This is a genomic window from uncultured Nostoc sp., from assembly GCF_937863485.1.
In the GTDB taxonomy this organism is placed as follows: domain Bacteria; phylum Cyanobacteriota; class Cyanobacteriia; order Cyanobacteriales; family Nostocaceae; genus Nostoc.
In genome coordinates this window covers 1-57,671 of record NZ_CALMFY010000133.1, presented here as the reverse complement: position 1 = coordinate 57,671, position 57,671 = coordinate 1, and the positions used below count along the sequence as shown (strand labels likewise).

General features: G+C 42.9%; 50 protein-coding genes and 1 tRNA gene (1 of these 51 running past the window's edge). 27 read left to right on the top strand and 24 right to left on the bottom strand.

Annotation, left to right across the window (positions count from 1 at the left end; genetic code table 11):
* Both Q0541_RS18035 and Q0541_RS18030 read left to right on the top strand, forming a co-directional pair.
* Positions 1–2,363, top strand: partial view of an endonuclease MutS2 gene (locus tag Q0541_RS18035; RefSeq protein WP_298912939.1) — the 3' portion only. 40 nt of this gene lie to the left of the window's left edge; the window shows 2,363 of its 2,403 coding nt (coding positions 41–2,403); its start codon lies off the left edge, out of view; its stop codon occupies positions 2,361–2,363.
* A 14-nt stretch (positions 2,364–2,377) separates the two neighbouring features.
* Positions 2,378–3,028 carry a Uma2 family endonuclease gene (locus Q0541_RS18030; RefSeq protein WP_273766396.1) on the top strand — a complete coding sequence of 217 codons (651 nt, stop codon included), beginning with the start codon at positions 2,378–2,380 and terminating at the stop codon, positions 3,026–3,028.
* A gap of 19 nt (positions 3,029–3,047) precedes the next feature.
* Here Q0541_RS18030 and Q0541_RS18025 read toward each other — a convergent pair whose 3' ends face one another.
* Positions 3,048–4,025 (bottom strand): molybdate ABC transporter substrate-binding protein, encoded by a 978-nt coding sequence (locus Q0541_RS18025; RefSeq protein WP_298912935.1) that lies wholly within the window; start codon positions 4,023–4,025, stop codon positions 3,048–3,050.
* Between the two features lie 921 nt (positions 4,026–4,946).
* Here Q0541_RS18025 and Q0541_RS18020 point away from each other — a divergent pair.
* The 3 genes from Q0541_RS18020 to Q0541_RS18010 all read left to right on the top strand — a co-directional run bounded on the left by Q0541_RS18020 (position 4,947) and on the right by Q0541_RS18010 (position 8,403).
* Positions 4,947–5,552, top strand: a complete 606-nt coding sequence (locus Q0541_RS18020) for a DUF3038 domain-containing protein (protein ID WP_273766392.1) — start codon at positions 4,947–4,949, stop codon at positions 5,550–5,552.
* 249 nt (positions 5,553–5,801) lie between these two features.
* Positions 5,802–7,415, top strand: a complete 1,614-nt coding sequence (locus Q0541_RS18015; protein WP_298912931.1) for a DUF4335 domain-containing protein — start codon at positions 5,802–5,804, stop codon at positions 7,413–7,415.
* A 703-nt stretch (positions 7,416–8,118) separates the two neighbouring features.
* On the top strand, positions 8,119–8,403 hold the full coding sequence (locus Q0541_RS18010; RefSeq protein ID WP_273766388.1) for a YiaA/YiaB family inner membrane protein: 285 nt from the start codon (positions 8,119–8,121) through the stop codon (positions 8,401–8,403).
* A 191-nt stretch (positions 8,404–8,594) separates the two neighbouring features.
* Here the strand turns inward: Q0541_RS18010 and Q0541_RS18005 are convergent, their stop codons facing one another.
* From Q0541_RS18005 to Q0541_RS17995, 3 genes are read right to left on the bottom strand one after another with little or no spacing between them, the layout of a single operon-like run.
* On the bottom strand, positions 8,595–9,056 hold the full coding sequence (locus Q0541_RS18005; RefSeq protein WP_298912923.1) for a ferredoxin: 462 nt from the start codon (positions 9,054–9,056) through the stop codon (positions 8,595–8,597).
* The gene (locus Q0541_RS18000; RefSeq protein WP_012406942.1) at positions 9,056–9,442 is read right to left on the bottom strand and encodes a DUF1257 domain-containing protein; all 387 of its coding nucleotides are present in this window, start codon (positions 9,440–9,442) and stop codon (positions 9,056–9,058) included. The genes Q0541_RS18005 and Q0541_RS18000 overlap by 1 nt, the downstream gene beginning before the upstream one ends.
* Before the next feature lie 39 nt (positions 9,443–9,481).
* Positions 9,482–9,691, bottom strand: a complete 210-nt coding sequence (locus tag Q0541_RS17995) for a DUF2997 domain-containing protein (RefSeq protein ID WP_179067273.1) — start codon at positions 9,689–9,691, stop codon at positions 9,482–9,484.
* Positions 9,692–10,400: 709 nt separating this feature from the next.
* Here Q0541_RS17995 and Q0541_RS17990 point away from each other — a divergent pair.
* From Q0541_RS17990 to Q0541_RS17975, 4 genes are all read left to right on the top strand, one after another.
* Entirely contained in the window at positions 10,401–12,311 is a 1,911-nt protein-coding gene (locus Q0541_RS17990) for a M12 family metallopeptidase (RefSeq protein ID WP_298912907.1), read from the top strand.
* Positions 12,312–12,714: 403 nt separating this feature from the next.
* The gene (locus Q0541_RS17985) at positions 12,715–12,960 is read left to right on the top strand and encodes a UPF0175 family protein (protein WP_298912904.1); all 246 of its coding nucleotides are present in this window, start codon (positions 12,715–12,717) and stop codon (positions 12,958–12,960) included.
* On the top strand, positions 12,957–13,322 hold the full coding sequence (locus Q0541_RS17980; RefSeq protein WP_298912901.1) for a DUF3368 domain-containing protein: 366 nt from the start codon (positions 12,957–12,959) through the stop codon (positions 13,320–13,322). Before Q0541_RS17985 ends, Q0541_RS17980 begins: the two co-directional genes overlap by 4 nt.
* Before the next feature lie 73 nt (positions 13,323–13,395).
* Entirely contained in the window at positions 13,396–14,400 is a 1,005-nt protein-coding gene (locus tag Q0541_RS17975) for a saccharopine dehydrogenase-like oxidoreductase (protein WP_298912899.1), read from the top strand.
* Between the two features lie 119 nt (positions 14,401–14,519).
* On the opposite strand, the gene Q0541_RS17970 is transcribed toward Q0541_RS17975, so the two are convergent.
* The 4 genes from Q0541_RS17970 to Q0541_RS17955 all read right to left on the bottom strand — a co-directional run bounded on the left by Q0541_RS17970 (position 14,520) and on the right by Q0541_RS17955 (position 19,821).
* Positions 14,520–15,080, bottom strand: coding sequence for a hypothetical protein (locus tag Q0541_RS17970; RefSeq protein ID WP_298912896.1), 561 nt, complete (start codon positions 15,078–15,080; stop codon positions 14,520–14,522).
* 121 nt (positions 15,081–15,201) lie between these two features.
* Positions 15,202–16,428, bottom strand: coding sequence for a type II secretion system F family protein (locus Q0541_RS17965; protein WP_298912894.1), 1,227 nt, complete (start codon positions 16,426–16,428; stop codon positions 15,202–15,204).
* 75 nt (positions 16,429–16,503) lie between these two features.
* Complete coding sequence (locus tag Q0541_RS17960; RefSeq protein ID WP_298912892.1) at positions 16,504–17,628, bottom strand: type IV pilus twitching motility protein PilT; 1,125 nt, start codon at positions 17,626–17,628, stop codon at positions 16,504–16,506.
* A gap of 180 nt (positions 17,629–17,808) precedes the next feature.
* On the bottom strand, positions 17,809–19,821 hold the full coding sequence (locus Q0541_RS17955) for a type II/IV secretion system protein (RefSeq protein ID WP_298912890.1): 2,013 nt from the start codon (positions 19,819–19,821) through the stop codon (positions 17,809–17,811).
* Between the two features lie 814 nt (positions 19,822–20,635).
* On the opposite strand from Q0541_RS17955, the gene grpE reads away from it, so the two are divergent.
* Positions 20,636–21,385: a nucleotide exchange factor GrpE gene (gene grpE, locus Q0541_RS17950; RefSeq protein ID WP_298912888.1), complete on the top strand. Its 750-nt coding sequence runs from the start codon at positions 20,636–20,638 to the stop codon at positions 21,383–21,385.
* Between the two features lie 246 nt (positions 21,386–21,631).
* Entirely contained in the window at positions 21,632–23,590 is a 1,959-nt protein-coding gene (dnaK, locus tag Q0541_RS17945; protein ID WP_298912885.1) for a molecular chaperone DnaK, read from the top strand.
* Positions 23,591–24,151: 561 nt separating this feature from the next.
* On the opposite strand, the gene Q0541_RS17940 is transcribed toward dnaK, so the two are convergent.
* Positions 24,152–24,412 (bottom strand): hypothetical protein, encoded by a 261-nt coding sequence (locus tag Q0541_RS17940; RefSeq protein WP_298912882.1) that lies wholly within the window; start codon positions 24,410–24,412, stop codon positions 24,152–24,154.
* A 166-nt stretch (positions 24,413–24,578) separates the two neighbouring features.
* Between Q0541_RS17940 and dnaJ the strand changes: the two genes are divergently transcribed.
* The 3 genes from dnaJ to rsgA are packed head-to-tail and all read left to right on the top strand — an operon-like array spanning position 24,579 to position 27,072.
* Complete coding sequence (gene dnaJ / locus Q0541_RS17935; protein ID WP_273766366.1) at positions 24,579–25,709, top strand: molecular chaperone DnaJ; 1,131 nt, start codon at positions 24,579–24,581, stop codon at positions 25,707–25,709.
* The gene (locus tag Q0541_RS17930) at positions 25,709–25,966 is read left to right on the top strand and encodes a sulfurtransferase TusA family protein (protein ID WP_298912942.1); all 258 of its coding nucleotides are present in this window, start codon (positions 25,709–25,711) and stop codon (positions 25,964–25,966) included. Before dnaJ ends, Q0541_RS17930 begins: the two co-directional genes overlap by 1 nt.
* Positions 25,963–27,072: a small ribosomal subunit biogenesis GTPase RsgA gene (gene rsgA / locus Q0541_RS17925; protein WP_298912874.1), complete on the top strand. Its 1,110-nt coding sequence runs from the start codon at positions 25,963–25,965 to the stop codon at positions 27,070–27,072. Before Q0541_RS17930 ends, rsgA begins: the two co-directional genes overlap by 4 nt.
* Positions 27,073–27,207: 135 nt before the next feature.
* Here the strand turns inward: rsgA and Q0541_RS17920 are convergent, their stop codons facing one another.
* Positions 27,208–27,723, bottom strand: a complete 516-nt coding sequence (locus tag Q0541_RS17920; RefSeq protein ID WP_298912871.1) for a hypothetical protein — start codon at positions 27,721–27,723, stop codon at positions 27,208–27,210.
* Positions 27,724–28,199: 476 nt separating this feature from the next.
* Between Q0541_RS17920 and Q0541_RS17915 the strand changes: the two genes are divergently transcribed.
* From Q0541_RS17915 to Q0541_RS17905, 3 genes are all read left to right on the top strand, one after another.
* Positions 28,200–29,789 (top strand): glycoside hydrolase family 57 protein, encoded by a 1,590-nt coding sequence (locus Q0541_RS17915; RefSeq protein ID WP_298912868.1) that lies wholly within the window; start codon positions 28,200–28,202, stop codon positions 29,787–29,789.
* Positions 29,790–29,906: 117 nt separating this feature from the next.
* Positions 29,907–30,041, top strand: coding sequence for a hypothetical protein (locus Q0541_RS17910; RefSeq protein ID WP_298912865.1), 135 nt, complete (start codon positions 29,907–29,909; stop codon positions 30,039–30,041).
* Positions 30,025–30,222 (top strand): hypothetical protein, encoded by a 198-nt coding sequence (locus Q0541_RS17905; protein ID WP_298912862.1) that lies wholly within the window; start codon positions 30,025–30,027, stop codon positions 30,220–30,222. The genes Q0541_RS17910 and Q0541_RS17905 overlap by 17 nt, the downstream gene beginning before the upstream one ends.
* Before the next feature lie 83 nt (positions 30,223–30,305).
* Here Q0541_RS17905 and Q0541_RS17900 read toward each other — a convergent pair whose 3' ends face one another.
* The 5 genes from Q0541_RS17900 to petC all read right to left on the bottom strand — a co-directional run bounded on the left by Q0541_RS17900 (position 30,306) and on the right by petC (position 34,420).
* Complete coding sequence (locus Q0541_RS17900; RefSeq protein ID WP_298912859.1) at positions 30,306–31,013, bottom strand: Uma2 family endonuclease; 708 nt, start codon at positions 31,011–31,013, stop codon at positions 30,306–30,308.
* A 225-nt stretch (positions 31,014–31,238) separates the two neighbouring features.
* Complete coding sequence (locus Q0541_RS17895; RefSeq protein ID WP_298912856.1) at positions 31,239–31,640, bottom strand: hypothetical protein; 402 nt, start codon at positions 31,638–31,640, stop codon at positions 31,239–31,241.
* Between the two features lie 427 nt (positions 31,641–32,067).
* Positions 32,068–32,475: an ATP-binding protein gene (locus Q0541_RS17890; RefSeq protein ID WP_298912853.1), complete on the bottom strand. Its 408-nt coding sequence runs from the start codon at positions 32,473–32,475 to the stop codon at positions 32,068–32,070.
* Between the two features lie 213 nt (positions 32,476–32,688).
* Positions 32,689–33,690 carry a cytochrome f gene (gene petA, locus Q0541_RS17885; protein WP_298912850.1) on the bottom strand — a complete coding sequence of 334 codons (1,002 nt, stop codon included), beginning with the start codon at positions 33,688–33,690 and terminating at the stop codon, positions 32,689–32,691.
* 190 nt (positions 33,691–33,880) lie between these two features.
* Positions 33,881–34,420, bottom strand: coding sequence for a cytochrome b6-f complex iron-sulfur subunit (gene petC / locus Q0541_RS17880; protein ID WP_298912846.1), 540 nt, complete (start codon positions 34,418–34,420; stop codon positions 33,881–33,883).
* A 229-nt stretch (positions 34,421–34,649) separates the two neighbouring features.
* On the opposite strand from petC, the gene Q0541_RS17875 reads away from it, so the two are divergent.
* The 3 genes from Q0541_RS17875 (at position 34,650) to Q0541_RS17870 (ending at position 36,149) form a co-directional block, all read left to right on the top strand.
* A complete protein-coding gene (locus Q0541_RS17875) occupies positions 34,650–34,958 on the top strand; it encodes a DUF3067 family protein (RefSeq protein ID WP_298912844.1) in 309 nt (102 codons plus the stop codon).
* Between the two features lie 580 nt (positions 34,959–35,538).
* The gene (locus Q0541_RS34500) at positions 35,539–35,736 is read left to right on the top strand and encodes a hypothetical protein (protein WP_366941895.1); all 198 of its coding nucleotides are present in this window, start codon (positions 35,539–35,541) and stop codon (positions 35,734–35,736) included.
* A 2-nt stretch (positions 35,737–35,738) separates the two neighbouring features.
* Complete coding sequence (locus Q0541_RS17870; RefSeq protein ID WP_366941894.1) at positions 35,739–36,149, top strand: hypothetical protein; 411 nt, start codon at positions 35,739–35,741, stop codon at positions 36,147–36,149.
* Positions 36,150–36,192: 43 nt separating this feature from the next.
* On the opposite strand, the gene tatC is transcribed toward Q0541_RS17870, so the two are convergent.
* Positions 36,193–36,987: a twin-arginine translocase subunit TatC gene (gene tatC, locus Q0541_RS17865; protein WP_298912842.1), complete on the bottom strand. Its 795-nt coding sequence runs from the start codon at positions 36,985–36,987 to the stop codon at positions 36,193–36,195.
* 502 nt (positions 36,988–37,489) lie between these two features.
* Between tatC and Q0541_RS17860 the strand changes: the two genes are divergently transcribed.
* From Q0541_RS17860 to Q0541_RS17845, 4 genes are all read left to right on the top strand, one after another.
* The gene (locus tag Q0541_RS17860) at positions 37,490–37,720 is read left to right on the top strand and encodes a hypothetical protein (RefSeq protein ID WP_298912840.1); all 231 of its coding nucleotides are present in this window, start codon (positions 37,490–37,492) and stop codon (positions 37,718–37,720) included.
* A gap of 106 nt (positions 37,721–37,826) precedes the next feature.
* A complete protein-coding gene (locus Q0541_RS17855; RefSeq protein ID WP_298912838.1) occupies positions 37,827–38,684 on the top strand; it encodes an SDR family oxidoreductase in 858 nt (285 codons plus the stop codon).
* A gap of 736 nt (positions 38,685–39,420) precedes the next feature.
* Entirely contained in the window at positions 39,421–40,758 is a 1,338-nt protein-coding gene (locus Q0541_RS17850; protein WP_298912836.1) for a P-loop NTPase fold protein, read from the top strand.
* Positions 40,728–45,980: a hypothetical protein gene (locus tag Q0541_RS17845; RefSeq protein ID WP_298912834.1), complete on the top strand. Its 5,253-nt coding sequence runs from the start codon at positions 40,728–40,730 to the stop codon at positions 45,978–45,980. Before Q0541_RS17850 ends, Q0541_RS17845 begins: the two co-directional genes overlap by 31 nt.
* Before the next feature lie 69 nt (positions 45,981–46,049).
* Here Q0541_RS17845 and Q0541_RS17840 read toward each other — a convergent pair whose 3' ends face one another.
* The 3 genes from Q0541_RS17840 to Q0541_RS17830 all read right to left on the bottom strand — a co-directional run bounded on the left by Q0541_RS17840 (position 46,050) and on the right by Q0541_RS17830 (position 47,947).
* Entirely contained in the window at positions 46,050–46,463 is a 414-nt protein-coding gene (locus Q0541_RS17840; RefSeq protein ID WP_298912832.1) for a type II toxin-antitoxin system VapC family toxin, read from the bottom strand.
* 255 nt (positions 46,464–46,718) lie between these two features.
* Positions 46,719–46,792 (bottom strand) — tRNA-Arg (locus tag Q0541_RS17835).
* Between the two features lie 33 nt (positions 46,793–46,825).
* Positions 46,826–47,947, bottom strand: a complete 1,122-nt coding sequence (locus Q0541_RS17830) for a tocopherol cyclase family protein (protein WP_298912830.1) — start codon at positions 47,945–47,947, stop codon at positions 46,826–46,828.
* Positions 47,948–47,976: 29 nt separating this feature from the next.
* Here Q0541_RS17830 and Q0541_RS17825 point away from each other — a divergent pair, with 29 nt between their 5' ends.
* The 3 genes from Q0541_RS17825 (at position 47,977) to Q0541_RS17815 (ending at position 51,266) form a co-directional block, all read left to right on the top strand.
* Complete coding sequence (locus Q0541_RS17825) at positions 47,977–48,588, top strand: DnaJ domain-containing protein (RefSeq protein WP_298912828.1); 612 nt, start codon at positions 47,977–47,979, stop codon at positions 48,586–48,588.
* 147 nt (positions 48,589–48,735) lie between these two features.
* Positions 48,736–50,202, top strand: coding sequence for a DnaJ domain-containing protein (locus Q0541_RS17820; RefSeq protein ID WP_298912826.1), 1,467 nt, complete (start codon positions 48,736–48,738; stop codon positions 50,200–50,202).
* 296 nt (positions 50,203–50,498) lie between these two features.
* Positions 50,499–51,266 (top strand): hypothetical protein, encoded by a 768-nt coding sequence (locus tag Q0541_RS17815; RefSeq protein ID WP_298912824.1) that lies wholly within the window; start codon positions 50,499–50,501, stop codon positions 51,264–51,266.
* Positions 51,267–51,786: 520 nt separating this feature from the next.
* Here Q0541_RS17815 and Q0541_RS17810 read toward each other — a convergent pair.
* From Q0541_RS17810 to Q0541_RS17790, 5 genes are all read right to left on the bottom strand, one after another.
* Positions 51,787–52,620, bottom strand: coding sequence for a metallophosphoesterase (locus Q0541_RS17810; protein WP_298912822.1), 834 nt, complete (start codon positions 52,618–52,620; stop codon positions 51,787–51,789).
* A 339-nt stretch (positions 52,621–52,959) separates the two neighbouring features.
* Positions 52,960–53,790, bottom strand: a complete 831-nt coding sequence (locus Q0541_RS17805; RefSeq protein WP_298912820.1) for a metallophosphoesterase — start codon at positions 53,788–53,790, stop codon at positions 52,960–52,962.
* Positions 53,791–54,182: 392 nt separating this feature from the next.
* Positions 54,183–54,797: an RNA-binding domain-containing protein gene (locus Q0541_RS17800; protein WP_298912818.1), complete on the bottom strand. Its 615-nt coding sequence runs from the start codon at positions 54,795–54,797 to the stop codon at positions 54,183–54,185.
* Between the two features lie 241 nt (positions 54,798–55,038).
* Positions 55,039–55,467 carry a hypothetical protein gene (locus Q0541_RS17795; protein WP_298912814.1) on the bottom strand — a complete coding sequence of 143 codons (429 nt, stop codon included), beginning with the start codon at positions 55,465–55,467 and terminating at the stop codon, positions 55,039–55,041.
* 38 nt (positions 55,468–55,505) lie between these two features.
* A complete protein-coding gene (locus Q0541_RS17790; protein ID WP_298912811.1) occupies positions 55,506–57,314 on the bottom strand; it encodes an ABC transporter ATP-binding protein in 1,809 nt (602 codons plus the stop codon).
* Positions 57,315–57,671: the final 357 nt, after the last annotated feature.

Sequence of the window (57,671 nt, the reverse complement as noted above, 5' to 3'; positions counted from 1 at the left end):
GCCTCTGCCAGCACCTTGCCACCTTTGCGGCAACTAAGCTGGGGGCGACAGCTGCGCGTCATCTGAAAATACCTGATTCTCAGTCCCAAAGCGAACAGTTGTTAGAGCAAACCAAAGAAATTTATCAACTGGAAACTCGCCTCACCACGGGACTGTCATTTGAGGGAATTCAAGATATTGGCGATTCCCTAGAACGGGCAGAACGCAGCGGAATTTTGACAGGGGATGAACTGTTAGCGATCGCCACCACCCTCGCTGGTGTCAGAAATTTACGCCGTGTCATTGACAATCAGGAAGATTTGCCGATACTGACTGAGTTAGTTGCCGATTTGCGGACTTATCCAGAACTAGAACAGGAAATTCACCGTTGTATTGATGAACGGGCCCAGGTAACTGACCGCGCTAGTCAAAAACTGGGAGAAATTCGCACAGACTTGCGGCGATTACGCAGCCAAATTACTCAAAAGCTGCAAAATATCTTACAAGCAAAATCTGGAGCCGTTCAAGAACAGCTAATTACGCAACGAAGCGATCGCTTTGTCATCCCGGTAAAAGCACCTCAAAAAGATGCCATCCCCGGTATTGTCCACGATACCTCTACCAGTGGTGCCACGCTCTATGTGGAACCAAATTCTATCGTGCCTCTGGGCAACCAACTGCGGCAGATCATCAGGAGAGAGCAAGCCGAAGAAGAAGCGGTTCGCCGTGTTTTGAGCGAACAAGTAGCCGCAGTCAAACCAGATTTGGAGAGGTTGTTAGCGATCGCTACCACCTTGGATTTGGCCACCGCTAGATCACGGTATAGTTTCTGGCTAGGAGCGAATCCCCCGCGATTTATCCAGCGGGAAGACAGTGAAATCATTACCTTACGGAATTTACGGCATCCTCTGTTAGTGTGGCAACAACAGCACGAACAAGGGCAACCAGTAGTTCCTGTAGACTTGTTGATTAGTCCGCAAATTCGGGTAGTTACGATTACCGGGCCAAATACTGGCGGTAAAACTGTAACCTTAAAAACTTTGGGATTAGCAGCATTAATGGCCAAAGTGGGTTTATTTGTCCCCGCCCGCGAACCAGTGGAAATACCTTGGTTTGATCAGGTGCTGGCAGATATCGGGGATGAACAATCCTTACAGCAAAGTTTATCCACATTCTCTGGACACATTCGCCGGATTAGTCGGATTTTAGAAGCATTGGGGAGTGGGGAAGCAGAGGGAGAAGTTCCTACTTCTAACTCAGCACTCGTTTTACTCGATGAAGTCGGCGCAGGAACCGATCCAGTTGAAGGTAGTGCTTTAGCGATCGCCTTGTTGCAATATCTAGCCAACCATTCCCAGCTAACGATCGCCACCACTCACTTCGGCGAACTAAAAGCCCTGAAATACGAAGACGATCGGTTTGAAAATGCCTCTGTAGAATTTGACGAAAGCACTCTGTCGCCTACTTACCGTCTGCTGTGGGGCATACCCGGACGTTCTAATGCCTTAACAATTGCCCTACGTTTGGGATTGAAGCCAGAAGTGGTAGAAGAGGCGAAAACTCAAGTGGGAGAGGCCACAGATGAAGTTAACCAGGTGATTGCTGGGTTAGAAGCGCAACGCCGCCGTCAGGAAACCAAAGCTGCGGAAGCCCAAAGTTTGTTGCAGCAAGCAGAACGTTTATACAAAGAAGTATCCGCAAAAGCCGCAAGTTTGGAGGAAAGGGAAAGCAGTTTGCGGGCTTCACAGGAAATAGCAGTAAAACAAGCGATCGCTCAGGCAAAAGGTGAAATTGCTCAAGTGATTCGCCGCTTACAGAAAGGTACGCCCACAGCCCAAGAAGCCCAACAAGCCACCAATGCTTTGAATCAAATTGGCCAGCTTTATCAGCCAGCAACGCCAGCAAAACCAAAAGCTGGGTTTATGCCTAAGGTAGGCGATCGCGTCCGTGTTCCAAAACTCGGACAGACAGCAGAAGTGATAACCGGTCCTAATGAAGATGGGGAGTTAAGCGTTCGGTTTGGGCTAATGAAGATGACTGTGAAGTTGCAAGACGTAGAATCTTTAGATGGTCAAAAAGCAGAACCAATCGTCAAACCCAAACCAGCCCCAGCAGTAGTAACGCCACCACCGCAAAGTGTTCCAGTTCGGACTTCCCAAAATACCATAGATTTGCGTGGTAAACGGGTGGCTGATGCCGAATACATTTTAGATAAAGCCATCTCGGAAGCTACAGGCCCAGTCTGGATTATTCACGGGTACGGCACTGGGAAACTGCGACAAGGAGTTCACGCCTTTTTGCAACAGCATTCCAGAGTGAACAACTACGAACCAGCAGAACAAGCAGATGGTGGCACTGGTGTTACCGTAGCTCACATCAAATAAAGAGCAGGAATGCTATGTTACTTGAACTCAATCAACTAATTGTTAAAGCCGGTCATCAGTTGTTGATTAAAGATGTCTCCTGGTCGGCATACAAACGTATTTTAGCGGAATTGGGAGACAATCGTAGTTCTCGCATAGGTTACAGTCAAGGGGTGTTGGAAATAATGGCTCCATTACCAGAGCATGAAGTAGCTAAAGTTATTATTGGCGACTTGGTAAAAGTTTTATTAGAAGAACTTGATCTGGAATTTTGGAGTTTGGGTTCTACGACTTTTGATAAGGAAAGTATGAATGCTGGGGTAGAACCCGATGATTGTTTCTATATCCAAAATGAAGCTAGAATTAGGGGCAAAGATAGAATCAATTTAGAAACCGACCCGCCTCCAGATTTGGCTATTGAAATTGATATTACCTCCCGGACTCGTTTTAATAATTATCAAGCTTTAAGAGTACCGGAACTGTGGCGATGGAATGGAAGTAAGTTAGAAATCAACGTGCTGTTCGATGGTAAATATATAGAATCAAATACCAGTTCTATTTTTCCCAATATCCCAATTTTCCAAGCGATTCCCGAATATTTGATGCAGAGTAAAAGCAATGGCAGAAATGCGACAATGAAAGCATTTCGTGCGTGGATAAGACAGAAAATTAGTAGCCCGATTTAGTTGAAATTGTCATAAATGGCTACTCAAAAAGGTTGTGACGCCCTTGTTCTGCATCTCCGTTAACAATTTTGATTAATTGCTTTTTGAGCAATACTTGTTTTTTATTCAGGATAAAAGCTACACCTACAGCCAGTAAAATTCCACCCGCACCCTGATGTTCGGGAACAGAAGTAGAGGGGGCGCTAAATCCATACTTTGTCAAAATTTGTTGCCCTTCTTGTGACAGGATATATTCAGCTAATTTTTCCCCATCAGGATCGGCGTTTTTCAGTGTAGTCAATCCATAATCAGCTTTTGTTGCTAAATATTCGGGTAACTCTACTATTTGCAGATTGTCACCACCTTTTGTTGCTTGGGCAGTCTTCCCACTGGTGTAATAAGCTAAAAAGATATCTGCTTGTTTTGTTTCTTCTAGAAAATAGACTAAATTATTTTTGCCATTAGGAACTATAGGAGCATTAGGATTACCACCTACTAACTGCAAAGCTTTATCCTTCAGAATTTGAGAGCTACCAGGTGTAATCTGATTAGCCTTGTCAAATATTTGCCATGCATAGGTACCAGATGGATCTGCCACAGGCGTCGAAGTTCCCAACTTTATTTCGGGTTTTAGCAAAAAGTCTAACAAATTATCTGATGTAATACCAAGTCCTGATCTAACAACAGCAGTCATGCGGTTGCTAGTAAAGTTCACTACAGGTTCACTTAAACCTTCTTTAAACAATGTCTGAGGGTTATCAATATCTGCACTAGCAAAAACATCTGCGGATTTTCCAGTTTTGGAGAATTCTTGTTCTATAAATTCTCGTGTTAAACCAGACGGGCCAAATCTCGTTTCTACTGGAATCCCATATTTCTCGTTAAAAGATTCAGCTACTTCTGTGAGGCTATCTCGCAAACTACCAGCAGCGTATAGCTTAACCGCGAATGCTTGAGTTGGCAGAGTCACACCGACAGCACAAGCTATCAGTGAAAAGGCAAAAAAATGCTTTTTCATATTTGTTATATTATTGCGTTGCTATTATTACTCAGTGAATTATCTGTAACTCATACTTAAGCATGGGTTTTGGTAAATGTCTAAACTATTACCTCTGCTCATCAAGTTTATAAATGAGTTCTGATATGTGCATGATTTAGGGTTAGAGCTATAGTACCAACTAAGTTGGACAAAATCAATTGGCCAATATCTTCAAACGCTGACTTTATCAAATTCAGGATTTAGGCATTGAAAACCTGAAACCTCGATCCTCTCTCACGCCCTCACCCCCAACCCCTCTCCCAATTTGGGGAGAGGGGAGCCTTTAATTAATTTCCCCTTCTCCCAATTTTGGGAGCAGGGGTTAGGGGATGAGGGCAAAACATTTTCACAAAGCGGGTTTTACCTTAAGTTGACACAGGTGCAAGTCCTTGCACCCCTATAAATGTACAAATAATTTTGGATAATTTATTTTTTGTCAGTCCCTAACAGGCTGCACACAAGCGAAACTGGGGTGGAATGCGTAGAAAGCAGCAAGAAACACCTTTAGCAAACAGCAAAAGATTTGTATAGTAATTATGTATACATGAAAACCAAGTAATAAACATCAAGAAATTTCAAAATTTAAAATCGCAAATAAATTAGGAGGTATTCTAGATAATTACTTAGCGATAATTCGCGGTTAGAATTCTTAATATTGTTTATTTATACTCTTGTACGGAGCTAGTAGCGAAAATCGGGTAAACCTTAACTAGAATTGATAATTTTCTACTTTGTCAAAAATAAATTTTCATCTAGAGTAGGACAAAGATACCTGTTGTTTACCACATAGAAAAAGCTACCTGAAGCCTCTGGCTCAGAGCTATGGGAAACCAAGCTTGATGCTTAAGAGTCTGGTTTCAAAATGGGTAACAGCAACATCCCCTATCAGCTTGATCACTTATGCTAAAAGTTATGCACTCGGCCGCCAACTCAGCCACTCCAAATTCCCAGTGGGAGGATTTAATCAAGCTTCCAGCCCCAAACACAGTTCAATGGGACAATATCAAAACCCAATTAGACTTGGTGCTGTTGGCGCTAGAAACCTTAACTGGCATTGGTTCAGAGGCTATGCTTTCGGCGGCAACTGATCTGAATTTAGAGTCAAGAGTGCCAGACCGCGTAGCTTTATGGCGACTGCGCCAATCAAATCCTCTACGCAAAGGTCAAGGAGGGCGAAAAAAGCTAGATGTAGAAGAAGCGCGATCGCTTGTTCTGATCATCTGCTATTTAGCCAAACAGCACCAGGAATTGATTCGCCGCGCTGTCGGTTTGTTGGAACAAATGGCAGAAAATAACCGGGAACCTCACCAGGCTGCTTTACTTGGAGATTATATTGATGCTTTTTGCAATACCTACCAAGAGCGGATGGAAGAGGACGAGCAAATCTCAACGGATTTACTTACTAACCTGGCACTAAAACTGCTTGTAGATTTACTTTTTTACAGTGCTTCTGGTGGGCATCGCCGTCTCTGGCTAGCACTTATAGACCGTTCTACAAAATTTTAAATTTTAGATTTGAAATTCCTCAACCAAAATTCGCTCATGAAAGTTTGCAAGATAAGAATTCCCTTTTGATGGTCGTTAGTTCTTGGGCGAGCCACTATCAGCACTGCTTCCTCCTTGCACCCCAGTTTGCATAATGCAAAAAACCTGACAAAGTTCTGAGTGGAGGAATCCGCTGTTTCAACTTTTCTTTGCAAGCAACTGGCTCAACTTTTTGCAAAATCCCAAATAGTCTTCCTCGCAGTTCCTGCTATGCCTCTATCAAATTCTGTCATTCGTCGCTACACACCTCCTACTTGCACGCTAGAAGTATTCGCGCAAAGCTCACCTCTGTCCCGTTGGATGGGGAAAACTGTCCTCAAGCACCTAAGCTTTGAGCTACGTTTTGATGATCCCCGATTACCAGAAGAAAACAGAGTTCCAATTCGGGGCGATCGCGATCAACTCGAAGCCTTATGTGATGCAGTCACAACCTATGTACAGCAATTCCTCCAACAGTCTCCAGAAAGCTTTTGGGTCAGTTTCTCCAGTACCCAGGAGTCAAGCACAGCATTGGGTGAGCCGGAATTAAAGTCCTCAACAAAAACATTAAATTCCTTTAGTACCCAGATTCCAGGGGCAAATATCCACTTAGAACCAAGCAGCTATTTAACTCACAACTTATTTCTCGGTTCTCTCGCCAACCATTCATCTGGTCCGGTAATTCAACTCACTCTGCTGCAACTATTCGATTTAGCAAGTGCTTTAGATGAATACTTGACTGATGTTATGGCACTTCCAACTGTCAACACCACTTCGACTCTGAGGTTCCCTACTTGGGCACCTGTTGCCGCAGTATTAGTATTAGGTGTAGGTTTTTTACCAGTTACTTGGCAATATGCTAACAACATAAGGGAAAAGCAACAGCAGCCAGTCAAAACAGCAGATTCAGCAGCGGTAAAGACTGCTTTAGAACCTTCATCCTCACTAAACTTCCCTACGCCTCAACCCGGACTTACCACTCCATCAGATAATTTGCTGGGTTCCACCCCTCCACTTCCTACATCTAGTTTGCCCCAAGCACCTCTAACAGCCCCTAGTTCCAGTTTCTCTACACCGCCACCTTTATCTCTATTTCCAAATAATGCACTGACTAGACCTCAGAGCAAGACTTCAACCCTTCCTACCAATCGAGCGATCGCACCATCCAGCAAAATCCCAGGCCAGGAAATTGCCATATTACCAAATCTTGGACAGAACCCTACAGGGTCAAGTCCCCAAGCTGGTGTTCTCCCTCAGCTGCGCAATTTGCCACCTAGACTATCTTCTAACGCAGGCAGCTTACCAACTAATATCTCACCAGTTCCCCCCCCGTCTCTTGACATCATACCCAATAATAATCGTGGCAATACCTCTACCCAACCCTCCTCACTAAACTCACAACAACTAGACGAAACAATCAATTCCCTACAACAACCTTCTCCTGGAAAAAAACCTGCTTCACAACTTCCCTCCTCTAGAACTGCCCAGAATAATCCCTTTATCGATCAATTAGGGGACGGACGCAAACCCCCTACATCCACACAAGTGGCTACTGGCACCTTATTTGATACACCTCAAGTAGCAGAAGCTAGAGAATATTTAAGAAAGCGTTGGCAACCACCCACTGGACTAGGACAAACATTAGAGTACAGTTTGATAGTCAGTGTTGACGGCACGGTGGAACGAATTTTTCCCCTCAATAAGGCAGCAAGAGAATTCGTTGATAACGCTGGGATGCCTGAAGTTGGTAAACCTTTTGTTTCCGCCAATCCACGCGGACAAAATCTCAGAATTCGAGTTGTTCTCAGTCCTGATGGCAAGGTACAGACTTTTGCAGATCAATAAGTAAACTAATCTGTTTCATCTGAGATATTACACTAGTCCTAACAACCGCCTAGTACCGCAAGGCAAAAATCAAAAGTCAAAAGTCACTTGCACTGAGCGTAGCCCTAAAGCCTGCGGCATAGCTACGCCCTAAGCGCCAGCCTCTCCAAGAGTTGTAAAAGTCAAAAGTATTATGGAATGGGCTTTTTAGGGATTTTAAATGGTTGCTCTATTTACGCCGTGGTGTACTAGTAATGAATTACTAGGCTAATAGCTAAAGTCGTCTAAAGACGACCAGTAAACGGTTTTAGTCCACTTAAGTGGACTTGGGCTATTAGCCTTTCACAAAAATATTGCGGGACGTGTGGAATCCGAAGCGGGCTAGTTGGCTTACCCAGAATGCTAAAAGATTTCAGTTTAATGCCACTTGTAAAACTGGTACAAACCTTGTGCCAGTTTCTATTTACTCCAATTGCTCTTGAGCTTACCTTTTGGAGTCCAGTTACCAAACTGGTCTTACTATTGATACCAGTAAACCTACCAATTAATACAATTACTGTTAACACCAATTCTCCAAAATCAAACTACAGATACAAGTCTGGAAACCCAGATTAAATCTGACGCCTCTTAATTCCGAATTCCGTTAGCGTAGGGGTAGCGAGTCCACGAACGCAAAAGCGTCATTCCGAATTGGTATAAATCACCTAGATAAAAGGTAGGAAATATGCAAACAGTTGGTACTCAAAAAGATAGTGCAGCTTGGATTATTCAAACTTGGGCAGCTTTTATACTTTCTATTTCTATGACCACCTTCGGTATTATAAACTTGCCTGTGGATAGCTGGGTGAAAGGCTTTATGGGCATGGGTTTAGCTTTTTCTCTTGGCTCAACTTTCACTTTGGCGAAAACTACTAGAGACTTGCATGAAACTAGAAGATTAACCGCTAGGTTAGATGAGGCGAAAGTAGAAAAATTGCTTTCACAACACGATCCTTTAAATTTTAAATGAAGGCAGTCATACCAATTTAGGATTTTTTTTTAATTTTGGATTGCCAATTACCAAAAAGCTATTTCACGAATATCAAACAATACTACCTTTTGGCATTTGATGTAATATAAACATCAAAAATTAACTATATGGCGAAAAACAAAAGGACTGGATATTCCAGTCCTTTATTATATTGATTTAATGTTTTTATATTAATAACGGGATTTTTTGGTCTTTAACTTTTGCTTTTTACGCCGACGTTCGCTAGCAGCAACCGCATGTTCTACCGGATAACCCACTAGAGGAATTACCTGATATTTGCGCTCGTCTTCTAACTTTTTCAGTTCAGTGTAATCAACCCAGTGAATGCAATCAACCGGACAAGTGTCAATTGCTTCTTGGATAATTTCCTCATTGTCCCCATCTTGCCGAACCACGCGCGATCGCCCGTAATCTGGTTCAATGTAAAAGGTGTTACGCGCAACATGAGCGCAATGCTTGCAACCAATACAGGTGATTTCGTCAACATAAACACCATTTTGGCGCAGTACACCGCCTAATTCCGGTTCCAAACCAGAACGTTCTGGGGCATCCCGTAAAAAACCCCCTAATTCTGGTTCCAAACCGGAACGGTTATCAACTTGTTCTTCCGGCGACGGCAGAAAATCAGCCATTACGCACTCCAGCGCTGTACTACCAGGCGAATTGAACCATCTTCATTTTTTTGTTGTTCAGAGACTTGAAAACCAACACGAGCGGTTTCTTTCACAACTGTTTGATAAGCATAGCGCTGCGTTACCTGGCGCAAAAATCCGTCCACAGATAGGTCTTGCTGCCAATATTGCAAGTCAGCCACCAGTTCATATTCCTTGCCATTCCATCTAAAGCCGATGTCATAGCCATTTTCCTGCTCAATACTAACTTCGGCAGGATGGGTTTGACCGCGATAGCCACGGACTTCGCGTGGACCGGGTTTCCAGTCTACGCCCAATTCAGTCAAAGCATCTTTCAAAGAATCAAGGTTACGGATTTGAGTCTTAATTTGGCTAAAGTGTGACATGGTGGTTGTAAATTAATAACATTAAACTACTGTGAGAACTTACCAATCGCTGTAAGTGGTGTGTGTATTCGCCAGATTAGATTGCTGCACCTTAGCGGCGAAATATTCTGAGGTTGGCTCATGATTAAGTACTTGCCCTAGCTGTGCCTCTATTGCTGCTGTAACTTCAGCGCAAGAAGCACCCACAATGCCAGTGACTTTCTCTTGTACCCGACCGTCTGGATAGATTATGAACTCTAATGTCTCCATGCTCTTGGCCAACCACGATAAGTACGTTTAAATTGTACTGCCTTAGCAGAAGGCTACAAATATAGCCGTAGGAACATTTTTACTTAGATACAAACTTGCCATTTGCTAAATAATGTTCCATATTACAACACATATATCTCATAATCTTTACAAAAATTATTAATTTTATAAGCGGTCACATCAGTATTTAGTTAGTTTCTCTTAACCTCATCGATTAGTCAAGGTGATAACTGAAGCTCGCTAAGTAAGCTGCAAAAGTCCTAAATATAAGCATTAGAGGTAATATAGCCAGCAAGACAATTTACAAAAATATAAATTTTATTGAAAAACTTTATCATTACCATTCAGATTTACAGCTAGCTATTAAAGCAGAAAGCCCATTCCGAAAAGTCGCTTGAACGCCTGCAACGTCGTTTCTGCAAAACCAAGAAAAGCTAGTTCCGTTCTTGGTTTTAGCACCTCACATTTTCGCGTTGCTCCCGCTTCCTATTAAAGAATGTTAATTACTAACTTTAACTCAACCGTATTGTGTATTATCTAGGTTTGCTCTATGCCAATACTTGTAAATTTGCGAAGTCTTGTTACCTTTTATATTATTTTACTAGAGAATTTACTTATGTAAAACCAAATCTGTAACATAAGTATGTAGATAAGGATTGTATCCATTGTGAATAAGTAAAAAGGGCGTTAATAAGCCGAAGAAACGATTGTGAAAATCCAAACATCCAACTTTAAAGGGCAATTATTATTTCTTTTAAAATTGAGTATTTCCGCAGCCTTAATTAACACCATTAATCCCGCCCACGCTCAAACATTCTCGCCAAATGTAATTAAGTTATCGTCGCCAAATCTAATTAATACGAAGTTATCGTCGCCAAATCTAATTAAAAATACTATGATAACTGGTAGTAGTAATTATCAAGCCGAAAATATTGGAACGACTCAGCAGCCGTTGAGTGTTGTCGGGGGAACTCTCTGGTCTTCGCCAAACATCCCTGTATGTTGGGAAAATCCAGGAGATGCTACTGAAAAAGGTTGGGTTCGTGATGCGGTTTCAACTACTTGGGAAACTGCTTCTGCTGTTAGGTTTACTGGTTGGGGACAGTGCCAGTCTGGCAATCGCGGCATTCGGATTCAAGTTGGAGATGAACAACCTCATACCCAAGGGCTAGGGAATCAGCTTGATGGTAAATCGAATGGAATGGTATTGAATTTCACCTTCGGAAGTTGGAGCACTAGCTGCCAGAATGGTGGCGATCAGCCAGAAGGATTCAATAATTCAGGCAGGATTGCATCGGCTACAGAACAAGAATATTGTATTAAGGCGATCGCTGTGCATGAATTTGGACATGCGTTAGGTATGGCGCATGAACACAATAGAGAGGATCGTATTCCCTGCGATCAAGAACCCCAAGGTGATACGGGAGATTGGAACATAACTCCATACGATCTGACTTCAGTTATGAACTACTGTAATCCTAACTGGAACGGAAATGGTCAACTGAGCGCTGCTGACCAAATCGGAGTCAACGTTCTCTACGGTAAAGGAACTCAATCTGTTCAAGGCACTTCACCTACGCTGACTTACTATCAATACAGCGACAGCCAGCAACTTGAGAATTTCTTTGTTAATCAAGAGGGTGCGCTGTCTGTTCTTTGGAAGATTAACAATAGTGTTTGGAAGGGGCCTGTTGCTATCACGCCAAATAACTTACTTCCGAAGGATGCCAAGATTGCTTCAGCGAATTATCCTCCAGGTAATCAACTTGAAAACTTTTTTGTGGGTAATGACGGTGCTGTTTACGTTTCTTGGAAAGCGAATAATGGTGTATGGAATAGTCCTGCTAGACTAACAGAACCAAATAAAGTTAAAGCTGGGGGAAATCTCAGTGCTGTATATTATCCAGAAAATGAACAGCTAGAAGTTTTCTTCATTGATATTGAAGGTGCTCTCAATGTAATGTGGAAGGCAAAAGGGACTGGATGGTTCTCTCCAGTCAAATTAACGGGTAATTACTTCGCTCCAACAGGTGCTGGCATTACTTCTGTTTTTTATCCTCTTAATAACCAGCTAGAAGTCCTCTTTATTGGGAATGATGGGGCTGTTTACTTGACTTGGAAAGCAAATAATGGTAGTTGGAATGCTCCCGTTCCTCTTACCCCTGCGAATACTGCAACTCCAGGCACTCCTATCAGTGCAGTGTATTATCCTCCCAATAATCAGCTAGAAGCCTTTTTCATTGACGGAAGTGGAGCCTTTAACTTGATCTGGAAGGCACAAAATGGTTCCTGGAACGCTCCTGTAAAGCTCACTGGAGCAGGTTTCGCTCCTTTGGGTTCTAATATTGCTTCTGTTTTTTACCCACAAAACAATCAACTAGAAGTCTTCTTAGTTGATAACTATGGTTCTGTAAACTTATTCTGGAAAGCAAATAATAGCGTTTGGAATTCACCTGTGCTACTTACTCCTGCTAACTTTGCCCAGCCTGGAAGTAGTATTACTGCTGCATATCAACCTCTGAATTCGCAATTAGAAGTTTTCTTCTCAGATAAAGATGGTTTCTTGAATCTTTTATGGAAGGCTCAAAATGGAAATTGGAATTCACCTTTTAGGATTTAGGACCACTAAGTATAGGAATCCTATTTGATTTTTGAACAATCAAGCTGCCTAGAGCTTAACATACAAAGCTTGACTTCTCAGTATACTGAGCAAGATTCAAGTAGGATTCCTATATATCGGGGTCACTATGAACAATACGCGATGTTGGTACCATAACAACTCTAGACATTTTTTTGTCAATATTTCGCTATGATCCTAATTCGGAATTACTACTACTGTAAGCGTAGGCAGATCATCGCTGTAGATATGGCACTTTATTCCATATTTATTAAACCATCACTCTAGGCACTACAATAGGCGATCGCTTTTCGTCCTATATCTAGTCCGTTTGCTCCAACGATGTATTAACCTGCATAGCTGCAAAAAGCTGCTTAGAATAGTAGTGATGGAGAGAATTGTAATTATGAACGTCGTCATTCCTAATGAAATACTAACCGCAACTCGGATGACTGAAGGCGAAATGAAGCAGGAAATTGCGGTGATGCTCTTTCAAAAAGAAAAGTTAACACTTGCTCAAGCCAGTCGGTTTGCAGGCATGAATCGTATAGCATTTCAACATCTACTCGCAAGTCGTCAAATTTCAGTGCATTACGGTGTGGAGGATTTTGAACAAGATATAAATAATTTGCGGGCGATGGGTAGACTGTGATCATTGTCAGTGATACTTCGCCCATCCATAACCTCGCTGCCATTAACCACCTTCATTTATTACAACAGCTTTACGGAACAGTCCTAATTCCTGAAGTTGTCTACCGAGAACTGACTGATCTCAACTTTCCAGTTGCAGGTGCAACTGAAGTACAAACTTTTATCTGGATTCAAACTTGTCCAGTTCAAGATCGTATACTGGTTGAAGCACTCAGCAATGAACTGGATATTGGTGAAGCTGAAGCGATAGCTCTAGCAGTGGAAATGAAAGCAGATCAAGTTTTGATTGATGAACGTCGTGGTCGCATGGTTGCGGCTAGGCTAAATCTTAGTTACACAGGCATAATTAACCTTTATAGCTAAAAGCTGTCAGCCATCAGCCACAAGCTGAGATGGTAAAGTTTGAAGGATTGTGATTCAACTTAAGTAATTGACTATGAGTACAGCAAATATTTCGCCAGCGATACGCATAGGAGTACTAGGTTTCGGCGGACTCGGACAAGCCGCCGCCAAGGTACTTGCTGCTAAACAGGAAATGATTTTAGTCGCAGCAGCAGATCATAAAGGCTACGCTTACGCTGCTGATGGTTTAAATACTCAAGAATGCATCGCCACCTACCAGTCCCAAGATTCGGTAGGTCATTTAGAACCAGTTGGTACGTTAACAAATCAAAGTATTCAGGATGTAATTGAAATAGCTCAATCTGTGGATGGGTATTTTCTGGCTTTACCCAACTTGCCAAATGACTTTATTCCGACTGTAGCCAAGCAGTTTATCAAATCTGGCTGGCGTGGGGTATTAGTGGATGCGATTAAGCGCACCACTGCTGTGGAACAACTACTAGCAATGAAAGAAGAACTGCAAGCAGCCGGAATTACGTACATGACAGGCTGTGGTGCTACGCCCGGACTGTTAACCGCCGCCGCCGCTTTAGCCGCTCAAAGCTACGCCGAAATTCATCAAGTCGAAATTACCTTTGGGGTGGGAATTGCCAACTGGGAAGCTTACCGCGCCACCGTTCGGGAAGATATTGGCCATATGCCTGGTTACACAGTAGAGACTGCTAAGGCGATGACTGATGCCGAAGTAGAAGCATTATTAGATAAAACTAATGGCGTGCTTACTTTGACGAATATGGAACACGCTGATGATGTGATGCTAGAGGTAGCGGGAATAGTGGGGCGCGATCGCGTTACTGTTGGTGGTGTAGTCGATACTCGCAATCCCAAAAAGCCTCTCAGCACCAACGTTAAGGTAACAGGACGCACCTTTGAAGGGAAGATTTCTACCCATACCTTTACTCTGGGAGATGAAACCAGTATGGCAGCTAATGTCTGCGGCCCTGCTTTTGGCTATCTCAAAGCTGGTAAGCAATTGCACCAACGCGGCATCTATGGAATATTCACTGCTGCCGAAATTATGCCCCAATTTGTTAGGTAATAGTTAGGAGTTAGGAGTTAGGAGTTAAAAACCTAAACTTGAGACTTAAAAATCTCTAGCTTTATTCAGAATTTGCAATTTTAAACTCTTAACTCCTCACTTTTAACTCCTAACTTTTTTCAAGCTGGTGGAATTTGTGGAGAGAAAATATCTGTGAAATTATCTTCAAGCAGCAAATCTGGCGTTTGCATAATAAATGGAAGTTCAGCTCCTACGAGTCCTCGTTGGATGCGTTCTAAAGTATCACTAAAAACCACAAATAGAGGATATATGCTATTAGCTCCCTCACTCAAAATATGACTGTGACGGAGAGGCATTAGCCACTCATAATCATTGTCCAACCAAACTTGGGTTTGTCGCCAACGTCCTAACAAATCAGAAAAGTCTTCGTGAGCACGATGAATAAAAACTAAAATTTCTGCTCCTGTTTTGATTTTCCACTCTGGATCACACATCAAAATTGCCACATCACAGGGTAAGCAAATCGTTTGTGGGGGCGTTGTAGGAGTGTTGCGAAGACGGACAATTGGTAAGGGGATAGTAATGACACTTTCGTCTGGACGGCGCAGACTGGGAATCATCTCTAAGTATGGCCGATATTGCTTTAGTAAAGCGATCGCAGCTAGATGATTGCTGTATTCTGCCAAACTTGCTTCGTAGTGAGATTTTTGTACAGTCATAGTTGATTAAATTAGTTAGGAGTGAGGAGTTAGAAATAAAATTAAGTAGTTAAGAGTTAAGAATGAGGATAAAAAATAAAGAGTTTAAACTCCTAACTCTTAACTCCTAACTTTTAATCCTCTATCCCAACGTTTCAAATACCTTAAACATAGGCAGATACATTGCTAGTAAAATGGTTCCAACCATTCCCCCTAAAACTACAATCATCACTGGTTCCAAAATACTGGTCATTGCTTTTACTGCTTGCTCAACTTCATCTTCATAGAAATCGGCAACTTTCATCAACATTGCATCTAATTCTCCAGTTTCTTCTCCGATACTAATCATCTGAATTGCCATAGCTGGAAAAACGCCATCATTTTCTTGTAAAGCAATGCTAATCATACCTCCTTGTTGAATCTCAAGGCGGGCTGCATCTATGGCATTGGCAATCACTTGGTTTCCTGATGTATCTCGGACAATTTCTAAGCAAGTTAAAATTGGCACACCTGAACGAGTCAAAGAACCAAAAGTTCTGCTAAAGCGGGCGACCGAAGATTTTTGAATTAAGTCGCCAAATAAGGGCACCTTTAGGGAAAGACGATCAATTGTTAGGCGACCACCAGGAGTTTTACCGAATTGTGAATAGGCAATTTTCAGTCCTACAATAATAAAGAGAAGGATGACAGCCTTCGGACTTCTCAAAAATTTACTAGCATCCATCAAGAATTGCGTTAGAGGTGGTAATGTAATTCCAATTTGTTCAAAAATCGTGGCAAAAATGGGAATAAGAAAAATTGTCATGCCGAGAAAAATAGCAACTGCGATAAAACCCACGACTGTTGGATAAGATAATGCTGATTTAATTTGGTTTTGTAAGCGGGCAACATCTTCTAACAACTTGGCTAAACGATTCAATACTTCGTCTAAAACACCACCAACTTCGCCAGCTTGAATCATACTCACATATAATCCATCAAAGCAGTCAGGATGCTTCCGCATTGACTCTGAAAGATTCATTCCACTTTGAACATCAATGCTAATCTCCACAAGAGCTTGTTTTAGTTTAGGGTTACTACACTGTTCAGAAAGTACCCCCAGACTTCTAACGATCGCAACTCCCGCATTCATCAAAACGGCAAATTGACGGGAAAAAACGGCTTTGTCTTTCACAGAAACCTTAACTAAGGAAGTCTGGAATTTTTTTAAGTCAAAATTTAGCTGAAATCCTTGAGATTGTTTGAGTTCTTGGACTACAAAACCTTGTTCTCTAAGACTAGTACGAGCTTGTACCAAGGATTCGGCAACAATTTTTTCTGTTCGGGATTTTCCTTGAGAATCCCGAACACGGGCAACGTAGTTTGGCATAAATAAATTCAAAATTCAAAATTCAAAATAGTTAAGGGTTTTTCATCCCTTTCATCTCCCCTAACCCCAGTTCCTTTAATGCGCTCTGGCAGCCGCACCGGGTTTTGCACCTGCTGCCTGCGGTGTAGCAGTACCGATGAGACGTTGGATTTCATCTGGCTTAGAAGTCTTAGACATCGCGGCTTCAAAGGAGATCGTTCCTGCTTTATAAAAATCGGCTAGAACCTTCTCCAGAGTTTGCATCCCCAATTTGCCGCCAGTTTGAATAGCTGAGTAAATTTGAGATGTTTTGCCTTCTCGAATCAAGTTGGAAATAGCGGGAGTGACAATCAGAATTTCTTGAGCCATCACCCGACCATACTCACCGGGTTTAGGGTTTTTCTTGGACACCAAGGTTTGGCTAAATACCCCCACCAACGAGTTAGACAATTGCACCCGCACTTGAGTTTGTCTTTCATGGGGGAAAACGTCGATAATCCGGTCAACTGTCTGTGCAGCGGAACTGGTGTGTAGCGTGCCAAATACTAAGTGTCCTGTTTCTGCTGCCGAAATCGCCAAAGAAATCGTTTCCAAATCGCGCATTTCTCCCACCAGAATAATATCTGGATCTTCCCGCAGGGCTGCTTTCAAAGCATTAGCAAAGCTCTTAGTATCTTCACTCAGTTGTCGCTGGTGAACCAAGCTTTTAATTGGTTCGTAGACAAATTCAATTGGGTCTTCCACCGTTAAAATATGCTCCGCCTTGGTGCGGTTAATCAAATCGATCATTGCCGCTAGGGTAGTTGTCTTGCCAGAACCTGTAGGGCCTGTCACTAGAATTAGTCCTCTGGGCTTATCACACATTTCCCGCACAATATCTGGCAGACCTAATTTTTCAAAGTTAGGAATTTTAGAACTTAATGCCCGTAAGCAAGCAGCATAAGCACCACGTTCTTTATAGACATTGACCCGGAAGCGAGCTAAACCCTTAACACCATAGGAACAATCCAACTCCCAGGTCTGCTCCAAGGTTTTACGTTGGGTGTTGTTGAGCATACTAAAAATCAGCCTTTGACATTGATCAGCTGTTAATACATGCTCACCGATGGGAGTGAGTTTGCCACTGATGCGGAAGTAGGGAGGCAAACCTGCGGATAAATGCAAATCTGAGCCACCCATTTCAATCAACTGCTCCATCAGGTCTTCAATCATCATTTCCATAGTTCTGCTTCCTTTTGATGTTTGTTTAGTTTATAGTCCAAAGTAATAACTCTTGAACGCCAGATGCTTCTCCCTACAGCCCTTCCCTAACGGGACGCCTTACGGCGAACGGGCATCAAGAAAGCAGGCGCTAGGCTCTGGCAATGTGAGAAGACCGCGCTGGCTCCCCTTGACCAATGATTAGTCTTGAAAACGAGATGTCATACAGTAGGGACAATCCAGCCATTCTGGTTTCAATGTGGCATCGCAAGTCCGGCAGGTAAGACCAGTCTTGCGTTTAGCTTTTAATTCGGCTTCCAAACCAGTATCAGTAAACGTCACTCGTTCTACTTCTTCTAGGGTGGTAGCACCTTGGCGCACTAAGTCCAAACTGTAAGCCAACAAGGTTTTCATGCCCTCTTCTATTGCCACTTCCTTAATCCGTTCTGTGGGTGCATCTTCGTTGATGAGAGTTTGCAGGTTTTCGGTAACTCGCATGACTTCATAAACACCACAACGCCCTTTGTAGCCGACACCATTACACGCTGGGCAAAGTTGATTTTTGGCTTTGGCTTCTGCGATCGCTTCTAATGTCAAACTGTTAGCTTTGTAGAAGGTGACTCCGACATCTGAGGAAGCTGATAGACCATAGCGAGCCAGTTCTTTGATCGTAGGAGTGTAGGGAATGCGACATTCAGAACATACACGCCGCACCAAACGTTGAGCTAAAACGCCAATCAGCGAACTAGAAACCATGAAAGGCTCAATACCCATTTCTCCCAAACGAGCGATCGCTCCTGGGGCATCATTGGTATGTAAGGTAGTTAATACCAAGTGACCCGTCAAGGCAGCCTCAATTGCTGTTTTTGCCGTTTCTTTATCCCGCGTTTCACCCACTAGCAGCACATCTGGATCTTGCCGCAAGAAAGCCCGCAGAGCGGTAGCAAAATCCAGCCCTTTTTCCCGAATCACCTGTACTTGAGTAATTCCTGGAAGGCTGTACTCAATTGGGTCTTCCACTGTACTGATATTAATACCGGGATCATTCTTTTCTGAGAGTGCAGAATACAGCGAGGTTGTTTTCCCAGAACCAGTTGGCCCAGTCACCAAAATCAGACCAAAGGGACGGCTCACCATATCCTGGACAATTTGTAAAGTCTCTGGATCAGTAATTAACTTATTCAATCCTAGTTGGGTGGAGGAGTTATCCAAAATCCGCAGCACCACCTTTTCCCCGTAACGACTGGGTAAGGTACTCACGCGAAAGTCTACTTTACGTCCCTCAAACATCCGCCGGATACGTCCGTCTTGGGGTATACGCCGTTCAGCAATGTCTAGATTGGAGATGATTTTAAATCGGGCTGTCAGCGCCGGGATAATTTTTTTCGGTAGGGGGGGGAAAGCTTCACCCAGTACCCCATCTTTCCGAAAGCGAATGCGTAAGTTTTCTTCTTGCGGTTCGATGTGAATATCAGAAACCTTCTCGTGCAAAGCTTTAGCCAGGATTCTGTTGACTAGGTTGATGACTGGGGCATCCTCTGCACCCTTCATCGCTGCTCCTAGATCAGCCTCCATTTCTTCAGGAGCATCCTGAAGATCGAGATTTCCGAGGTTTTCTAAATCCTGATTAATATCTGTAAACTTTGCTTGTTCCAGGTGCTTTTGCCGAACAGCCATTTCATCCAAGTATTGGTTGATTAGCTGCTGATAGTCTTCCTGTGTAATCACCATCCGCTGCAATGCCAAGCCTTGGGGGCGCAAGATGCGGTTCAGGTCATCGGAAGCCTCTAGATTATCTGGAGCGACCATCGCCACTAAAACTGAGGGCGGGGTTTGGTCTTCGTGTTTCGACAGTGGTACTAAACGATGGCGACGACAGATATCTACTGGAATGAGGGTTTCAATCAGGTTGCCGATCATCGTGTTGCCAAGCTGGTTGACTTCCGGATCGAGGAATTCAACACCATATAGTATTTTAAGTTCAAATAGCTGCTGTTTTTTATATTGCCTGAGCAACTCAGGCGATAGTTGTTGCCCAGTGATTGACTCTAGTACTTCCGTTAAGGGTCTGCCAGATTTGCGGCTTTCAATTAGTGCCTGCCTCATCTGTTCGGTATTGGCATAGCCAGATTGCACTAGCTTGTTGCCGAAAGGCGAAAACTCTGTTCTGGTAGTTAGAGCGGTACTGCGCCGTTGTGGTGACAAGTAAGTCATAAATGAGCAATTGATTTGGAAAACCTCTGCTTAAAGTATTCCCCTACTGTGAGACAGAATTCTCATTTACCAAAAAATCCTAGTGCAGGCAAAAGTTTGCCTACCTTTCACAAGGGGCTTAACAAGGGATTTTGCCCCAAGTTTTGTTAATTGAGATGGTAAGTAAGTTGGCTTAAATAAAGCAAACTATATAAAGAAAAATAAAGCTCTGTAATTTGCTTGTAGTAAGCGCTTCAACGCTAAAAGGCTTACTACAAGCATTTAATTTTTTACACTAACTTACTTAGCTGGATTTGAGCCAAGCTCTAGTAGTCACCAAACTTCTGATCTGCGGTTTCGGTTGTTTAGATTTCTCGTTAAGTGCTGAGTCAAAAAGAAGTAATAGTAGAGAAAATAGAAACTCCTGACTCGCTCAATCGACAAACCTTCAGTTATAGGGTAGAATCTAGGACTCAAAATATATGACTCCGCACTCAACACTTAACACTTTTGAAGGAATGACAATATTTGATAAATGGTTAAATTTTAAGTAGTAATTTCTGAAAAAACTGACTCATGAATAAGATGAGGGGCGAATCACATTCAGCACCATTCTTCCAAATTACTTACTCCTAGATGTACACTACTCGTTCAGGTTACCGCCTGAGTGGCGTCTAGGCTAACGTGTTCACCATTTGTCACAATAAGAGGACGGTGACATCATTTCCAGGAACTTGTCGGCAACAAAATCAGCCTCAGTGGCAAGTCGTGGATAACGACGGTTGCAAGCTGTGGGAGATACACTGCCCTAAAAAGCATCTGGAATGAGTAGACAATGATGGATGAAAATAGACAGATAAACAATACAAGCCAGCAATTGGGTGAACCAACAGAGGTAAAGCAAGCAATGAAGAGTGACTCCGCAGCCCAAATTAATTTCAATGAATCTGGTAATGAGGTTACAGAGCAAGTGGCAGCCCAAACCAATATACCGGGGGATACGGCTACTTTCAATCAAGATAATGGCGTCGCTGCAACTGAGAAAACTGAAGTGGAAACAGCAGCTTTGGCAGAACTGACTCAACAAATCGAGTCTCTCAAAACGCAACTAGAAGAGCGTAGTACTCAATATATGCGGATTGCCGCTGATTTTGAGAATTACCGGAAACGTACTAGCAAAGAAAAAGAAGAGCTAGAAGTGCAGATAAAGCGGAATACGATTTTGGAATTGCTGCCAGTAGTCGATAATTTTGAGCGGGCGCGATCGCACCTCAAACCGCAATCTGATGGCGAAATGACCATGCACAAAAGTTACCAAGGCGTTTACAAACAGTTGGTGGATAGCTTGAAGCGCTTAGGTGTGTCACCAATGCGTCCTGAAGCTCAAGAATTTGATCCCAACCTTCATGAAGCAGTAATGCGGGAACCTACGGATGAACATCCTGAAGGAACAGTGTTAGAAGAGTTAGTGCGCGGATATTACTTGGGCGATCGCGTGCTGCGCCATGCAATGGTCAAAGTAGCTGCTCCAAAGGAAGATACACCTGCTGCACAGGAGGATCAGTCGAGTTCAGCCAACAGTTAAGCTGTAGTTGCTTGCCTTGCTGACCAAAAGTGCCTGGTTTCTTGCAAGGACGAGCATTGTTACTGAGACATTGAGAGGATGAAGGAGATGAGGGAGTAAAATTATCAATCAGCTTCCTCATCTCCTCCTGATCCCCTATCTTCTCCATTTCTAGATGCTGTTGTTTGAGCTAGCCTTGATTCGTAGCTCAAAAAGTTAGTCCGCGACACAGTACAGCAGAAAGACTCAGTAAAAATACTTATAAATATGGGAAAAGTTATTGGGATCGACTTAGGCACTACTAACAGTTGCGTCGCAGTTCTGGAAGGCGGTCAACCACTTGTGATCGCCAGTTCTGAAGGTGGACGAACTACTCCAAGTATTGTGGGATTTGGGAAGAGTGGCGATCGCTTGGTCGGTCAATTGGCAAAGCGCCAAGCCGTAACTAATGCCGAAAACACAATTTACAGTATTAAACGATTTATCGGGCGGCGTTGGGAAGACACTGAAACAGAACGCGATCGCGTCCCATATAACTGTGTCAAAGGTCGAGACGATACTGTTGATGTTCAAATTCGCTCAAAAAACTACACGCCACAAGAACTATCCGCCATGATCCTGCAAAAGCTCAAGCAGGATGCGGAAAACTTCTTGGGTGAGGAAGTCACTCAGGCAGTGATTACGGTACCGGCATATTTCACAGATGCCCAAAGACAAGCAACTAAGGATGCTGGTACAATTGCTGGACTAGAAGTTCTACGGATTATCAACGAACCAACAGCTGCGGCTTTAGCTTTCGGATTGGAAAAGCAAGACCAAGAGCAGCTAATTTTAGTATTCGACTTGGGAGGTGGCACCTTCGATGTATCGATCCTGCAACTTGGGGATGGTGTTTTTGAAGTTAAGGCAACTTGTGGTAACAACCACTTAGGTGGAGACGACTTTGATAATGCGATCGTGCGTTGGATGATGGAACGCTTCCAGCAACAAGAGAAAATCGATCTTTCCCAAGATAAGATGGCGCTGCAACGCCTGCGGGAAGCAGCAGAAAAGGCAAAAATTGAACTCTCCAGCATGGTGAATACCTCCATCAACTTGCCGTTTATCACCGCCGATGACACCGGTCCAAAGCATCTGGAGATGGAACTCAGCCGCTCTAAATTTGAAGAACTCGCACTTGATTTAATTGAAGCTACCATCGAACCAATGATCCAAGCGCTCAAAGATGCGGATCTCAAACCACAAGCGATAGATCGGATTATTTTGGTAGGTGGTTCTACCCGTATTCCCGCAGTCCAAAACGCGCTAATTAAATTTTTCAATGGCAAAGCTCCCGATCGCTCTGTCAACCCTGATGAAGCCGTAGCATTGGGAGCTGCTATCCAAGCAGCGGTGTTGGGTGGCGAAGTCGATAATCTCTTACTATTGGATATCACCCCTCTCTCTTTGGGAATTGAAACTTTGGGTGAAGTGTTCACTAAAATCATTGAACGCAACACCACAATTCCTACTAGTAAGTCACAAGTTTTTTCCACAGCAGTTGATGGGCAAACCTCAGTAGAAATTCACATTCTCCAAGGTGAACGGGCGATGTCACGAGATAACAAGAGTCTCGGTAAGTTTCTGCTAGCAGGAATCCCCCCATCTCCCCGGGGTGTACCTCAAATTGAAGTATCCTTTGAAATCGATGTCAACGGTATCCTTAAGGTTTCTGCCCAAGACAAAGGTACAGGTCGAGAACAGAGTATCAGGATTACCAATACAGGTGGCTTGAGTACCAGCGAAGTCGAACGGATGCGCCAAGAAGCCGAACTGTTTGCTGAAGAAGATAGAAGACGTAAAGAATTAGTTGAACTCAAAAACCAAGCAGATAATCTGTTGTTCAGTTACGAATCCACAATTAAGGATAATAGCAACTTTATTGGCGACCAGATGAAAACTTTGGCCAGTGAAAAAGTTTCACAACTCCAAGCTGCAATGATTGACTCCAGCATCTCCACAGTGGAATTTAAGCAGCGCTTAGACGACTTCCAACAAACCCTGTTTGCAATTGGTGCCGATGTCTACAATCGAGCTAACAGTCAAAGTGATGACATTGAGGAGGCTTCAACTAGTCTCTTTACCCCAGAAATAGACTCACCCATGAATGGCACACTCATACCACAATTCAACTTTGATTTTGACGAAGAAAGTACTGCCCAGGTTGATTATGAGGCGATAGATTAGGGGTTGGCCAAACAGGGCACTTGTACTAAGCTTGTCCTGAGCGGCTTGCCTTGAGCGAACGCAAGAGCGTCTCCAAGAGTTGCCGAAAAAAGCCGACTTGTGCCGAACAAAGCCGAGTTCAAGGCAGCGTTGTAAAGCCTGCGGCATAGCTACGCCCTAAGCGCCAGCCTCTCCAAGAGTTGTATTGGGGAGCCAGCTTTGGCGGGTTTCCCGCCGTAGGCGACTGGCTTTCCCGTTGGGAGGTTCCCGACGCTCGTTGCGCGGCATCGTCTCCCTTTGAGAGAGGACTTGCTATCCGTTGTTCGCGTTGGCAAAGCCTCTCTAAGAGTTGCGTCTTTGAACAGGAGAAGCAACTGGCGTGATTGGGCATTATTATTCTTTCCCTACCCCTCTGCTCCTTTGCACCTCTGCCTCTTCCCCACTCCCCTAACTTGCAGATTTTTATTAAGACACTTTAATATATCTAAATATATTGATTATAAATTTAGTGAAGTTTCACAAGACCCCAGCCATTTGCTAGATTGTAGAAGCAAATTAATGTGGGCTAGGCAGTATGCCAGTTCAGATGCGATCCAAAGCAGATGGGTGGTTTTCCACACCTAATAGTGCGGCTAGCCCCTCTGGTTGATGGGCGGGGTTTTCCTCTGCTACGTAGCACAATTGTAAAAGAGACAGCCGACTCGGCAGTGAGAAGTCTGAGCAGAGGCTTGCCCTGATCCTAACTTCTGTAGCTTTTGTCGTCTCCCACGATGAAAGCACCTGTTGCTCAAGATTTGTCGGTGATTTTTGTAAAAGGTAAAGGGTAAAATCAGTTATTAACAAAAATTAATTTTATCTTCTACCTGGCCTTTGGCAAGCCACCCTCTGAAGGACACTGCATTGCTCTTCCAGAGCTATAGGCAAAACGCCTTCCCATAGGGTAGCAAGTGGCCGTGAGTGACGTTCTACTGCCTTCTGCTTTCTTCCTTCTAACTTTTACCTTTGCTATATGGCCCGCGACTATTATGAAATCCTGGGTGTCTCTCGTGACACTGACAAAGAAGAAATCAAACAAGCCTATCGCCGTTTAGCCCGGAAGTATCACCCAGATGTGAACAAAGAACCCGGGGCGGAGGATCGCTTTAAAGAAATTAACCGCGCTTATGAGGTACTCTCGGAACCAGAAACCCGCGCTCGTTATGATCGCTTTGGTCCAGAGGGTGTGTCAGGTGCTGCTGGCGCTGGTTTCCAAGATGTTGGCGATATGGGCGGTTTTGCCGATATCTTTGAAAGCATTTTTAGTGGCTTTGCTGGCGGTATGGGTAGTCCCACCCAACAAAGACGGCGCAGTGGGCCTGCCAGAGGTGATGACCTGCGGCTAGACTTGAAGTTAGACTTTCGGGAAGCGGTATTTGGTGGTGAAAAAGAAATTCGCATTTCACATCTAGAAAATTGTGAAGTCTGTAGCGGTTCTGGTGCTAAACCTGGAACCCGCCCTCGGACTTGTTCTACTTGTAGCGGATCGGGTCAAGTCCGCCGTGTCACCAGAACACCCTTTGGCAGTTTCACCCAAGTCTCGACTTGTCCCACATGTAATGGAACAGGGATGGTAATTGAAGATAAGTGCGATGCCTGTGATGGGAAGGGCGCAAATCAAGTAACCAAGAAACTCAAAATTACCATTCCAGCTGGGGTGGATAATGGCACACGCTTGCGGATTTCTAGTGAAGGAGATGCTGGACAACGTAATGGCCCTGCTGGGGATTTGTACGTTTACTTGTTCGTGAATGAGGACGAGGAATTCCAACGGGATGGCATTAATATTCTCTCGGAAATCAAAGTTAGCTACCTGCAAGCGATTTTAGGTTGTCGGTTAGAGGTAGATACGGTAGATGGCCCTGTAGAACTGATCATTCCAGCTGGAACCCAGCCGAATACGGTGATGAAATTAGAAAATCGCGGCGTACCCCGTTTGGGTAATCCCGTTAGTCGTGGGGATCACATGCTGAACGTATTAATTGATATTCCCAATAAAGTGACCCCAGAGGAGAGGGAACTGTTGGAAAAGCTGGCTAAAATTAAGGGAGATCGCACTGGTAAAGGCGGTCTAGAAGGATTCTTGGGAAATTTATTTAAGTGATGAAGCCCTCTTCTGTTTTAATTCCCGATGCTCAACTTGATTTGCGCGGTACGCCTTGCCCAATTAATTTCGTGCGGACAAAACTACGTCTGGAAAAAATGCCATTGGGAGGTTTGCTAGAAGTCTGGCTGGACGCTGGTGAACCGATTGAGCAAGTTCCCGATAGTCTGACAATGGCAGGTTATCAGGTGGAGCAAATTACAGACTGCACTGATTATTTTTCTCTGTTAGTGCGCCGTCCAATTACTGGGCAATGACAGGGGAAAATTTTGCCGCAACTGGACAGTTATTAGGTACGGTGCTGGCTGTACAGGCTAATTTTTACCGAGTACAGCTGGATCAAGAGGGTGGGGAGATGAGGGAGATCAGGGAGATGGGGGAGCAAGATCCTCATCTTCCTTATCCCCCTCTCCTACTTTGTACTCGGAGAACACGCTTGAAAAAAATTGGGCAACAGGTAATGGTAGGCGATCGCGTTGTGATAGAAGAGCCAGATTGGGCTGGGGGGCGAGGAGCGATCGCTGATGTTTTACCCCGCAAAAGCGAATTAGATCGTCCAGCGATCGCCAATGTCAACCAAATTCTCTTGGTATTTGCCGTAGCTGATCCACCTTTGGAACCTTATCAACTGAGTCGGTTTTTAATTAAAGCTGAGTCTACTGGCTTGGATGTGCTTTTATGCTTGAATAAAAGTGATTTAATTTCACAACAGGAACAGCAGCAAGTTAGCTCGCGCCTGCTTGGTTGGGGCTATCAACCGATATTTATCAGTGTCAAAGATGGTATAAATACCGATCAAGCAGCCAGATATTTGAACAATAAAATTACTGTAATTGCTGGGCCTTCCGGCGTTGGCAAATCCAGCCTGATTAATACGCTAATTGACTCTCTTGAGCTGCGAGTCGGAGAAGTTTCTGGCAAACTAGCTCGTGGTCGTCATACCACTCGTCATATAGAATTATTTGAATTGCCTAGCGGTGGAATGCTTGCAGACACGCCCGGCTTTAATCAGCCGGACATGGATTGTATCCCAGAAGAATTAATCCATTATTTCCCTGAAGCAAGAAAGAGGTTAGCAGTTGCTAGCTGTCGGTTTAGTGATTGTCTGCATCGAGACGAGCCTGAGTGTGCGGTGCGGGGAGACTGGGAACGATATGAACATTATTTAGAATTTTTGGATGCTGCGATCGCCCGTCAAACTCAGCTGCACCAACAAGCCGATCCAGAATCTACCATGAAGTTAAAAAGCAAAGGCAAAGGGCAGAGTCAATACGAACCCAAGTTAGAAAGTAAAAAATATCGCCGAATTTCCCGCAAGACTCAGTTACAAGACTTGCAGGAGTTATATCGAGATGAGGAATAAGGAGTGCGATGTCTACGATGGGCTGTGCCTAAGCACTTCTATGAAATAGTTGAGCGGCAAAGATGACCTATGTCTTGTATCCGATTACCTGTGTCCCGCCGTTCCAACGAAATGTTGTACCGATGTTGGTTTCTCTTAGTCGCTCCATCTGTTTAGAATTGAACGATATTCCGAATCTTTGTCGTCCATATCACCTAAATATATGCGACAGTGTTTAGGAACAGCATCATAGGCTTGGCGCAAATACTCCTTATTTGCCTCGTTTGGCTCATGCTTATATTGTGTTAATGCCTGTCGGCAAATCTCTCCTGTTGTTAGCTGCCCATTGAGTCGTCGGATCTGGTCTTCAACTTCTTTAACAAACTCCTGCTCCTCAACTCTTGACTTCACTTGAAGGGCGGTAAAATTAAGACCAGACACCATCATTGAGACTTTTGCTCCTTCAGGCAGATGAGTTCTGACCCAACCTTTGCTCACCTTTTCTTTGAAACCATTAAAGTCAACCATTCCCCAGCAATCAATTCTGCCGTCTTTATAAACCTTAATTTCGGTGACAAAATAGTGGTCTCCATTCTTGATAAAGGCTTGCAGAAATATGCCAGGAATGGTTACGCCATCAACTATGCGATAGATCGTGTTAGAGAAGGACATAATAACAACTCATCGTTATACAGTAGTTGGTGACTCATCAAGTTACACGTATTGGCACAACTATTTATTATGCAGAATTTTTCTATATAACTGTTCTAAACCAGTTTTATATAGCTAATTGAGGAACTGCCAAGCTTGATTTGAACATGAAATACTTGCGGTGCTTATGCCAATATTTACTTCTGCCTTAGCAAACAGTATGTACTGTACTCTTGGGATGATCTCGGTAGAACCCCCAGAAGGTTTACCATCTGCGTAATGTTCAAATCACAAAATTTTGGGCAATACTGAGTTTATGTTTTTACCTAACAGCAAAAACACGCAGTGGAGGCACAACAATGTTGGCTGTACCCCTACAAACACTGTATTGAACTCAATTGAAAACTATTCTTACGATCCCCATAAAGTCTTAAAATATTGTTAATTTCTGCCAAACTTCTCAACCTTCAACTTACAAGTATCACCCCAAAATCACTATGGCTATCGGCTACGTTGCGCTTGTACTCCACGCACATCTGCCCTTCGTTCGTCACCCGGAAAGTGACTACGTGCTGGAGGAAGAATGGCTCTATGAAGCCATCACAGAAACCTACATCCCTTTATTGAAAGTATTTGAAGGCTTAAAGCGAGACAGTATCGACTTTAAAATCACGATGAGTATGACACCACCTTTAGTGTCGATGCTTCGTGATCCTCTGCTGCAAGAACGCTATGACGCACACTTAGCTCAACTAGAAGAACTTATACAACTAGAAGCAGAACATAATGTCAATAACGGGCATCTTCGTTATTTAGCCGAATATTACGCTACTGAGTTTAAGGAAACGCGTCAACTATGGGAACGTTACAAGGGTGACTTAGTTACAGCTTTTAAGAAGTTCCAAGACAGTAACAACCTGGAAATCATCACTTGCGGCGCTACCCACGGCTATTTACCGTTGATGAAAATGTATCCAGAAGCAGTGTGGGCGCAAATTCAGGTAGCCTGCGAACATTACGAACAAACCTTTGGACAAGCACCCAAAGGCATTTGGTTGCCTGAATGCGCCTACTATGAAGGTTTAGAGCGGATGCTAGCCGATGCTGGGTTACGCTACTTCCTGACTGATGGGCATGGCATCCTTTACGCCCGTCCCCGTCCGCGCTTTGGCACTTATGCCCCAATTTATACAGAAACTGGTGTTGCTGTCTTTGGTCGAGATCATGAATCGTCCCAACAGGTATGGTCTTCTGAGGTGGGCTATCCTGGGGCGGCGGAATATCGAGAATTTTACAAAGATTTGGGCTGGGAAGCAGAATATGAGTATATCAAGCCCTACATTATGCCCAATGGTCAGCGGAAAAATACGGGCATTAAGTATCACAAAATTACGGGCCGTGGCTTAGGTCTATCAGATAAGGCACTCTACGATCCGTATTGGGCGCGAGAAAAGGCGGCAGAACATGCTGATAATTTTATGTATAACCGAGAGAGGCAATCGGAACATCTCTATGCTATGATGCAACGCCCACCAATTATCGTTTCGCCCTACGACGCGGAGTTATTTGGACATTGGTGGTATGAAGGTCCTTGGTTCATCGATTACCTATTCCGCAAGTCGTGGTATGACCAAGAAACCTATGCAATGACCCATTTAGCAGACTATTTGCGGGATCAGCCAAATCAGCAAGTCTGTCGTCCTTCGCAGTCAAGTTGGGGTTTTAAGGGTTTCCACGAGTATTGGTTGAATGAAACGAATGCGTGGATTTATCCGCATTTGCACAAAGCCGCGGAACGGATGATTGAAATCTCGCATTTGGAACCAGAGGATGAATTGGGGTGCAAAGCGCTCAACCAAGCGGCGCGGGAACTGCTATTAGCACAATCTTCTGACTGGGCATTTATTATGCGGACGGGAACAATGGTACCCTATGCGGTTAGACGGACGCGATCGCATCTGATGCGGTTTAATAAGCTCTACGAAGATGTGAAAATCGGCAAAATTGACAGTGGTTGGCTAGAAAAAGTCGAGTTAATGGATAATATCTTCCCCGAAATCAACTATCGCGTCTACCGTCCGCTATAGTCTCACACAAAGTAATCAACAGCAGTAGGGTGGGCATTGCTCACCCTATATTAGTAGTAAGGAGCGTTTATTTTACCAACAACAGAGCAAGCCTTAGCCTGTGTACGGGTTTGTCAAATGCTGTCAAATCTTTTCCGTTTATTTCGATTTGACGACAAAACAGGGCAAGTTTACATCCTAGCTGGAGATAAACTTCAAATCATCGTTTTGAGTAATGGTATTTGGGATTTTGTCAATGAACTCGAATTATGAGCAAATGAGTTTTACAGAGTTGAGAGCTTATGTCGTGGAAAACCGTGAAGACATTGAAGCTCTACGTTTTCTGATGAGCAAACGCGACCCTAATTCCAAAGGTTATCCTATGCCTGTGACAGAAGCTGATATGCAAGCCCAGATGGAAATCATCAGGCGCAAAATTAATGGAGAACTTTGAGATTATTGTCTAACTTCAGTAAGTATAATTAGGGTGGGTAAATCATACTCACGCTATTATCTTATTGACACTGCCGGATTTAGCTAAAGGCTATCTGGATCAATATTTAATTCTCGGAGTTTAGCCGCTAATCTTTGCGCCTTTTGCTCCGTTTGCTGTCGAGCCTGTTCTGCGGCTTGTCGTGCAGATGCTTCCTCTTCATGAGTTAGGAGTGTTTGACCCGTAGCTGGATTGTAAAAACGCAGTTTTCCTGCTTCCAGGCGTAACTCTAGTCCCAAAACTTGACTAAGTAGGGACACTGTACCATCTGGCAGGGTATTGGTTGCCACTGGGAAATAATTACCATCGACTAAGTGTAAACCCTGGAGTTGGGGATTGAGATAATCGCCTGTGGGGTCATATTGGAAATATTCACGCACTCCCAGAAAGGCATAAATTCCTTTCTTTGCACCTTGGTCTTTGCTGCGGGTAGTTTTTGAGGTAATCTCTAGGACAAAATCTGGGGTTTTATTCTGTTCTTCCCAGGTTTTGTAAGAACGTCGGTCACGGTTTTCTACTCCAAACACCACAAATACATCTGGGGCTACAACTGATTCTGGATAACCTTTTTCGTAGTAAATAAATAGATTACCAGCGACGTATACATTTGGACGATTTTGAAAATAAATCCGTAGCGCATTTCTTACATAAGTCAAATAACTGCACTGGATATCTCCTTCAGCCATTGGCTTACCGTCCTCATCTGGGTACTCAATCGGGGTAACGGGGATATACTCTACTGAGGCTGTCATGGGCAAATCCCTCAACTCAACTAGGGCTAGATTCAATACTATCGCTCAAAATCCTGTCGCTAAGACTGGGAGGCTGAGAAATCACCAAAAATTCCAAATCACAGTCGCTTTCATTGAGCATCTGATGATAAATATTAGGCGCTTCCAGATATGATAAAGAAAAACTGGTGCGATCGCTGGTGCAGCGATTTGTTATGGCGCAACCCCAAACCGAGAAATGTTCGCTTACTCTACTTGACTGTCGGTTGTCAAATATGCAGCAAGCTCTTCTGAAATAACAAAACGAGCAACTTCATTATAAGTAATTTCGTAAATCAGTCCGTAATTCTCTAGAATTCGTAATTTGTTTCTCAAATAAGAGTGATCTTCAAAATAGTACGATAGAACCATATTATTAGGGTCTGAATCGTAAACCCATTTATTGCTTAAAATGACAAATTCACGGATAAATGGATACTCAGACAAGTCATTTTTCATATCTGCTAGAAGCTCTGGAATTAGTTTCTCAACGGACGATAATACGCTGTCTGATTGTTTAGGCAACAGAAGGCTGGGCTTAACGACACTCTCACGCGAAACTCTTAACCCTGAAAGCGTCTTCTCGATTTTTTCGAGTGTCCGTACCATTTTTTCAGGATTATCGTTTCCGATGGTAATTGGTGGAAGTGAGCCAACAACTTCAATTGGTGTTTCATAAATATAACGATTTGCAGAAAGATCGTAGTACTCTACTTTAAGAAGAATATCTTTTCCAAATCGCTCTTCTGCTTGAAAAAAAGTTGCTACATCAAAGAAGAAAGGATTGTGACGATCAATGAGATAGTTTTAGCGGAAAAAGTTTTTCAAAGTTCTTCATCATCTGAGGTGGAGGCGAGATTGTAATCTTGACATCGACTGCTGGAGCTTCGGTAAGAGCAATAATACCAAGTTGAATAGCTTGTTCTCTTTCTGGTTTAAGTCGAAACAGATGAGTTAATCGCGGTTTTGAAAAGTGCCGTTTAGCCCAAATAGCATCAACAATAAAGTGTTTAGCCTGAACTGTATGGGCACCTGCTCAGATGTAGTAGTGGTTATCTGGAGCCATGTGTGGAGCAAAATAACTCTCATGAATCACAACTAGCAAAACTGCCGAATCAGTTTGGATTGTTCCTCTACCAAATGGATCTTGTATTAGCTTGAGGTCATAACTAGGAACTGGCTCCACTTGACTGATTATTTGATCAACCCAATCGCGTAAATCTTGCCTCCCAATCTTCAGAAGCAACCCCTTATCCGCATTACCATTACCGTCAACACCACCAACAAAGCAACCGCCTCCAGAATTTGCAAAGCCTGACACTGCACAGCTTAGTTTCTTTTTGAGTTCATTGTATGAAGTATCACTTGACTTAAATTCAAAATTATCATCCTCTGCAATTGGAAGTTGCGTTAAGTCAAAGGTTTCAAGGTTGATTTTAGACATACTGCTAAACGATAATACCAATAACCTCAAACTAACACTCAACAGATTCTTCCATAAATTATTTTTGAAAAAGGTCTATTTGGTTTATGCTTTTAAAGTATTTACGCTCAAAGTCTAGTAGCAGTTAACTCCCAAATTTTTAGGCTTTCTGTAAATAACGTTAAAAAAGACAGGCTTATTGCCTGTCTCGTAAGTAATGATTTAGCAAAGAATTTAGAAATTCATCTCAGCAGCTTGGACTTTCTCAACCTGCTTCTTCTTCAGCACCAGCATAACTTGAGCTAACATCACAAGAGCGATGAACGCAATCATCCCTTTGACTCTAGAGACGTCTTGCAGTACGATTTCTGTATCTGATTGACCGAATCCACCAACATTCGGGTTGCTGGTCAAAGCATCACCAGTCTTAACTGCTTGCCCTTCGGAAACAAGTAGTTCTGGCCCTACAGGAATCGTATCAACGACAACATCACCAGATTCAGGTTGAATGTTGACTAGATATTTTACGTTACCGTCTGCATCTTCCTCTTTGGCAATCTTGGTAATTGTGCCAGTAGCGTCAGCGTTGTAAACAGTATTGTTGCTCTTTTCACCAGTGGGATAAACTTGTCCGCGTCCCCGGTTAGCACCTAAGTGAACTGAATATTTACCGAAGTGGATGTTTTTATCAGTTGCGGGGTTGGGAGAAAGAACCGGGAAGACGATTTCCTGATACTGTTCACCAGGTAAAGGCCCGACGATGACGACATTTTCTTTGTCTTCGCTGTAGGGTTGGAAGGGAGTGTCGCCAATTTCTGCTTTAAGTTCTTCGGAAAGACGGTCTTCAGGAGCAATCTTAAAGCCTTCAGGTAGCATCAGTACAGCACCGACGTTCAAGCCAACCTTGGAACCATCAGCACCAACTTGCTGGGCGCTTAAATCGTAAGGGATTTTCACCACAGCTTTAAATACAGTGTCAGGTAGCACCGATTGAGGAACTTCCACTTCTGTAGGCTTGGCCGCTAAGTGACAGTTAGCACAAACAATCCGCCCAGTTGGTTCGCGGGGAGTTTCGGGATAGGTTTGCTGTGCCCAAAAGGGATAGGCGGCAGCAGATTGGGGAAGAGCTAGATCGCTGGTAAAGTAAAATGTCAGGGTAGCGATCGCTATGAGCAATGTTTTTACAATCGCTCTAGCACTGCGAGTTAACCTCGCTGTTATGAAAACATTTCTCATCTCTAATAAGGGCAACGATTCTCTGATGGATTGGTCAACAGTCGAGGTTCAAAAGTTGCGAGCTAAGAGTTAGGAGTTAGGAGTCTAAAATTTAGACTTTGGACTCTAGACTTTTAACTCAGCACGGGCTAAACGCCCCGCTATCGCTAACAGTACGTGCTAAACCATAGCTATCCGCTAACAGCACTGATTAAGCCCACCAAGGTGCATCACCTGTGCGGAAGTCAGTTTCAGTCCAAGGTGTCAAAACGATTTTGTCGTCGTTTACATTAGTATGGGCCAAAGGCAGAGACAGAGGTGCTGGACCCCGGACAACTTTGCCAGTTGCATCGTATTGAGAACCATGACAAGGGCATTTAAACTTGTTCTCAGCAACGTTCCAGGGGACGACACAACCTAAGTGGGTGCAGATAGCGTTAATGCCATAATCTTTGATTGCCTCTTTGCTGTCTACCACAATATAGGTGGGATCTCCCTTTAGTCCTTGGACTAAGTTGCGATCGCCTGCATTCCGGTTTTCTAGAAATTTAGCGACGCTAACATCGTTACCTAGCTCGTCTTTTGCCGTTACACCGCCACCAGCACCACCAGTTGCGGGTGGAATAAAGTACTTGACAACGGGATACAATGCACCCAGAGCCACTCCAGTGACAGTCCCAAAAGTGAGCAAATTCATGAACTGACGACGCCCCATATCGGGCACGTCTGCTGATTCAGAAAATTGAGCCATAATCTACGCGCTCTTTGTGTATTTTGTTAAGCATTTTGACAAAAGTACTAGTACCTGAGGAACTCTTGTCTAAGTCGAAATGCTAGCGCTCACAACGATGCCATACTTCTCTGTTCCAAGATATATTTAGCATCTTTTCTGTTAGCATTACATTTCTTTATATCCTTATCATACTGGAGTCACGGAACTTAACATCATAACTAAATGTAAAATCTGATTGAGAAAAGCTATGACAGGACAGGAATTACATCAGATATTGCTTGATAAGTGGGGATACTCTTACGATGTCCAGTTCCGGCGGGTACAGGGAAAGATATTTTTGCAAGTAATGTGGAAATACCTGGAGCAAGCTTCTTTTCCCTTAAGCGAGGCGGAGTACCAAGAGCATCTTGATAGCATTGCTAATTATCTTCATGCCTTGGGTGGGTCAATACAAGTACAAAAATTTATTGCCCAAACACGCGATCGCCCCCGGCTCGGTAAAGCTGTTAGCATTCCTCTAGATTTGGGCGAACGTTCTTCGGAATGGATCTTATGACCTACTATTCCATTAATATTAATAATTTTCTGAGTAATTACAGTGTTTTTTATACAAAAGTACTGCATTGCCACTACATCAGTCCAATGAAACAGGAGTCAGCCCCAACTCTTGGAGACGCTCTTGCGTTCGGGGAAGTCAAAAGGAGCCAGTGCGTTGGGGAGCCAGCGCGGTCTTCTCCCAAGGGGAGACGCCAAGGGCGATGGGGGTTTCCCCCATGAGCGACTGGCGTCCGGCTCTGCCGACTTGTACCCCTACGGAGATCTTGCTAGCAAGAGCGTCTCCGACAGGAGAAGCAACTGGCGTCCAAAAGTCACTCATTCAAACATTTTGAACCCCATAAATAAATTTAGTTGCTCTGAGTCAACTGACGTAGTATTTCTTGTACTACGTATCTCGAAATACATTTTTTTTATTTTCCATAAATAAATTTAGGGGCTTGTACCTTTTTGTTTCTGGTCATAATTCAGAATTAGTGAATACTTTACCCATAAAAGTATAGAGTTTTAATAAAAAAGAATATTTAATACTTATTTTGCCCACAAAGAGCAAGGTTTTAAACAAATATCAGGAAACTCAAATGAGCCGCCAACCATTGCTAGACTCAAATCGTTCGTATACTTTTAGTAATTACTTTGAGCTAGGGTTTGCGGTTGACGATTTAGTTGCTAAATTTGGCTATTCCTTCGAGCGGAAACTTCTTAATTTACCACAATATTCTGGCACATTAGACCGACTTGGTGACCTCAAGCAATTGATGAAGTTTTACCGGATGTAGACTTGGAGAACAAAACTACACGCCGGGAAATGCTAATTGCGCCAATTGTTACCGATTTAATTCACTATTCCCACGCTAAATTACGAATTGAATACACTATCAAAGTTGATAACCGACTTCAAGGTAATTTTAATTATTTCCTCAGAACACAAACTAGTTTAATTGTGATTGAAGCCAGGCAAGCAGATATAAATAGGGGATTTACACAACTGGCAACTGAGATGATAGCTCTTGACAGGTGGACTGATTCTACTCAAACAGAAATATTAGGAGCAGTAACAACAGGTAATGTTTGGCAATTTGGCAAGTTATATCGACAGACACAGTGTATTGAGCAAGGAATCAACCTGTATCGTGTTACTGAAGAGTTGGAAATAGTGGTTAGGATCTTACTAACTGCACTCATCAACTAAGTTGAGATTTTTTGGAATTTGGAATTGAAGCAGTGCGATCGCATTATTTACCTGTGAGCTTAACCAGTCCAACACCACCGAAGTAAAGTGCTAAAACTGCTCCTGCTAAAAGACTTTGAGTTAGGGGGTCAGTAGAAGGTGTAAGGACGGCTCCTAAAACCACTGCTCCCATAATCACGTAACGCCAACCAGAAACCATCCGTTTAGAGGAAACAATATTTAAATTACCAAGCAACAATTGGATAATGGGAATTTGAAATGCTAAACCGGTGCTGAATAACAGTAGCAGCACAAATTCAAAATATTTATCAATTGACCAAAGTTGTTCAACTACATCTGCTCCGTAGCTAATGAAAAATTTCAAAGCTGCGGGGATAAGCAGTAAATAGGCAAATACTAACCCAGCCCCAAACAGCACACTCGAACCCAAAACCACAGGCCCCAGTAAACGGCGTTCGCGGCGAGTCATTCCTGGAAGCACAAACTGGATAATCTGGTAAAGAATGAAAGGACTAGTAAGTACGAAGCCAGTATAAGCTGCAACTTTGAGAGAGACAAAGAAATATTCTCCCGGTGCGAGTTGGAGAAATTTTACTCCTTGTGCTGGAACCTCAAGTAGCTGAACAATCGGCTTAACGGCAAAGAAACAGCCAATAATACCCACCGCTACGGCAATCAGCGAATAAAAAATGCGCTGTCGCAACTCTTCTAGGTGGTCGAAAAGGGACATTTCGACTTCACCTGGCAACTCATCAAGAGGATCAGTGTCTGAGTTGCCATATTCTTCTGGGTCGATGTTGGGAAGGTTTACACTATCTACATCTTGTGAAGGCGTCATGGGTTAGCTAGTAGGCAACATTTGTAACTGAGTGCTGTTGGGCGTTTAGCCCGTGCTGTTAGCGGTAGAGGGGCGTTTAGCCCGTGCTGAGTAATCAGCAAGATTTTTCACTTAGCACTTGGAACTCGGAACTAACTTATAATTAGTACTAATGCACTTGATATATGTCCTGTCCTTTGTGAACGGTCTTTTAACTCAGCCCTCTTCATTATTTTATCTGGGGAATGCAGCTACCAAGATATGTTTTTGGGTGCTATAGGTTTTTTGTCCTGTTTTTTGGGGTTGCATCTGCATAAGTTAGTAGGAAGCCATCTTGTAGGCAATGCCTAACCTAAAAAAAGGGTGGAACCGATAATTTATAAATCACGTCTCTGCAACTAGTAGCGCTGGGTAAATTCACACAACATCAACATAATATAATACTCAGTTTTAAAAATCCGGTTCATCAAGGTGGCATCTATACATACATAGCGCAATCGGAAATTTTTAGCTGAGGTTGGGTATGAAGCGGACAATTTGCATTGCCCTAATGGCATTGCCTGTTTATTTATACAATGTTGAGCTAGGCAATACTAGTAGCAGTGACTTGCCAATTGTCAAAGACCAGTTTCCCATAATACCTGCTCTAATTGCTTACAGTACAAATGCTCAGTCACGCATATTGCCGTGGCAAATATCAGCTAGAGATGACCAAACCGAAGATTGCCTTCGGGCTGGTACTTGCAAAGATTGATACTAAGTCGTAATTCGTAATACTCACCTCCGGTGAGAAGCAAGCTACGTAACTCGTAATTCGTAATTTGTAATTACGGCAGTCCCATCATCAAAACAGAAAATTAATGGTTGTAGAAAATCAAGGGACAGTAGTGGTTACAGGAGCATCGACAGGAATTGGTCAGGCGTGTGCTTTGCTTTTAGACCTGTTGGGCTTCTCTGTTTTTGCTGGCGTGCGTCAAGATATTGATGCTCAAACACTTAAACAAAAAGGGTCACAAAGGCTCATTCCAATTTTTTTAGATGTTACTGACGCTGAATCGATCGCATCTGCGGTTGATCAAGTAACAAATGCAGTCGGTGGTGCGGGAATTTTAGGTTTAGTGAATAATGCCGGAATTGCTGTCCCTGGCCCCTTAGAATTATTACCGATCGCAGAATTTCAACACCAGATGCAGGTTAATGTCAGCGGACAATTAGCAGTAACACAAGCATTTCTTCCTCTCTTACGCCAAAGTCGGGGTCGAATTGTCAATATGGGTTCCATTGCTGGTAGAAGTCCGACGCCGTTCCTGGGAGCTTACAATGCTTCCAAATTTGCGCTCGTTGCACTCACTGATGTCATGCGGATGGAGTTACGTCCTTGGGGAATCTCGGTTTCAATTATTGAACCTGGTGCGATCGCTACCCCAATCTGGGAAAAGTCTCTAAGTCAATCTGAAATAGCACAGCAGGGTCTACCACAATCGGCACAAAATCTTTACGGTAAGGCGATGAATATTGTCCGCAAGAAAATGCAGATTATCGCATCTGGGGGAATTTCTGCGGATATTGTCGCTCAGGTTGTTGTCCAGGCGCTGACTGCAAAACAACCCAAGACACGCTATCTCGTTGGACAAGATGCCAAAATCGGATCTGTGCTGAAGCATATTTTGCCTGACAGGCTGCATGACAAGATAATTTTATACTCAATGGGGTTGTAGATTATTTTCTTTTCAGTTCACCGATTCTCACTACTTCAGGGATGGTCACCCTAAATGCAGAAGCTGTCGTGAACAAAATCGTGATTTTCATCAACAAAATCGTGATTTTCATCAACAAAATCATGACTTTCGTCACCAACATTATGTTGATTTAGGAACGAGATATAAAATTGAGTCAAAGAGCTACCATAGTACAGTTTAATTACCTGAAAATTGCTGTAATAGAACTCTATGTTCAAAAAAACTTCAAAATTGTACTCAACAGTACCTTTTTTTGTGTTGGATATTTTTAATATTCATAAGAGTACCTTATTAAATATTGGCAATATTAGCTAGTTATACTTATAGTAGTATTTCTGCTTACTTAAAATCAAATATCAGCATTGCCATGTGTTACATCCAACCTATATATACAGCAGATTTCAGATTGGTGTAGTAGACAAACTGGTACAGCTTGGCAAAAATTTAGCTACCATCTGATTAACCAAGCAACGGGCAAAATCCCGTTGTTAAACATAGGCAAACTGACGCCACAGTGTACTAACTCTCAAAGCCATATAAAAAGACTGTTTTATTCCTGACTGTTGCTGTATATGAACAATTAACCAGAATGCTGCTAGTTTAGTTAGTAGTTTGAGTGAGATGTACTTAAATTAAGGGATAAATTCCCTACAACCAATATATTTATTATTCAGCAGATTTTGTCATCCCCATTCCTAAGTGAACTCGATTAGTTATGCTCTTAGATTTGGAAAGATTTTATCAGGCTTGCAATCCGAGCAGACCTCTAATCATAGGAAATGCCAGCGATCGCAGGTACTATATCGATTTTGCTGCGGTGCGGGGTGGTAAAATCATTGAGGCTTTGCAGCGCACGATCGCTCGAATATCGCCGGATGTACCAACTTGTCAACTATTTACAGGACATCTCGGCTGTGGAAAATCAACGGAGTTGTTGCGGCTCAAAGCTGAATTAGAAGTGCAGCAATTTCATGTAGTTTACTTTGAGTCTACCCATGTCTTAGAAATGGCAGATGTGGATGTGACTGATATTCTCTTGGCAATCGCCGGCCAAGTGAGTGAAAGCCTAGAAGCAATGAAAATTAGGCTCAAACCTACCTACTTTACCAAGTTGTTTGGTGAACTTGTCGATTTCTTGCAGACGCCAATTGACGTTGGGGTAGAAGCAGAGTTGTCTGTGGGAATTGCCAAAATTACAGCTAAAACTAAAGAAAGCCCCCAATTGCGGCGGCGGTTAAGGGATTATCTCGAACCGAGAACAGCAAATATTTTACAGTCAATTAATCAAGAATTACTAGAACGTGCCAACAAGGAACTGAAAGCCAGGGGTAAAAAAGGACTGGTGGTCATTGTTGATAACCTAGATCGAGTTGCAATTCGACCTTTACCATCGGGGCGATCGCTACCAGAATACTTATTTATTCAGCGCGGTGAACAGTTACGCAAACTGAATTGTCATGTAGTCTACACTATTCCCTTAGCACTGACTTTCTCTAACGATAGCGCCGAACTTCAGCATCGTTTGGGAGGTGGAGTCGCACCAAAAGTGTTACCGATGATCCCTGTACGTCTGCGCTCTGGGGAGATTTTCCTTCAAGGGCTAACGATGTTGCGGCAAATGGTTCTAGCTAGAGCTTTTCCAGACATTTTGGCTAGCGATCGGTTAAGCTTAATTACAGAGGTGTTTGATAATCTGGAAACCCTAGATCGGTTGTGCCTGATTAGTGGTGGTCATGTGCGCGACTTGCTAGGGTTATTGTTTGACTGTCTGCGAGAACAAGATCCACCCTTTGATCGGGAGTGTGTCGAATTGGTGATTCAAAGACAGCGCGATTACCGAGCTAATGCCATCGACCCCCATGAATGGGAACTAATCTTTCAGGTAGTGCAACAGCAGAGAGTTAGAGGTGATATAGAATACCACATTCTCTTGCGAAGTTTATTTGTATTTGAATACCGCGATCATCAGGGAGCTTGGTTTGCCGTCAACCCAGTTTTAGCAGAGACGGAAAAATTTAAATCATGGTTGAACGACACCCACAAGCAGATATAAGAGCAGCTAACGAGCGGGCTTTACGAAGTTTGAAAAGAGCAATTGACCTTTCTAAGGGTCAATTCTCTCTGGTTTTGGTGTGCTGCAACTATCGAGTTTTGCAAGAGCAAATGCTGCAACGACTCGAAGAACTCTCTTCAGGAGTACACCAAATTCAAAAGGTAGTTCTGCCGCATAATGCTAGAAGCCTTTACACAAGTATTCATTTACAACTACTAACCGAAGATAATCCGCCATCAGCATTGATGATATTGGGTTTAGAGTCAGTAGATGGACTCGACGATCTACTTAGGTCTATCAATCATATTCGTGATGAATTTCGCAAACGCCACCCATTTCCGATGATTTTGTGGGTGAATGAGGAAGTATTGCAAAAGGTGGTGCGTTTAGCACCAGATTTCGCTAGTTGGGCGGCTACACCAATTCAGTTTGGAATGAGAACTGAGTCATTGCTGCAATTTTTGCAACAGGAAACTGACTCTTTGTTTGCCACGGTGTTACCAAATGCAGCACCTGACAATTCAGGTGATGTGGAAAAGCTAACGCCAAACCTTGGAGGATTGGGGGAGAATTCAAAGCCTCTCAAAAAGCAGGAGAAAGGTTTTCCAGATCCTGTGAAAAGTCAGAATGCTGCACAACATCAACCTCCTGAAGTTGCAAAGCATTATTCCACTGTGGAGCAAGTCTGGGAACATAGCTATGAACTCCAGTTTGCTATTAGAGAGTTGCACAATCGGGGTATTACCTTAGAGCCAGAATTACACGCTAGTTTAGAATTTGTTTTTGGTCTAGATAATTATATTAGCGATCGCATCAATACAGCTTTAAAGCATTTTCAGCAAAGTTTGCAAGTTTGGCAAAAGTTGGTGGAGAGAGGGGATGAGGGAACAGGGGGAGCAAGGGGGGATGAAGAAGTATTTTCTTCGCCATATCCTCCATCTCCCCCATCTCCCCTACTTCTGCGACAGGGAGTCTTGCTGTTTTATATTGGGCTGTGTTATTGCCGTTTCGCAGAGCAAAATCAAATAGAAAACCGCCGCCATTGGTACACAGCTAAATCTTATTTTCAGCAGTGCTTCAATGTCTTGCAGGTGGCTGGGCGTTCAGACATAGTTGCTGGATTTATTGGTAAACTTGCAGAGGTTTTGCAATATCTGCAAGAGTGGGAAGAATTGCAGACGGTTGCTCAAAAGTCCCTGGAGTTGCATCAAACTTATGGTAGTCAAATCCAATTAGCTTGTGACTACGGTTTTCTGGCGCAAGTGGCTGTGCAGCAATCGCGCTGGGTACAGGCGAGTATATTAGCACACGTATCACTGCTGAAATTAGCTGAGGCGCAAAAGCATAATGACCCTTATAACTGCTTATTTCCATTATTATTGGGGCAAATTTACTATTTAGTTTTAGCGAAAGCACAGCGAAATTTAGGTGAGCTAGAAGTAGCTCGTGAATACCTGGACAAGGCGACAAAAGAACTGCCAAGAGCCTTAGAAAGCAGTGCCCATCAATACGATGCCCATCGTTATATTCGCCTATTGCGGAGACTGCGATCGCTTTACTTTGAAGAAGGTCGCTATCTGGAAGCCTATTACATTCGACAAAAACGGCGTTCTATTGAGCAGCAGTATGGTTTTCGGGCTTTTATCGGTGCAGGGCGCTTGCAACCGCAAAGACAGGCGACAAATCCAGCATTGATGTCATCTACTGGGAGTAGCAGCGTTGCTTTAGAAATTGCTGCTTCTGGTCGGGAGCGTGATATTAATAACTTAATTGGCAGAATTAGCCGCGCCGATAAAAAATTGACGGTGATTCACGGTCAATCAGGGGTGGGTAAGAGTTCTATTGTAACTGCGGGCTTAGTTCCAGCACTGCAAAATCGAGCCATTGGCGATCAAATAGCCGTGCCAGTGGTACTGCAAGTTTACACCGATTGGGCGCGGGAACTAGGAAAATCTTTAAGTGAGGCAATGTCTAGTGATGCATCCCTTGCCATCTACGCTGATATTAAGCTAGAAGTAGCCATTGAACCGGAAGCTTTGCCCTACTCTGGCACACCGATCACCATCGTGAGAATTTTACAACAACTCCAAGAAAATGCTGATAACCATCTGATCACAGTTTTAATTTTTGACCAGTTTGAAGAATTTTTCTTTGGTTATAGCGATCGCAATCAAAAGCAAGAATTTGATAAATTTATTAGTGACTGCCTGAATATACCCTTTGTCAAAGTTATCCTTTCCTTACGAGAAGATTATTTACATCGGTTATTAGACTTTAAACATCTTTCGGCATTGGAAGCGATTAATAATAATATTCTCGACAAGCATATTCGCTACCAGTTAAACAATTTTTCACCAGAATATGCGAAAGCGATTATCCAAAAATTGACAGAGCGATCGCAATTTAATTTAGAGCCGGCTTTAATTGATGCCTTAATCGAAGATTTGTCAACAGAATTTGGTGAAGTTCGCCCGATTGAATTGCAAGTTGTCGGAGCACAAATCCAAGATGAGCGGATTACTACATTAGAAGAATATCAGCCATATAGACCCAACAAACTTATTGAGCGATATATTAAGGAACTGATTAAAGACTGCGGCCCAGAAAATGAACGAGCCGCCTTACTCGTCTTATATTTATTAACAGATGAAAGTAACAACCGACCTTTTAAAACTCGTGCTGAGTTAGCGGCACAGCTAGCAGAGGTAGAAGATGCTGGCAAATTAGAGTTAGTATTAGACATTTTAGTTAGCTCCGGGTTAGTGGTATTATTCCCTGATGTACCAGAACGTTATCAACTGATTCACGATTATTTAGTAGACTTGATTCGCTACCTACAACAACAGGAATCGAGTTTACAGGTACAACTTAACCAGTTGCGCTATAAAGTAGAACAGAGTCAAGCTGAGATTGAGCGACTTAAAAGCGAACTTAGCCAAAATAAGCAGCGAACCAAATTAGTAGATACTCATCCCCAACCGGGTTTGGACTTATTAACAGAATTGCGGGAGTTACACAAGCGGGAAGAATTGAGTCAGTTAGAAATTGAGCAGTTGCGAGCTGAACTCAAAGAAAAAGAATTAACTTCTCAACTAGCAGAAAGTCAAAAGAAACAAAGGCTCAGTGAAGCTCAATTAAATCGTTCGTTGAAAATCGCACTAACTGCTTGTGTTCTTGCCATATTGGGATTAAGTGTTTCTATAGTCACAGCAATAGATAGCGAAATTAAAACCCTCAGTGCATCAAGTGATGCCCTCTTTGCCTCCCAAAAAGGTATTGATGCTTTAAAGGAAGGTTTAAAGGCGGGGAGAAAATTACAACAAACAGTCTGGGTAGATTCCTATACAAGAGAGGAAGTACAGACGACACTCTATCAAGCAGTTTCTGGGTTAAGAGAATATAACCGCTTGGAGGGGCATATATCTGGGGTAAATAGTGCTACATTTAGCCCCGATCGCTCTTTAATTGCCTCAGCCAGTGCCGATACTACAATCAAACTCTGGCGTCCTGATGGTAGCTTGGTCAAAACCTTGTCGGGGCATGAAGATGTAGTTAATAGCGTCAGTTTCAGCCCCGATGGTCAAATCGTTGCTTCCGCCAGTCAAGACAAGACGGTGAAACTGTGGAGTCGAGAGGGTCAACTGCTTGCTACCTTATTCGGGCATCAGGGTGTGGTGAATAGTGTCAGTTTCAGCCCCGATGGTCAGATTATTGCCTCGGCGAGTAGCGACAAGACAGTGAAACTGTGGAGTCGGGATAACAAGCTGCTTAAAACCTTGCAGGGACATGATGGTGCGGTCTTGAGTATCGCTTGGTCACCTGATGGACAGATCATTGCTTCCGCGAGTGCTGACAAGACGGTAAAATTGTGGAGTCGCGCTGGTAAGCTGCTTAAAACCTTGCAGGGACATGATGATGCAGTCAAAAGTGTAGCTTGGTCACCCGATGGGAAAGCGATCGCTTCTGCTAGTTTAGATCAGACAATCAAACTGTGGAATCTGGAGGGTAAGTTACTGCGAACCTTATCAGGGCATAGTGCTGGAGTTACCAGTGTCAGCTTTAGCCGCGATGGTAACACGATCGCTTCCGCAAGTACCGACGAGACAATCAAACTTTGGAGTTCTGAAGGTGTGCTGCTGGGAACGCTGAAGGGGCATAATAATTGGGTTAACAGTGTCAGTTTCAGTCCAGACGGTCGCACCCTGGCTTCTGCAAGTCGGGACAAAACTATTAAACTCTGGCATTGGGACGATGTGTTACTGCGAAAGCCCAAAGCTGATAATGATGACTGGGTAACTAGCATCAGTTTTAGCCCTGATAGTCGCACCTTAGCAGCAGCGAGTCGAGACAAAACTATAAAACTTTTCAGTCGAGACGGGAAAATAATCCGTACATTCACGGGGCATGAGGGTGAAGTTTGGGGAGTCAGTTTCAGCCCCGATGGCCAGGCGATCGCTTCGGCTAGTAAAGATAAAACAGTGAAGCTTTGGAGTCTTGACGGTCAACTGCTCAACACCTTACAGGGTCATAATAATACCATCTTGAGTGTAGCTTGGTCACCTAATGGTCAGGTGATTGCCTCGGCTAGTAAAGATAAAACAGTAAAGCTTTGGAGTCGCAACGGTAAACTGCTCAACACCTTGCAGGGACATCAAGATGCGGTGAATTGGGTAAGTTTTAGTCCCGATGGCAAGTTATTAGCCTCAGCCAGTGATGATAAAACAGTGAAAATTTGGAGTATAGATGGTAAATTACTATACACCTTAACTGGTCATAGCCGCCGGGTAAATGGGGTTGCTTGGTCACCTGATGGTCAGGCGATCGCTTCAGTTAGTATTGATAGCACGGTGAAACTTTGGAGCCGGGATGGGAACCTGCTAAATAATCTCACCGGGGATGGCGATAGTTTCATTAGTGTGAGTTTTAGCCCTGATGGTAAGACTTTAGCAGCTAGCAGTGATGACAAAGTGAGAATTTGGAACCGCGAAGGGACGTTGTTGATTGCTTTGAAAGGTGATAAGCAAGAATTAACCAGCGTCAGTTTCAGCCCTGACGGTAAGACTCTCGCTGCGGGTAGTGGTAATGGCACAGTGATTTTCCAGAATTTGGCAGATATCGGACTGGAAAAATTACTGGCGCAAGGTTGCAATTTGCTGCATGATTATTTGCAGACTAACCAGAAAGTGATGAACAGCGATCGCGCCTTATGTTCTGGTAGGTGATAGCGTATTTGATTATCGAATTTACTTTTACCTTGTTGTACTAATGCGTTTGCTCGTTCAATTTAATGGCTATTCAGGTGAAACGAGGCTAACGTTGGGAAAGTAGGTGCGATAGCGATTGACATCGCGGGTAATGAGAGGCAAATTAGCAGTGCTAGCATGGGCACCAATGTAGAAATCAGGCAATGGGGAGGTTCTTGCGCCACCACGACGACGGTAGTTAAGAAAACTTTGACCTGCTAGGAATGCCGCATCCCAAGGTAAAGGGAGACGTTGAAATATATCTTCTGGCAATGCAGTGATGAGTTCCTGTTCTCTGAGAAAGCCGATGGCAATCTCAGCGTAGATGATGGGATTGATCGCAAGTTGGTCTTGACGAACATAGGTTGTCAGTTGATGGGCTGACCAATCAAACCAGTTGGGATCGTTGGTAAGAATGTCGAGGATAAGTTGCTGTTTACCAAGACCGTCATAGATTGTCATCGCCTGATTAGCATTTCTGTCTCATGATAATGTTAAAGCCGTCAGTTTAACCTCTGGCGGCTTCACATTTTCTATTATTGGAATTTCTGGAGGACTTTCTGACATTGCTCAAATTCAGGCAACACTTTGAGCAGACGGCTTAGTTAATGCTACTTCATCAGTCTTGTCACTAAAAGCTGCTGCCAATTTAGGACTGGTAAAAATAAAATCCCTATGACCTACTATTAGTCAAGGTCTTAGGGATTTTTTTGCTTACGGGACTGGTGCGGCTCGAACGCACGACCTGACGCTTAGGAGGCGTCCGCTCTATCCAACTGAGCTACAACCCCAACTATGAAGCATATACTATCATAGCAGTAGTTTTAGCGAGACTGCCAATAATTATCCCAAGAGCCGCCGCCCACTTCTAAACCACAAAGAAAACTTTCTGCTTTCAGGATTATTTTAGATTTTCTTCCATTTAATTCTCGTAACTCTAAATTTAGCTTTCCTTGCATGGTGTCTCGGCAACAGTATCTTAAACCTTCCTCTGTAGGCGCACGTAGAGGTGTACCAGGTAGATCCGTGGTTCCTGTTAATTCAATTTCGTAATTTGAGTTACTAGCTCTCATTTGCCATCTACCCCAAGGCTGAATTTCCCAGTCTACTTGTGAATTCCAGGGAACAAATTCATAAAACTTGCCTTGATAGTGCAACCCAATCATGGCTACAGATTCCATCCACCACAGCACACCCCGCCGTCCACCGCCAGCAGTTAATGCTAAGTCGGGTTCGCCCTCAAAGCAATTACAATTTATCCAAAACCATTTTTGGGGAAAAGCACCACCCCAATTTTTCTCGCCGTAGGCTGGGGCGTTGGTGAATTCGTAGATTTTGCCATTCCAGTCAATCTTTCCGCTGGCTAGACCGTGAGCCATTAAAATTTGCCATCCGGGTTCAAAAATCTGCAAGAATGAGAGCCAGCCTGCGGTTGATTGCTGAATACTATTTTTATTACCCCAACCGTATAGTGGTTGAATTTCATACTCCCAACGGCAATAATTATTGGTGGCACGTTCGCCCTTGGCGTTGGCGAAGCCATCGCGAATAATTCCTTGATTTAAAGTGGCTGTGGCTTGATAACCCTCTTGAACATGATGCTCAAACTCGGCTGGCAGGAGGTATAGGGGAGAAACTTGCAAATCCGTTTTACCCCAATGACCTAAACCCAGGACATCCCGACTACCCCAAAATTTGTTCACATCAGGAAAAGTCCGGCATAAATACTCATCATCCGGGCCAAGGATTTGGGCTGCACCGCCGCTGTGGGGTTTACCGCCGATGGGGTCTTCGATGGAGTACATAAAGGCGAATGTTTGCCCAATTTCCGGTAACGTGATGCGGTAATACCAGCCTTCAAAGAAGCGGCGACTACTGCCATCCCAGTGATAGCCAGAATGAGGTGTTTGGGTTGATTGAAGGAGATTTAGAGGAATAGTTAACATAGATTTATATAGTTGCCGATTTTTTCAGTATGCGCGATGACTTCGATCTCAATCATGCTTATGAAATTCTTGGGCTGAAAACTGGTGCATCACAAGCACAAGTGAAGCGAGCTTACCGTCAACTGGTAAAAATTTGGCATCCCGATCGCTTTCTTGAGCAAAAGCAAAAACAGGAAGCTGAGGAAAAAATCAAATCAATCAACGCAGCTTACAACAAGCTCAAATCTGAAAGTCCATCCGAGCCTCCTACTCCTGAAAACCCATCTTCATCTTCGCCTACAAATCCCACAAAAATATCTGTCAATCGTTGGGATGCAGAAACTTTTTATAGTTGGGGAGTAGAGAATGCTACAGAAGGAAGATATGAAGATGCGATCGCAGATTTTACCCACGCGATTCGTCTCAATCCTCACTATATTGACGCATATAAATATCGTGGGCTAGTTTGCTCTCAACTAGGATACGAATATAGAGCCGCTTCAGATTTAAATAAAGCTGCACAAATAGAACAAGAGTTAACAAATCCGGGCGCTGCACGTACATCACGCTCACCAAGACCGATATCAAAGCCTAGAACTCTGGTAAAAAGATTTTGTGAGGGGATAAAAAGTTTACTGCGGCTAAATCGGCGTTGGAGATAAGAAGTGGAATACATATCATTCTTAGAGGCACAGCAATGCTGTGCCCCTACTACGTGTTGCTTCAGACAGCGACACCATAGCTTAAGTTAGATAATACTTATGCTTGGGAATACTAAGTAGAGTTTGATTTGCTGCTGATTTCCTAGTATGAGCGATCGCTTTGATATAAATCATGTTTACAATATTCTGGGGTTAAAACCAGGTGCATCTGTTGAGGAAGTCAAGCAAGCTTACCGCCAGATGGCTAAGACTTGGCATCCAGATTGTTTTCTCGAACCGCAGCAAAAGCTAGAAGCGGAAGCAAAAATCAAAGAAATCAATCAAGCTTATGGAAGGTTAAAGTCTTATCAACCAAGTGAGACAAATCAATCAGCTTTTACTTCCACCACAATTGATTCCACTACATTCAATGCTGAAAGTTTCTATAAACGCGGCATGGAGAAAGCTCAAAGAGGAAAATATACTGAAGCAATTGAAGACTTTAGCCAAGCGATTCGTCTCAACCCTAAATACTTTAAAGCTTACAGATACCGAGGGCTTGCTTGCTCAAAACTTGGATATGAAAATAGAGCTTGGTCTGATTTTAAAAATGCCGCAGAACTGGAACTGAAACAGAAAAAAGCATCGCCTAAACCTTCATCACCAACACAAAAGCCAGCAACGCCGCCACCACCACCCAAACCTACATCGCCACCGCCAAAGCCACCTGAACCGCAACCTCAACCTTCACCGTGGAAATGTGTACACACTCTGAGTCATCTGAACTGGGTTTTTACCACTGTAATTAGTCCAGATGGGCAAACTCTCGCCAGTGGAAGTACTGATAAGACTATCAAAATTTGGCATCTCGACACAGGGAAATTGTTACATACTCTCACTGGTCATACAAAATGGGTAAGATGCCTCGCCTACAGCCCAGATAGCCAAACTCTGGTTAGTGGAAGTGACGACAGCAGCATGATGATTTGGCAAGTATCTACAGGTAAATTACTCAGCACCCTCAAAGTACATTCAACCCCAGTTTTTTCTGTAATCATTAGTCCTGATGGTCAAACTATCCTCAGTGGCGGTAGAGACACCACTATCAAGATTTCCCATATAGGCATGGGACAATTGTTGCATGTCCTCAAAAGTCATTCCTACTTAGTCTACTCCCTTGCTATTTGCCCAAAGCAGCAGATTTTAGTTAGTGGTAGTGCAGACAATACCATTAAGCTATGGAATTGGAAGAGTAGAAAACTGCTGCAAACTCTCAACGGGCATTCAGGTTGGGTAACTTGTGTTGCCATTAGCCCTAATGGGCAAATTTTAGCTAGTGGTAGTTATGACCAGACTATCAAGTTATGGAACATCAGTACAGGTAAGCCAATTAACACACTTGCGGGACATCATAGTTATGTTTGGTCTGTAGCTTTTAGCCCCGATGGTCAGCATCTTGCTAGTGGTAGTGCAGATCATACCGTGAAGTTATGGAATGTTAGCACTGGACAAAATCTTTACACTTTGGATAACCATTCGGATTGGGTTAACTCTGTCGCTTTCAGTCCCGATGGCAAAACCCTAGCTAGTGGTAGTCGAGACATGACAATTAAAATTTGGCGCTGCGATGTCTAACAACAAATTAAAAATTTAGATGATTTCAGTAAATCACTAGATTTTTTATCAATGCATTACCTGACAGTTTAATAACATCTATCTTTGGAGGTACTCTTTCTTTTGATTGAGTATTAACTCCCTAGAGATAGAGCCACTTGCTAATCACAGAGGTTATCCTGAGAATTACCAACAGTTGGGTAGCAAATAAAACTCAATATTTATCAGCAACATACATTTTTCAACTCATAAAAACCTCTTGTTCTTACAAAGCTTTAGTTTGTCAATATCGTATCTGAGGAGTTAAATCAACAGCTATGTCTATTCCCAATGAACACGAAAGGAAAAACAGTGAAGTTAAGCAAGAATCTTACACTGATATAAATGGTAATACTCACACTGACTTGACGCGAACTACTGAAACAGTCAAGAACAGCACAGATAATCCCAACTCTTATAGTAAGGGTTACGTAGAAGGTCGAAATACTGAGCGTAGCAATCAGCAAGCTGATTTAACCGAGCGTGACAATAACAATGCTAGTGGTGGTTTGCTGTTGGGTGTTATTATTACTTCCTTGCTTAGTTTGCTTATAGGTGGGGTCTGGTACTTCAACCAGCAGAATAACGCAGCCGTTAACAATACTGTGCCGGTCGTGGTTCCTGTACCGAGTAAGAGTAGTCCAACTCCCAGTGCATCTCCTCAACCACGAACGACGATAATCGAAAGAACTAGGGAAATACCTGTTCCTGTTGCTGTTCCTGTTCCACAGCAGGTTATAACTCCATCTGCACCACCTCGCCAACCGGATATTAACATTACTATTCCACCCCAGCAGCCTGCGGCACAAAAAGCACCTTCTGCAACCCAGCCAACCCCCAAAGCCACACAAAGCCCGACGAGTCCAACGAGTAATACTCCGACTTCGCAGACCAAGGGCGATACTTCTACTAATACTGTTGCTCCAGGTACGAAAAGTGACACCTCTAAAACCACTCCACCTCAAGGAGTAGACCAGTCAAACAGTAAATCTAATAGCGGTTCTTCTACCGCAGATGATCCTACTACACGCGGTTCTGCTCAATAACGGCTTCTGAATTTTTAGCCCACTTGATAATGCTGGCATTAACGCCAACATATAGCAAGTGGGACAATTTTTAAGCAATATTTCTAAATTATTGCGATAAATTAATGGTATTCAAGTTTAGTAAACGTGTCTTGTAGCTGAACAAACAGAATGCTAAATTAAGAGCAAGGTACAAACAGGTTAAAAGTTAAACAAAAACTTTCAAGTTAGAGCCTGTGCCTCCTGCTCTAATGATATTGCGATCGCTCCGAAGTTGTGGCATCCATTGAATGTGTTTTTGCCTTAAGTTCAATGAGTTGTTTTGGAGGTTTTACGAACGCACAGCCAGAAAATGCCTGCCTAGTTGGAATATAAGGATGTGCAATTCTGAGTAAAGCGATTACGAATACTGTCCACCAAAGTTTAAGTTAGTTACCTCTAAATTCTCCAATCTTCAAGAAACCGCCCCAAGCTGCTGATATTTATCCATCGTAGCTTCAGGCGGTTTCTGCTTTGAATTAGCTAAACAAGTTCAGAATTATTAATGACTAACTAAGGTAATTACAGTCACTTCTGGCGGACAAAATAAACGTCCTGGTTTATAAGTTCCTAAACCACGATTGACATATAGTTGATTTTCTTCCACCTTGTGAAACCCTTGCGCCCACTCCCAATATCGCACTACTTTAGAACAGTCTCCCAGGAAAAATATTACCCAACGCCGTAATTTTTTGGGAATTTGTTTGAGTAGCTTTTTATAATAGAATACTACAGGGCCGATGCCCGGAATAACGATGTGACCGCCGTGTGTATGACCAGATAGTTGCAAATCTACGCGCCATTGTTGCAATATCTTGGCTGTATCTGGGTTATGGGATAAAACGATACGGGGTGTAACGGAGTTTAGTTGATTCATGACTGGTGCAGGGTGGAATTCCCGTGACCAATAATCAGCTAGTCCTACCAATGGTAATTCTTTTCCTAGTGGATAGGCGATTTCATTCCAAAGCACATGTACCCCAATACTAGTTAACGCCTGTGTAACTTCTGCTTTGGAGTGGCTGTAATAGATATCGTGATTACCAAGTACGGCGTAGATACCACAGCGACTTTGCAAATGTTTGAGTCGAAGCACCAGTTGGTGAATCGGCGTCGGATCGTCAGTTACGTAGTCACCAGTTAATAGAATTAAATCTGGTTCAGCTTCGTTAGTAAATGCGATCGCTTTTTCTAAGATATCTTCCGACAGCCGCAAACCATCGTAGTGAAAATCTGACAACTGCACTAACGTTGTCCCTTGTAAAGATGCAGGAAGTTCCGCAATCTTAACCGTGATTTTATCTACTCTTAAATGTCCTGTAAACAACCAATGCATAAGACAACCGATATCCCTCATACCAGCGCTTACAGCTTACCAAAAATCAAAATGTAACTTGAGAAACTGCAATAATTTATGTCTTATACCCCAGATACAATTAACTAATTGATTTATTTGAAATCACTGAATTTAGTTCTGGGTTTTTCCTCTTGCACAACTCTACAAGACGCTTTTGCTAGCAAGATTCCCGTAGGAGTATGGCAAATATACAACTCTTCTCTACGAGAGGCTGGCGCTTAGGACATAGCTATGTCGCAGGCTTTACGACTACGCTACGGCAACTCTTAGAGACGCTCGTTTGCTCAGTACAAGTCAATGACCCCACCTCCTGCCTTTTCATTCACCTTGTAGGGTAATTATAGTAACTTCTGGGCGGCAAAATAAGCGTCCTGGGAGGTAAGTTCCCAAACCACGATTGACATATAACTGATTTTTTCCTAGCCGATGGTAACCCTGTGCCCATTCCCAATGGCTGACTACAGAAACATTTACTTCTAAAAATGGGACTAGACGCCGCACTTTTCTGGGTATTTTTTTTACAACCTTTTCGTAAAACAAGGTCGCAGGGCCAATTCCGGGAATCACGATTTGACCACCATGAGTATGACCAGATAATTGTAAATCAACTCGCCATGCTTGCAGTATCTCCGCAGTATCTGGGTTGTGGGATAAAACGATGCAGGGTGTGTCGGGGTTTAGTTGATTCATGACTAGTGCAGGGTAGAATTCCCGTGACCAACTATCCGCCAGTCCCACAAGTGGCAATTCTTTTCCAAGTGGATAGGCAATTTCGTTCCAAAGGACGTAAATTCCAATGCTAGTAAGGGCATCTGTAACTTCTGCTTTTGCGTGTCTATGATATATATCGTGATTGCCAAGAATAGCATAAATACCACTGCGACTTTGCAGATGTTTGAGTCGAAGTACCAGTTGGTGAATCGGCGCCGGCTCATCAGTTACGTAGTCACCAGTTAATAGAATTAAATCTGGTTTAGCTTCGTTAGTAGCTGCGATCGCTTTTTCTAACATATCTTCCGACAGCCGCAAACCATCGTAGTGGAAATCTGACAACTGCACCAGCTTCTTACCTTGTAACGATGCAGGCAACCCTGCAATCTTAACCGTCAATTTCTCTGTACTCAACGGCCCAGATAATAACCAATGCATAAGACGTTCAATAAAGCTCAATCATAGCGCTTACAGCTTAACTAAACATTATCGGATTGTGGGTAGTAACCAATGCAACTTCTTGAAAATTTCATGAAAGCTCTAGATATTAGCGTATTTATACTTATTTAAATGATTTATCGCTTTGCTGTTAATTTATGTCAGATTATAGTGAATTTCTCTTAAGAGGGGAGATATAGATTCAACCCTGCGATTATGAACAGGAGTGATTGATATTACGTATCTAAATAAACTCTACGGTCAGGGTTTGTTCGCAGAGTTTTTTCACATTTACCCAGCTGCTTTTTTTGAGTTATAAGAGGGAAAACTTTATAGATACTCATCGCGTCTAGACTTGACAGTATTGACCGCACTTTATTTAAAACTCTGTTTTATAAAGGTTCTTTTCTTAGGATTATAGCTTCTATTACTTCCTTCTTTACAGAAATCATTCTACTAATAAAAGCATCATATTCTTCTTTTGGATAATATGGATTTTTCTGTGTGAGATATGTATTCTCCAAAAAGTGCAAACCCAAATTCAAACCAAGTTGATTCTTTTGTATCATTGAATATAGTTCTTTCAATTGAGCAAGGTGTTCAGCTAGAGACATTTCTGTAGTAGAGGAATATGTCGTTTCTACTCTACGATTTAAAATATCTTGCAAATGTTCATATTCAGCATTGATAGTACTATTGTTGTGTCTAATAAATATGTGAGAACGCTTAATTTTATCACTATCTTTCTTAGGCAAAAAGGGAATATATCGTGGATTATATTCTATAATCACAACCCGAAATCGTTTACCTTTTAGTTTTGGATATTCTGATTCTTCGTATGAAAAATCTATAACTTCAAAATCTAGCTGAGACGGAAGATATTTTTCAAGTTTATTTTTAAAATCAGTTTTATCATTTAAGTCGGACAATCCCTTAGAGTTAAAGCTGTTATCTTCTTTTTTTTCCTCAACACCAAAAATAACTGCACCACCAGATTTATTAGCCATACCAAAGAATATCCTTGGCTATTTCATAATCCGAAACAAGTTCTCTTTTAAAATCCAGATCATTATACTCTCCTGTATGGTTGCGGAGTAATTCACGCAAAGTTTCTCGACTTGGGGATTCAAAAAATTGAGCAAAATTTTCTTTCCAGCTTTTGCTTGGTTTTATGTTTGAGGACATATAAAAATCGACCTTCTTGGCATCAAAGTTTAATTACAGAAATTATATTCATCAATCAATTTTTTAGCTTGACAATTGCTCATTCATGCGCTGTTCCAAAACTTCTAATAACCCATCCACATCCTTACCAGCTTGCTCAAAGCAAATTGGTGGTGCTGGTTCCGGTACAAACTGAATTAACTTAATTTCACCCTTACCAATCCCAATCATCACAACTTCCATTTCTGGCTGATGATTCTCAACAATCCCCAAAATTTCCTGAAGTCGATTATCAACTTTAATATTTAAATTCTCTATCTGCTCTTTCGGACAATAAACAAAATGCGGCGTTGGTTGCAAATCAATACCAACAGTACCCTGACTGTCACCATTTGCTAACCACAATCCCCAAAACAACGCTGCCAATTCTTGCTGATTTGCTTTGACAAACTTATCCAACTGGCGACGCCACTTAGTATCACCTGATTCTGGTTGACTATTACCAAAAAACATAAATAATTCGTAATGAAGACACAGACAATAGGCGAAACTTATCTTAAACCTGACTGTACACGCCAGAGGCCGGAATAAATACCGTCTTTCTCCAGCAATTGCTCATGGGTTCCGGACTCTACTAATTTCCCATGTTCCATGACATAAATGCAATCGGCATTGCGGATAGTTGAAAGACGATGAGCGATCGCAATTGTAGTTCTATCGACTGTAATCCGTTCGAGCGATCGCTGGATTGCCGCTTCTGTCTCATTATCCACTGCTGAGGTGGCTTCATCTAAAATTAGAATGGGGGGATTTTTGAGAACTGCGCGGGCGATCGCAATCCGTTGTCTTTGTCCACCAGATAACTTTTGTCCTCTTTCTCCCACAATTGTCTCATAACCTTGGGGCAGGTTAATAATAAATTCGTGTGCCTCGGCTATCTTCGCCGCCGTAATAATTTCTTGCTCTGTAGTCTCAAAACTACCATAAGCAATATTCTCCGCTATAGTGCCATGAAATAGAAAGACATCTTGACTCACTAAACCGATACAGCGGCGTAAATCTTGTAAATTTAAACTTTGCAAGTCAATACCATCGAGAGTAATGCTTCCAGTTTGCACTTCGTAGAACCGCAACAAAAGTTTGACTAAAGTGCTTTTACCAGAACCCGTTGAACCTACAATTGCAATAGTTTTCCCTGCCGGAATATCCAAAGACAGATTTTTAATAACTGGAAATCTATCTTTATAGGCAAAATAAACATTTTTAAATTGCACTTCACCGCGCACTTTCTCCACAGGTAACGATACATCACCTGTATGAATAGTGATGGGAGTATCCAACAAATTCATGACTCGATTAGTCGAAGCCATTGCCCTTTGATATTGGTCAAAAGTTTCGCCTAATCTTGTTAAAGGCCACAGCAAGCGCTGGATTAAAAATACTAATACGCTGTAAGTACCTACAGACATTTTTCCAGAAACCGCTGCCATCCCGCCATACAATAGTAATGCCGTGAATCCCACCAAAATCAGCATCCGAATTAACGGTACAAAAGCAGCAGAAAGAATAATTGCCTTGCGATTACTGCGGCGATAAGCGTCACTATCTAATTCCAAACGAGAGGCTTCATAAGTTTCGGCGGTGAAACTTTTAATAGTAGTAATTCCGCTGATATTGTTTGACAAACGCGAATTTAGGAAACCTACCTTTTCTCGGACATCAGCGTAGCGAGGTGCAAGTAGTCGTTGGTAGGCAAAGGAACCCCAGAGGATAAATGGCATTGGTGACAAAGCCATCCACGCCACATCAGGAGCCAAAATGAAAAAAGCAGCGCCAATAATTATAACAGTTGCGGAAACTTGGATAATATCATTCGCTCCCCCATCCAAAAACCGCTCTAATTGGTTAATATCATCACTGAGGATAGACATTAAACCACCAGTGCTGCGTTCTTCAAAATAAGCCAATTCCAACTCTTGCAAATGTTTGTATGCATCCAAACGCAAGTCATGCTGAATATTCTGAGCCAAATTCCGCCAAAGTCGAGCGTAGGCGTACTCAAAAACAGATTCTAGTATCCAAATGATCACAGTGAGGAAGGAAATAATCAAAAATTGTCCAAAGACATCACGTACCCCTAACTGGGCAATTATGGAATCCTGCTGCTTGACTACGACATCCACCGCGACGCCAATTAAGCCGGGTGGTGCCAAGTCGAAAAATTTATTGAGGGTAGAATAAGTAATCGCCAGCCAAATTTGTTTACGATACTGGTGTCCATACTCAAGCAAACGCTGGAGAGGATACTTTGAATGTTTACGCCTTTTTGATACCCGATGAGATTTTAATACTGTAGCCACGGCTTTTTGCGGTTTCGTGCAACTGATATTAACACAGAACAAAGTCCTGAGTGCTGAGTCGGAGGATTAAAGATTTAATTCAGACAGACTGATGAGACACTTAAACTAGTATTTTATGAAGGAATAGAATTGCTCGAAATCTACAAAGTTTTCCCATCTCCACTGGAAGTAAAATTCCAAGAGTGGGAAGTAAAGCCTGAAAACAAGATTAAATTAATAATTCTAATAGCCCGATAAAATTAGTCAGACAAGGTGAGATTTTATCCGCCAAATAATCAAATAAACTAAAATTATCTCGCAACATATAGCAATCCTAAATCATTTGTAAAAAATCACAGTTGTTGATACTCTGAACAA

Coding starts and splice junctions, on each gene's coding strand:
- Q0541_RS17825 (WP_298912828.1), top strand. CDS start 47,977: ATGCGCGATGACTTCGATCTCAATCATGCTTATGAAATTCTTGGGCTG.
- Q0541_RS17930 (WP_298912942.1), top strand. CDS start 25,709: ATGAAGCCCTCTTCTGTTTTAATTCCCGATGCTCAACTTGATTTGCGC.
- Q0541_RS17810 (WP_298912822.1), bottom strand. CDS start 52,620: ATGCATTGGTTGTTTACAGGACATTTAAGAGTAGATAAAATCACGGTT.
- Q0541_RS17815 (WP_298912824.1), top strand. CDS start 50,499: ATGTCTATTCCCAATGAACACGAAAGGAAAAACAGTGAAGTTAAGCAA.
- Q0541_RS17820 (WP_298912826.1), top strand. CDS start 48,736: ATGAGCGATCGCTTTGATATAAATCATGTTTACAATATTCTGGGGTTA.
- Q0541_RS17955 (WP_298912890.1), bottom strand. CDS start 19,821: ATGACTTACTTGTCACCACAACGGCGCAGTACCGCTCTAACTACCAGA.
- Q0541_RS17915 (WP_298912868.1), top strand. CDS start 28,200: ATGGCTATCGGCTACGTTGCGCTTGTACTCCACGCACATCTGCCCTTC.
- dnaJ (WP_273766366.1), top strand. CDS start 24,579: ATGGCCCGCGACTATTATGAAATCCTGGGTGTCTCTCGTGACACTGAC.
- Q0541_RS17975 (WP_298912899.1), top strand. CDS start 13,396: ATGAGTACAGCAAATATTTCGCCAGCGATACGCATAGGAGTACTAGGT.
- Q0541_RS17875 (WP_298912844.1), top strand. CDS start 34,650: ATGACAGGACAGGAATTACATCAGATATTGCTTGATAAGTGGGGATAC.
- Q0541_RS17850 (WP_298912836.1), top strand. CDS start 39,421: ATGCTCTTAGATTTGGAAAGATTTTATCAGGCTTGCAATCCGAGCAGA.
- Q0541_RS17920 (WP_298912871.1), bottom strand. CDS start 27,723: ATGTCCTTCTCTAACACGATCTATCGCATAGTTGATGGCGTAACCATT.
- Q0541_RS17800 (WP_298912818.1), bottom strand. CDS start 54,797: ATGGCTAATAAATCTGGTGGTGCAGTTATTTTTGGTGTTGAGGAAAAA.
- Q0541_RS17960 (WP_298912892.1), bottom strand. CDS start 17,628: ATGGAAATGATGATTGAAGACCTGATGGAGCAGTTGATTGAAATGGGT.
- Q0541_RS17910 (WP_298912865.1), top strand. CDS start 29,907: ATGCTGTCAAATCTTTTCCGTTTATTTCGATTTGACGACAAAACAGGG.
- Q0541_RS18025 (WP_298912935.1), bottom strand. CDS start 4,025: ATGAAAAAGCATTTTTTTGCCTTTTCACTGATAGCTTGTGCTGTCGGT.
- rsgA (WP_298912874.1), top strand. CDS start 25,963: ATGACAGGGGAAAATTTTGCCGCAACTGGACAGTTATTAGGTACGGTG.
- Q0541_RS17905 (WP_298912862.1), top strand. CDS start 30,025: ATGAACTCGAATTATGAGCAAATGAGTTTTACAGAGTTGAGAGCTTAT.
- Q0541_RS17830 (WP_298912830.1), bottom strand. CDS start 47,947: ATGTTAACTATTCCTCTAAATCTCCTTCAATCAACCCAAACACCTCAT.
- Q0541_RS17840 (WP_298912832.1), bottom strand. CDS start 46,463: ATGACAATCTATGACGGTCTTGGTAAACAGCAACTTATCCTCGACATT.
- Q0541_RS17805 (WP_298912820.1), bottom strand. CDS start 53,790: ATGCATTGGTTATTATCTGGGCCGTTGAGTACAGAGAAATTGACGGTT.
- Q0541_RS17795 (WP_298912814.1), bottom strand. CDS start 55,467: ATGTTTTTTGGTAATAGTCAACCAGAATCAGGTGATACTAAGTGGCGT.
- Q0541_RS18000 (WP_012406942.1), bottom strand. CDS start 9,442: ATGTCACACTTTAGCCAAATTAAGACTCAAATCCGTAACCTTGATTCT.
- Q0541_RS17985 (WP_298912904.1), top strand. CDS start 12,715: ATGAACGTCGTCATTCCTAATGAAATACTAACCGCAACTCGGATGACT.
- Q0541_RS18005 (WP_298912923.1), bottom strand. CDS start 9,056: ATGGCTGATTTTCTGCCGTCGCCGGAAGAACAAGTTGATAACCGTTCC.
- Q0541_RS17995 (WP_179067273.1), bottom strand. CDS start 9,691: ATGGAGACATTAGAGTTCATAATCTATCCAGACGGTCGGGTACAAGAG.
- Q0541_RS34500 (WP_366941895.1), top strand. CDS start 35,539: ATGAGCCGCCAACCATTGCTAGACTCAAATCGTTCGTATACTTTTAGT.
- Q0541_RS17900 (WP_298912859.1), bottom strand. CDS start 31,013: ATGACAGCCTCAGTAGAGTATATCCCCGTTACCCCGATTGAGTACCCA.
- Q0541_RS18010 (WP_273766388.1), top strand. CDS start 8,119: ATGCAAACAGTTGGTACTCAAAAAGATAGTGCAGCTTGGATTATTCAA.
- Q0541_RS17855 (WP_298912838.1), top strand. CDS start 37,827: ATGGTTGTAGAAAATCAAGGGACAGTAGTGGTTACAGGAGCATCGACA.
- Q0541_RS17845 (WP_298912834.1), top strand. CDS start 40,728: ATGGTTGAACGACACCCACAAGCAGATATAAGAGCAGCTAACGAGCGG.
- Q0541_RS18015 (WP_298912931.1), top strand. CDS start 5,802: ATGCCTCTATCAAATTCTGTCATTCGTCGCTACACACCTCCTACTTGC.
- Q0541_RS17895 (WP_298912856.1), bottom strand. CDS start 31,640: ATGGTACGGACACTCGAAAAAATCGAGAAGACGCTTTCAGGGTTAAGA.
- Q0541_RS17890 (WP_298912853.1), bottom strand. CDS start 32,475: ATGTCTAAAATCAACCTTGAAACCTTTGACTTAACGCAACTTCCAATT.
- grpE (WP_298912888.1), top strand. CDS start 20,636: ATGATGGATGAAAATAGACAGATAAACAATACAAGCCAGCAATTGGGT.
- petC (WP_298912846.1), bottom strand. CDS start 34,420: ATGGCTCAATTTTCTGAATCAGCAGACGTGCCCGATATGGGGCGTCGT.
- dnaK (WP_298912885.1), top strand. CDS start 21,632: ATGGGAAAAGTTATTGGGATCGACTTAGGCACTACTAACAGTTGCGTC.
- petA (WP_298912850.1), bottom strand. CDS start 33,690: ATGAGAAATGTTTTCATAACAGCGAGGTTAACTCGCAGTGCTAGAGCG.
- Q0541_RS17860 (WP_298912840.1), top strand. CDS start 37,490: ATGAAGCGGACAATTTGCATTGCCCTAATGGCATTGCCTGTTTATTTA.
- Q0541_RS17965 (WP_298912894.1), bottom strand. CDS start 16,428: ATGCCAAACTACGTTGCCCGTGTTCGGGATTCTCAAGGAAAATCCCGA.
- Q0541_RS18020 (WP_273766392.1), top strand. CDS start 4,947: ATGCTAAAAGTTATGCACTCGGCCGCCAACTCAGCCACTCCAAATTCC.
- Q0541_RS18030 (WP_273766396.1), top strand. CDS start 2,378: ATGTTACTTGAACTCAATCAACTAATTGTTAAAGCCGGTCATCAGTTG.
- Q0541_RS17970 (WP_298912896.1), bottom strand. CDS start 15,080: ATGACTGTACAAAAATCTCACTACGAAGCAAGTTTGGCAGAATACAGC.
- tatC (WP_298912842.1), bottom strand. CDS start 36,987: ATGACGCCTTCACAAGATGTAGATAGTGTAAACCTTCCCAACATCGAC.